The organism is Escherichia sp. 94.0001, assembly GCF_013369155.2.
Classification (GTDB): Bacteria; Pseudomonadota; Gammaproteobacteria; order Enterobacterales; family Enterobacteriaceae; genus Escherichia; species Escherichia coli_F.
Genome location: NZ_JABWMS020000031.1, coordinates 1 through 52,052 on the forward strand (window position 1 = coordinate 1; position 52,052 = coordinate 52,052).

Here is a 52,052-nt window from a genome sequence, read left to right on the forward strand (position 1 = left end):
CCCGTTTTATTACATAACTGAAGAAAGCATTGCATTCCGGGAGCGTCCATATATGTTACCTCGCGCCCGACCCGGTAGCCGTAAGGGATAAGCCGAGGGCACCGCGCAGCGGCGATTTTGTTCGCCAGAGCCCGGGGGTGCAGGGGGCGGCGGCGACTGGTCGCCCCCTGCGCGCTCCTTGCGCTAGTGATTATATGAAGCAATGCACATGACAGGAGCGCAACAGGATGAGAGACTGAAATATTCTCGTTATTTTCGGATCTGATGACGTTAATTAATTTTAAAATATCATCTTAAATACGCCAGTCACCACCAGTAGTCCAATCAGGAAAATAATCAATACAGCCCAGAGTATAATTTTCATTGGCGTTCCTTTATTTGTGAGTGTCGAATAAGTATAGGAAAAAAAGAAGCCCTTTGCCGTTACTCATAAGTGATTAAGATAAATTGGAGAATATCATTCACTTACTGTATATTTTTCTGAATATGTCGTTTTATTGCCACTGATGTATTGCCACGCGAAACTAAAAAATATATTGCATCACACGGTAATCTCCGCGCACCTTTTCTTACCTGACTATTCCTCCATGAATCGTGATTCCTTTTACCCAGCCATCGCCTGTTTTCCTCTGTTACTGATGCTGGCCGGGTGTGCGCCTATGCATGAAACCCGCCAGGCGTTAAGCCAGCAAACACCCGCTGCGCAAGTTGACACCGCATTACCCACGGCGCTGAAAAATGGTTGGCCAGACAGCCAATGGTGGCTGGAGTATCACGATAATCAACTTACTTCATTAATTAACAATGCACTGCAGAACGCACCGGATATGCAGGTGGCTGAACAACGCATTCAGCTGGCTGAAGCCCAGGCGAAGGCAGTTGCCACTCAGGATGGCCCTCAGATCGATTTTTCTGCGGATATGGAGCGGCAAAAAATGTCGGCAGAAGGGCTAATGGGGCCGTTTGCTCTGAACGATCCTGCCGCAGGTACGACCGGTCCGTGGTACACCAATGGTACTTTTGGCTTAACGGCGGGCTGGCATCTTGATATTTGGGGAAAGAATCGGGCGGAGGTTACTGCTCGCCTCGGTACGGTTAAAGCACGGGCGGCGGAACGCGAGCAAACCCGCCAATTGCTGGCTGGCAGCGTAGCCCGCCTGTACTGGGAGTGGCAAACCCAGGCAGCGTTAAACACTGTTTTGCAGCAAATCGAAAAAGAGCAGAACACCATTATCGCGACCGATCGCCAGCTATATCAGAACGGGATTACTTCTTCAGTTGAAGGTGTGGAAACCGATATTAATGCCAGCAAGACCCGGCAGCAGCTCAACGATGTCGTGGGAAAAATGAAAATTATTGAGGCACGGTTAAGCGCACTTACAAATCACCAGACAAAGGCATTGAAGCTTAAACCGGTTGAGTTGCCGAAAGTGGCAAGTCAGCTTCCTGATGAACTGGGGTATTCATTGCTGGCACGGCGGGCAGATTTGCAGGCAGCGCATTGGTACGTTGAGTCATCGTTAAGCACCATTGATGCGGCAAAAGCGGCATTTTATCCTGACATCAACCTGATGGCCTTCCTGCAACAGGATGCGTTGCACTTAAGCGATTTGTTCCGTCATTCCGCGCAGCAAATGGGCGTTACGGCAGGCCTGACGCTACCCATTTTCGATAGTGGTCGTCTTAACGCCAACCTCGATATTGCAAAAGCCGAAAGCAACTTGTCTATCGCCAGCTACAACAAAGCGGTGGTTGAAGCGGTGAATGACGTGGCGCGGGCAGCCAGTCAGGTTCAGACGCTGGCGGAGAAAAACCAGCATCAGGCGCAAATTGAGCGCGATGCCTTGCGTGTGGTAGGTCTTGCGCAGGCCCGCTTTAACGCGGGTATCATTGCTGGTTCCCGCGTCAGCGAAGCCAGGATCCCGGCGCTGCGTGAGCGGGCCAATGGCCTGTTATTGCAAGGGCAGTGGCTGGATGCCTCCATTCAACTCACTGGTGCGTTGGGCGGGGGTTACAAACGCTGATGATATACGCCTTCTATACTTAACGTTTATACAGCGTTAAGTGGAGAACTCGATGGCACAGGTCGCGATTATTACCGCTTCCGATTCGGGGATCGGCAAAGAGTGCGCGTTATTACTGGCGCAGCAGGGTTTTGATATTGGTATTACCTGGCACTCAGATGAAGAAGGGGCAAAAGATACCGCGCGTGAGGTGGTTAGCCACGGCGTACGTGCGGAGATGGTGCAGTTGGATCTCGGTAAACTGCCAGAGGGGGCAATGGCGCTGGAGAAACTTATTCAACGGCTGGGGCGCATCGATGTGCTCGTGAATAATGCGGGCACAATGACCAAAGCGCCGTTTCTTGATATGGCTTTCGATGAGTGGCGCAAGATTTTTACCGTTGATGTCGATGGTGCATTTTTATGCTCGCAAATTGCGGCCCGTCAGATGGTGAAACAAGGGCAGGGCGGTCGCATCATCAACATTACGTCGGTACATGAACATACGCCGCTGCCGGATGCCAGCGCCTATACAGCAGCTAAACATGCACTCGGTGGGCTAACCAAAGCGATGGCGCTTGAGCTGGTCAGGCATCAGATTTTGGTGAATGCAGTCGCGCCTGGGGCTATCGCCACACCAATGAATGGTATGGATGACGGCGACGTGAAGCCCGACGCGGAGCCTTCGATTCCCCTGCGGCGTTTCGGCGCAACGCATGAGATTGCCAGCCTGGTGGCGTGGTTATGCTCTGAAGGCGCAAATTACACCACCGGGCAGTCGTTAATTGTCGATGGTGGCTTTATGCTGGTGAATCCGCAGTTCAACCCAGAATAGCACAGTGAGGTGCGTGGTTGTTTCAATGGGTAATATTTGGTAGGCATGATAAGACGCGTAAGCGTCGCATCAGGCATGGTGCGACGGATGTCGGATGCGGCGCAAACGCCTTATTCTAGGCAATGGTTTTACGCCTGATCATCCGGCTTTTTCTTCCCGCGCCGTTTCAGCCACCAGCGCACGCCAACCACCAGAACCACGACCAGAATCAACCAGACCCAGTGCTTCAAATGCTGGTCGAGATTGTGCAACCACGGCGCAATCACCTGACCACCAGCATAACCGATAGTGGTAAAAATCAACGCCCAGGCAAATGCGCCGAGAATATTCAGCGGCAGAAAGATTTTCGGCGGCAGCTGGCTGGCACCAATCAGCGTCGGGCCAATGACCCGAAAGCCATACATAAAACGCGTACCAATGACAAACAGATACGGATGGCGCTGGATAAGTTTCTGCGCCCGCTCAATTTTATCCTGATGCTTAGAGAAACGGCGTAACAGCTTGCCACCAAACCGCCGCCCGCACAGATAAAGCACCTGGTCGCCAATCATGCCGCCAAGCGCTACAGAAAGTACCACCAGCGGGAACTTTAATAACCCCTGATGTGCCGCAACGCCTCCCAGCAACGTCACGGTTTCACCTTCCGCCAGGCTACCGAGCACCAGCGCGGCATAACCATATTGTGAGATGAGTGTATTGAGATCCATAGGCCCGTCTGTCTCCCTTTGGTTGCTTGTAAGCATACACCCTGTGAATCATTAACGCTGAAAAAGGACGCTCATCAGACGGTGCAAATTCTATGAATGCACAAAAAATAATCACAAGCTGACTTATACTTGAACTGTCAGGTTCATGAACTCACAACAAGGGGGCGGTATGAGCCATGTCTGGGGACTGTTTTCCCATCCCGATCGTGAAATGCAGGTGATTAATCGCGAAAACGAAACGATTTCTCATCACTACACCCACCACGTTTTGCTGATGGCGGCAATTCCGGTGATTTGCGCCTTCATTGGCACCACGCAAATTGGCTGGAATTTTGGCGATGGCACTATCCTGAAGTTATCCTGGTTCACCGGACTGGCGCTGGCCGTCTTGTTTTATGGCGTTATGCTGGCTGGGGTCGCGGTGATGGGGCGGGTCATTTGGTGGATGGCACGCAATTACCCGCAGCGTCCGTCGCTTGCGCACTGTATGGTCTTCGCGGGCTACGTTGCGACGCCGCTGTTTTTAAGCGGTCTGGTGGCGCTTTACCCGCTGGTCTGGTTGTGTGCGCTGGTCGGCACGGTGGCGCTGTTTTACACCGGCTACCTGCTTTACCTCGGTATTCCAAGCTTCCTGAATATCAACAAAGAGGAAGGCCTTAGCTTCTCCAGTTCGACGCTGGCGATTGGCGTGCTGGTACTGGAAGTGCTGCTCGCCCTTACCGTTATACTATGGGGCTACGGTTATCGTTTGTTCTAGAAAGTTCTTTTGTGTTGCATTGCTGGCGTAAATGTCAGCAATGCAGCATTTCCTCACGATTCTTCTTTGACGATCGCACTTTTTGCTCGTTATGATGGCGTCGCTAGCCTTAGTAAATCCTTACTCCGGCGGTGCGCAACCCGTGCGCGTGAACCACTATCTGAATGCTCATCATGCCGAAATTTCGAGTTTCTATATTTAGCCTGGCCCTGATGCTGGCTGTGCCTTTTGCACCGCAGGCCGTTGCGAAAACGGCAGCCGCTACCACCGCTTCACAGCCGGAAATTGCCTCCGGTAGCGCGATGATTGTTGATCTGAATACCAACAAAGTGATCTATTCGAACCACCCGGATTTGGTGCGTCCGATTGCGTCTATCAGTAAATTAATGACCGCGATGGTTGTGCTGGATGCACGATTGCCGCTGGATGAAAAACTAAAAGTGGATATCAGCCAGACGCCGGAGATGAAAGGGGTCTATTCGCGCGTACGACTGAACAGCGAAATCAGCCGTAAAGAGATGCTGTTGCTGGCGCTGATGTCTTCAGAAAACCGCGCGGCGGCAAGCCTTGCGCACCATTATCCCGGTGGTTACAAAGCATTTATTAAGGCGATGAATGCGAAAGCGAAATCGCTCGGAATGAACAACACGCGCTTTGTTGAACCGACCGGATTGTCGGTGCATAACGTTTCAACCGCTCGTGATTTAACCAAACTGCTCATTGCCAGCAAACAATATCCGTTGATCGGGCAGTTAAGTACTACCCGGGAAGATATGGCAACCTTCTCTAACCCGACGTATACGCTGCCGTTCCGCAATACTAATCATCTGGTGTATCGCGATAACTGGAATATTCAGTTAACCAAAACCGGCTTTACCAATGCGGCGGGCCATTGTCTGGTGATGCGCACGGTTATCAATAATAAACCGGTAGCGTTGGTGGTAATGGACGCGTTTGGCAAATATACCCATTTTGCCGATGCCAGCCGCCTGCGTACCTGGATTGAAACCGGTAAAGTGATGCCTGTTCCGGCAGCAGCGTTGAGCTATAAAAAACAAAAAGCCGCCCAGATGGCGGCGGCGGGGCAGACGGCGCAGAACGATTAAGGGTAGGCAGGATAAGGCGTTTACGCCGCATCCGGCATTCGGAGCACAATGCCTGATGCGATGCTTGCGCATCTTATCAGGCCTACAAACGTGACGCGTCCGTAGGCAGGATAAGGCGTTCACGCCGCATCCGGCATTCGGAGCACGATGCCTGATGCGATGCTTACGCATCTTATCAGGCCTACGTCTGCATCAGGCATCCAGCCGTATTTACTCCACTTCCTGCCAGTTTTTCCGCTTACTGGTTTTACCGATCCCCGGATTCATGCTGTTGGTCGGATCGTTCTCGCGATAAAACTTCTGCAACGTCTCCGGTGCTTTATACAAATGACCGACGTTATGCTCGGCAGGGTATTGCGCGCCGCGCTGCTGTAGCAGTTCCAGCATCTGTTCTTTCAACGCATGCACATCCACGCCTTTTTTAACGATGTAATCCTGATGGAAGACATAGCACATAAAATGGCCGTAATAGAGCTTGTGCACCAGCTGGCAGTCGATCTCCGGCGGTAAATGCTCATACCACTCGGTGTCGTTACGCCGCAGAGCGATATCCAGCGCCAGAATGTCTTCGACTTCATCGGAATGCACGGCCTGATAACGAATTGCTGCGCCCGCAGCGGCGAAACGGTGTAAAAACGCTTTGCTGCCTTCCTCCGGCGTACAGACAAAGAAATCGCCCTCGGCCTGTTTGAAATAATCCACCAGCCACGATTTTGCTTCACCGACGCCATCGCCCGCCATTTTTAACAGCAGATGATGCTCGTATTTATCGCGCCAGCTTTTCATACGCGGTGGTAAATGGCTGGGGAACAGGTGACCGAATTTTTGCATCGCACGGTCGGTAAAATGCGGACGGAAGAATTTCACTTTCTCCAGCATCGCATCGGTGCGTCCCTTGAGATTAAAGAAGAACGGCATCTTGTCGGTGCCTAACTTATCAATCATCAGGAAGGTGTCTTTGCCGTATTTTTCCGCAATATCGTAGATATCCCGGTGCATATATTCCCCGGCAACTGGCAGATTTTCGAAATTAGCCAGAATATGACGGCGGATTTCGGTCAGTACTTCCGGCTGGTTGGTGCCGATATAAAACACCTGCTGATTTTTTTCTGCTTCGAAGGTATCAAGACGTACCGCAAAGACGGCCAGTTTACCGGCGCAACCGGAGGATTCAAACAGGCGATCCGGGTCGGCGTTATAACGTGCGGGTGTGTCGGCTTCAATATCACGAACGCGGTGGACATAGTCATAATCGTGGGCGTGACGACCATCGTGGCGCACATCGTCATCTTTGATGCGATCGTCATCCAGCTTGCTAAGGATCTGCTCCGGCGTTTCGCCGAGATCAATCCCCAGATGGTTCACCAGCGTCAGTTTGCCGTCTTCATTTATACGCGCGAATAACGACATTTCGGTATACGCCGGGCCACGCTGCACCAGCGAGCCGCCGGAGTTGTTACAAATACCGCCGATGACCGATGCGCCTATACACGATGAGCCAATCACCGAGTGCGGTTCGCGTCCCAGCGGTTTGAGGGCTTTTTCCAGCGAATAAAGCGTGGTGCCCGGATAGGCCAGCACCTGTTCGCCCTTGCCAAGAACGTGCAGCTTGTCGAGACGCAGGGTGCTGATGATCACGATATCGCGATCATAGTCGTTACCGTTTGGCGTCGAGCCTTCGGTCAGACCTGTATTGGCAGCCTGCATCAGAATAATTTTGTCGGCGGTGACGCAGGCTTTCAGCACCCGCCACAATTCCAGTAGTGAGCCAGGGAAAACGACAGCCAGCGCGTCGCCTTGACCAGAACGGAAGCCCTTGCGATAGCGGGCCGTTTTTGCGGGATCGGTGAGCAGGTGTGAATGACCGACCAGACGGGCAAGTTCATTCAAAAAGGCTTTATTATCAGTTGTTGTCATGGAAGACATTTTCCACTCCTTGTGGTGGCGAAAAAATATCACAAACTAGCATAGCGCCTTGTATGACAATTCAGCGAGTGAATATTTTGAAAATTCAGACAATAAACTGAGCATTCTTTTTCTCTCTCCATCATGCTTATGGCAAACTACGGTTTTTGCACCATTTTCGCTGCCTCGTCGGGCAACAGAGGAAGAATAATCCATATGAAATGGCTATGTTCAGTAGGTATCGCGGTGAGTCTGGCCCTGCAACCAGCACTGGCGGATGATTTATTCGGTAACCATCCATTAACGCCTGAAGCGCGTGATGCGTTCGTCACCGAACTGCTCAAGAAAATGACAGTTGATGAGAAAATTGGTCAGCTGCGCTTAATCAGCGTCGGCCCGGATAATCCGAAAGAGGCGATCCGCGAGATGATCAAAGACGGGCAGGTTGGGGCGATTTTCAACACCGTAACCCGTCAGGATATCCGCGCCATGCAGGATCAGGTGATGGAATTAAGCCGCCTGAAAATTCCTCTTTTCTTTGCTTACGACGTGCTGCACGGTCAGCGCACGGTGTTCCCGATTAGCCTCGGTCTGGCCTCGTCTTTTAACCTCGATGCGGTGAAAACGGTCGGACGTGTCTCTGCTTATGAAGCGGCAGATGATGGCCTGAACATGACCTGGGCACCGATGGTCGATGTCTCGCGCGATCCGCGCTGGGGACGTGCTTCCGAAGGTTTTGGGGAAGATACGTATCTCACTTCGATTATGGGTAAGACTATGGTGGAAGCGATGCAGGGTAAAAGCCCGGCAGATCGCTACTCGGTGATGACCAGCGTCAAACACTTTGCCGCTTACGGCGCGGTAGAAGGTGGTAAAGAGTACAACACCGTCGATATGAGTCCGCAGCGCCTGTTTAACGACTATATGCCGCCGTACAAAGCGGGGCTGGATGCAGGCAGCGGTGCGGTAATGGTGGCGCTGAACTCGCTGAATGGCACGCCAGCAACTTCCGACTCCTGGCTGCTGAAAGATGTGCTGCGCGATCAGTGGGGCTTTAAAGGCATTACCGTTTCCGATCATGGCGCAATCAAAGAGCTGATTAAACATGGCACGGCGGCAGACCCGGAAGATGCGGTGCGCGTGGCGCTGAAATCCGGCATCAACATGAGTATGAGCGACGAGTACTACTCGAAGTATCTGCCTGGTTTGATCAAATCCGGCAAAGTGACGATGGAAGAGCTGGATGACGCTGCCCGTCATGTACTGAACGTGAAATATGATATGGGGTTGTTTAACGACCCGTACAGCCATCTCGGTCCGAAAGAGTCTGACCCGGTGGATACCAATGCCGAAAGCCGCCTGCACCGCAAAGAAGCGCGTGAAGTGGCACGCGAAAGCCTGGTGTTGCTGAAAAACCGTCTCGAAACGTTACCGCTGAAAAAATCAGCCACCATTGCGGTGGTTGGGCCACTGGCGGACAGCAAACGTGACGTGATGGGCAGCTGGTCCGCAGCCGGTGTTGCCGATCAATCCGTGACCGTACTGACCGGGATTAAAAATGCCGTCGGTGAAAACGGTAAAGTGCTGTACGCCAAAGGGGCGAACGTTACCAGTGACAAAGGCATTATCGATTTCCTGAATCAGTATGAAGAGGCGGTCAAAGTCGATCCGCGTTCGCCGCAAGAGATGATTGATGAAGCGGTGCAAACCGCGAAACAATCTGATGTGGTGGTGGCTGTGGTCGGTGAAGCTCAGGGGATGGCGCACGAGGCTTCCAGCCGTACCGATATTACTATTCCGCAAAGCCAACGTGACTTGATTGCGGCGTTGAAAGCCACCGGTAAACCGCTGGTGCTGGTGCTGATGAACGGACGTCCACTGGCGCTGGTGAAAGAAGATCAGCAGGCTGATGCGATTCTGGAAACCTGGTTTGCGGGGACTGAAGGCGGTAATGCGATTGCCGATGTGTTGTTTGGCGATTACAACCCGTCGGGCAAGCTGCCGATGTCCTTCCCGCGTTCTGTCGGGCAGATCCCGGTGTACTACAGCCATCTGAATACCGGTCGGCCGTATAATGCCGACAAGCCGAACAAATACACTTCGCGTTATTTTGATGAAGCTAACGGGGCGCTGTATCCGTTCGGCTATGGTCTGAGCTATACCACCTTCACCGTCTCTGATGTGAAACTTTCTGCGCCGACCATGAAGCGTGACGGCAAAGTGACCGCCAGTGTGCAGGTGACGAACACCGGTAAGCGCGAAGGGGCGACGGTAGTGCAGATGTACTTGCAGGATGTGACGGCTTCCATGAGTCGCCCGGTGAAGCAGCTGAAAGGCTTTGAGAAAATCACCCTGAAACCGGGCGAAACTCAGACCGTCAGCTTCCCGATTGATATCGAGGCGCTGAAGTTCTGGAATCAACAGATGAAATATGACGCCGAGCCTGGCAAGTTCAATGTCTTTATCGGCACTGATTCCGCACGCGTTAAGAAAGGCGAGTTTGAGTTGCTGTAATGCTTTAGTAAGGGCGCGACGTCTGCGCCCTTTGCCTGATGCGTTGCGCTTATCAGGCCTTCAGGGGTTTTTAACCTCTTGAATTTTCGCTGTTTGTAGGCCGGATAAGGCGTTTACGCCGCATCCGGCAAGAAACGCCGGGCAAAATATGCCCTTTAAGTATTTATCTGATTCTGCAACTGAATCCTTCCGCTCAGGCTAACCCCGCCATTATCAACTATGCTTTTCTCTTAATTCGCTGAAAACAACAGTAAAAGAATGAGGAAAGCATCATGCCACTCTCAAAGCTCTGGGCAGGTTCACTGGTTTTGTTGGCAGCCGTGAGCCTGCCGCTACAGGCGGCTTCCCCCGTTAAAGTCGGTTCAAAAATCGATACCGAAGGCGCGCTACTCGGCAACATCATCTTGCAGGTGCTGGAAAGCCACGGCGTACCGACGGTCAATAAAGTCCAGTTGGGAACTACGCCGGTGGTACGCGGGGCAATTACTTCCGGTGAACTGGATATCTATCCGGAATATACCGGCAATGGCGCTTTCTTCTTTAAAGATGAAAACGATGCAGCGTGGAAAAATGCCGGGCAGGGCTACGAGAAAGTCAAAAAACTTGATGCAGAGCAAAACAAGTTAATCTGGCTGACGCCCGCGCCTGCAAATAACACCTGGACCATCGCCGTGCGTCAGGATGTTGCAGAGAAAAACAAACTCACTTCGCTTGCCGACCTGAGTCGTTATCTGAAAGACGGTGGCACCTTCAAACTGGCGGCCTCAGCAGAGTTTATCGAACGCGCCGATGCCTTACCCGCGTTTGAAAAAGCCTATGGCTTTAAGCTCGGTCAGGATCAGTTGCTGTCACTGGCCGGTGGCGACACTGCGGTGACAATCAAAGCTGCTGCCCAGCAAACCTCTGACGTTAATGCCGCTATGGCTTACGGTACCGACGGCCCCGTAGCGGCGCTGGGGCTGCAAACCTTAAGCGATCCGCAAGGCGTGCAACCTATCTACGCGCCTGCACCAGTGGTGCGTGAATCGGTGTTGAAGGAGTATCCGCAAATGGCACAGTGGCTACAGCCAGTCTTCGCCAGCCTCGATGCAAAAACATTGCAGCAACTGAATGCTAGCATTGCTGTGGAAGGACTGGATGCCAAAAAAGTGGCTGCCGACTACCTGAAACAAAAAGCGTGGACGAAGTAATTTCCCGTGACTTATTTCCGTATTAATCCTGTTCTGGCGCTGCTGCTGTTGCTGACGGCAATCGCAGCGGCGCTTCCGTTTATCAGTTACGCGCCTAATCGTTTAGTCTCGGGTGAGGGGCGTCATCTCTGGCAGCTGTGGCCGCAAACGATCTGGATGCTGGTGGGCGTTGGTTGCGCCTGGCTGACCGCCTGTTTTATTCCCGGTAAAAAAGGCAGCATTTTTGCACTCATTCTGGCGCAATTCGTCTTCATATTGCTGGTGTGGGGCGCGGGAAAGGCGGCGACACAACTGGCGCAAAATGGCAGTGCGCTGGCGCGTACCAGCCTCGGCAGTGGTTTCTGGCTGGCTGCGGCGCTGGCACTGCTGGCCTGTAGCGATGCCATCCGCCGAATCTCCACGCATCCGCTGTGGCGCTGGTTGTTGCATATGCAGATTGCCATTATTCCGCTGTGGTTGCTGTATTCCGGCGCGCTTAACGATCTCTCGCTAATGAAAGAATACGCCAACCGTCAGGATGTGTTTAATGACGCGCTGGCGCAACATCTGACGTTGCTGTTTGGTGCGGTGCTGCCTGCGTTAGTGATTGGTGTGCCGCTGGGCGTCTGGTGCTACTTTTCCACTGCGCGGCAGGGGGCGATTTTTTCTCTGCTGAATGTCATTCAGACCGTGCCTTCGGTGGCGCTCTTTGGCCTGTTGATTGCGCCGCTTGCCGCGCTGGTTACGGCCTTTCCGTGGCTGGGTAAGCTCGGTATAGCAGGAACCGGAATGACACCCGCACTGATTGCGCTGGTGCTCTATGCCTTGCTGCCGCTGGTGCGCGGTGTGGTAGTCGGCTTGAACCAGATCCCGCGCGATGTGCAGGAGAGCGCCAGAGCGATGGGCTTGAACGGAGCACAGCGATTCCTGCATGTGCAGCTACCGCTGGCGTTACCGGTATTTCTGCGCAGCCTGCGGGTGGTGATGGTGCAAACCGTTGGCATGGCGGTGATTGCGGCGTTAATCGGCGCAGGCGGTTTTGGTGCGCTGGTTTTCCAGGGGCTGCTAAGCAGTGCCATTGATTTAGTGTTGCTGGGGGTGATCCCGGTAATTGTTCTGGCGGTGCTGATCGACGCGCTGTTCGATTTGCTTATCGCACTGCTGAAGGTGAAACGTAATGATTGAATTTAGCCATGTCAGCAAACTGTTCGGCACACAAAAAGCCGTTAACGATCTCAATCTCAATTTTCAGGAGGGGAGTTTTTCGGTGCTGATTGGTACATCAGGCTCCGGTAAATCCACCACATTGAAAATGATCAACCGTCTGGTAGAGCATGACAGCGGAGTGATCCGCTTTGCCGGAGAAGAAATTCGCTCGCTGCCAGTGCTGGAGTTACGCCGCCGGATGGGCTATGCCATTCAATCTATTGGCCTGTTTCCCCACTGGAGCGTGGCGCAAAACATTGCTACTGTGCCGCAATTACAAAAATGGTCGCGGGCGCGGATCGACGACCGTATCGACGAATTAATGGCGCTACTGGGGCTGGAGCCGAATTTGCGTGAGCGTTATCCGCATCAGCTTTCCGGCGGTCAGCAGCAACGTGTGGGAGTGGCCCGCGCACTGGCTGCCGATCCGCAAGTCTTACTGATGGATGAACCCTTTGGCGCACTGGACCCGGTAACGCGCGGCGCGTTGCAACAAGAGATGACGCGTATTCACCGTTTGTTAGGGCGCACCATTGTGCTGGTCACTCATGATATTGATGAGGCGTTACGGTTGGCAGAACATCTGGTATTGATGGATCACGGTGAAGTGGTGCAGCAGGGCAATCCTCTGGCGATGCTGACTCGTCCGGCGAATGATTTCGTCCGTCAGTTTTTTGGGCATAGTGAACTGGGGGTCCGCCTGCTTTCGTTACGTAGCGTGGCGGATTACGTGCGTCGCGAAGAACGGGCAGAAGGTGAGGCACTGGCAGAAGAGATGACGCTACGCGATGCGCTCTCCCTGTTTGTCGCGCGGGGTTGTGAAGTGCTGCCGGTGGTGAACACGCAGGGCGAGCCTTGCGGCACGCTGCATTTTCAGGATCTGCTGGTGGAGGCGTAAGCGTATGAAGATGTTGCGCGATCCGCTGTTCTGGCTCATTGCTTTGTTTGTGGCACTGATTTTCTGGCTGCCTTACAGCCAGCCGCTGTTTTCTGCCTTGTTCCCACAACTGCCACGCCCCGTTTATCAGCAAGAAAGTTTTGCTACTCTGGCACTGGCTCATTTCTGGCTGGTGGGAATTTCGAGTTTGTTTGCGGTAATCATTGGCACAGGTGCCGGAATTATTGTTACTCGCCCGTGGGGCGCGGAATTTCGCCCACTGGTGGAAACTATTGCCGCCGTTGGGCAGACTTTTCCGCCCGTTGCGGTGCTGGCGATTGCCGTTCCGGTGATTGGGTTTGGTCTGCAACCCGCGATTATCGCCTTGATCCTGTACGGTGTGCTGCCCGTCCTGCAGGCGACACTTGCCGGGCTGGGAGCGATTGATGCCAGCGTGACAGAAGTTGCGAAAGGTATGGGAATGAGCCGTGGTCAGCAACTGCGTAAGGTCGAGCTACCGCTGGCGGCTCCGGTGATTCTGGCGGGCGTGCGAACTTCGGTGATTATCAACATTGGTACGGCGACGATCGCCTCAACGGTAGGGGCCAGCACGCTGGGTACGCCCATCATCATCGGGCTTAGCGGATTTAATACCGCGTATGTGATCCAGGGGGCGTTACTGGTGGCACTGGCGGCGATCATCGCAGACCGCCTGTTTGAAAGGCTGGTGCAGGCGCTTAGCCAGCACGCAAAATAAAGGTATAACCTGCGAGCATGACGCCACCAATTCCTTCTAACGCCATAAAAAGGAACAGGGCGATGACCCCAATTTTAGCTATGCGCATAATGCACTCCTTATGTTAACGAAAGGATTGTACAGTAAAGCGCATTTGTTAACGAATCATTAAATGCCGAGTGGGAAAATATCATGGCCTTGTTCCTGCCAACTGGTAAGTTGCTGCTGTTGGGCAGAGGTTCGATTTTCACCGCACCACACCAGCAATGTACGGCCTTCGAACAGTTCAGGGCGTAGTTGATTGAGCGAGTGGGCGAGGACATCAATGCGCCATCCTTGTTGACTGGCAATCCAGCCCTCTAGCCACAGACGGGTGGTATCCTGAATATTCCAGCCAACCACCAGCGCATCTTTACCCTGTTTTTTACGTGCCGAAGCCAGACAAATGGCGATGTAGTTGATCAGTACGCCGTCGAGGATCGCCAGCAGCGCCTGGAGAGTCGGTTGTTGGCACTGAAGCCGTCGGCGCAGAGGAATAAACAGGTGCGTGGTGAGTGTCTGGGCGGGGTAATCCTGACCGCGCTCTTTGATCCACGTTCGCAGGCTATGCAGATTGCCGCTTTGCAGGTAAGTCAGTAATGTTTCTTGCTGATCGCGCCAGCCGTTCTGCACATCAACATTTTCATTACTGAGCAGCATTTTAACTTTGCTGACCTGCACGCCGTTGTCGATCCAGCGTTTGATCTCGCGGATCCGGTCAATATCGGCATCATTGAACAGCCGATGACCGCCGTCTGTCCGTTGCGGTTTCAGCAATCCGTAACGCCTCTGCCACGCGCGTAACGTGACAGGGTTAATATCACAAAGCAACGCCACTTCACCAATTGTGTAAAGCGCCATCGTCTCACCCTTGCTCGCGAGGTCCCAGTTTAACTTTAGACGCAGTTTTGCGAACCAGGTAGTTTTGCCCGTTTTTTGTTCATCTATAGGGTGATTTTATTTTTGCCAGGCGATTTTGAGTGATCGTACTCACGAATTCTCATTTTTCTGCAAGAGTTCAAAGAAACTTAAACGCAGGCAATGTATGTTACGCGTTTTAAAGGGAAGTGTGGTTTGCGGGTATGTACGATTTTAATCTGGTGTTGCTGCTGCTTCAGCAGATGTGCGTTTTTTTAGTCATTGCGTGGTTAATGAGTAAAACGCCATTATTCATACCGTTAATGCAGGTCACGGTTCGTCTGCCGCATAAATTTCTCTGCTACATCGTCTTTTCCATCTTCTGCATCATGGGCACCTGGTTTGGGCTGCACATTGACGATTCTATTGCCAATACCCGTGCGATTGGTGCGGTAATGGGCGGCTTACTCGGCGGTCCGGTCGTCGGTGGGCTGGTTGGTCTGACCGGCGGGTTACATCGATATTCGATGGGGGGCATGACCGCGCTAAGTTGCATGATCTCGACCATCGTTGAAGGATTGCTCGGCGGCCTGGTACACAGCATCCTGATCCGTCGCGGGCGCACTGATAAAGTCTTTAACCCCATTACCGCCGGTGCCGTCACGTTCGTCGCTGAAATGGTGCAAATGTTGATCATCCTGGCGATCGCCCGACCTTATGAAGATGCGGTGCGTCTGGTGAGTAATATTGCTGCGCCAATGATGGTCACCAATACCGTCGGCGCGGCGCTGTTTATGCGTATATTGCTCGATAAACGCGCGATGTTTGAAAAATACACTTCGGCTTTTTCTGCTACTGCGCTGAAAGTGGCTGCCTCGACGGAAGGCATTTTGCGCCAGGGGTTTAACGAAGTGAACAGCATGAAAGTGGCACAGGTGCTGTATCAGGAGCTGGATATTGGTGCAGTCGCGATTACCGATCGAGAGAAATTGCTGGCCTTTACCGGAATTGGTGACGACCACCATTTACCCGGCAAACCGATTTCTTCGACTTATACCTTAAAAGCGATTGAAACCGGTGAAGTGGTCTACGCCGATGGCAACGAAGTGCCTTACCGTTGCTCGTTGCATCCGCAATGCAAACTGGGTTCGACGCTGGTAATTCCGTTGCGTGGTGAAAATCAGCGGGTGATGGGTACCATCAAATTGTATGAAGCCAAAAACCGTTTATTCAGTTCAATCAACCGCACGCTGGGCGAGGGGATTGCGCAACTGCTTTCGGCGCAGATCCTCGCCGGGCAATATGAGCGGCAAAAAGCGATGCTCACCCAGTCAGAGATCAAACTGCTTCACGCCCAGGTGAACCCCCATTTTCTGTTCAATGCGCTTAACACCATTAAAGCGGTGATCCGACGCGACAGCGAACAGGCCAGTCAGCTGGTGCAGTATCTTTCCACTTTTTTCCGTAAAAACTTAAAGCGGCCTTCGGAGTTTGTTACTCTCGCCGACGAAATTGAACATGTGAACGCTTATCTGCAAATTGAAAAGGCGCGCTTCCAGTCGCGGTTGCAGGTCAACATTGCTATTCCGCAAGAATTATCCCAGCAGCAATTGCCCGCGTTTACCCTGCAACCGATTGTGGAAAACGCCATTAAACATGGGACATCACAACTGCTCGATACAGGGCGAGTGGAAATCAGCGCCCGACGTGAGGGGCAACATTTGATGCTGGAGATCGAAGACAATGCTGGTTTGTATCAACCGGTAACCAATGCCAGTGGGCTGGGGATGAATCTGGTGGATAAGCGTTTACGTGAACGGTTTGGCGATGACTATGGGATAAGCGTCGCCTGTGAGCCTGATAGTTACACCCGAATAACGTTACGACTACCATGGAGGGACGAGGCATGATTAAAGTCTTAATTGTCGATGATGAGCCGTTAGCACGGGAGAACCTGCGCGTATTTTTGCAGGAGCAGAGTGATATTGAAATTGTCGGCGAGTGTTCAAACGCTGTAGAAGGGATCGGCGCGGTGCATAAACTGCGCCCGGATGTGCTGTTCCTCGATATCCAGATGCCGCGTATTAGCGGTCTGGAAATGGTGGGGATGCTCGACCCGGAACATCGTCCGTATATCGTTTTTCTCACCGCGTTTGACGAATACGCCATTAAAGCCTTTGAAGAACATGCATTTGATTATCTTCTGAAGCCAATTGATGAAGCGCGGCTGGAGAAAACGCTGGCGCGTTTGCGTCAGGAGCGCAGCAAGCAGGATATTTCGCTGTTACCGGAAAATCAACAGGCGCTGAAATTTATCCCATGTACGGGGCATAGTCGGATTTATTTGCTGCAAATGAGAGATGTAGCATTTGTCAGCAGTCGGATGAGCGGTGTCTACGTTACCAGCCACGAAGGGAAAGAAGGTTTCACCGAACTGACTTTGCGCACTCTGGAGAGCCGTACACCACTACTGCGCTGCCATCGTCAGTATCTGGTTAACCTCGCGCATTTACAGGAGATTCGCCTGGAAGATAACGGTCAGGCTGAGTTGATTTTGCGTAATGGTTTAACCGTCCCTGTCAGCCGCCGCTATCTGAAAAGTTTAAAAGAGGCGATTGGCCTGTAAAAGACTGCTAAAATGGCTTTTTGCCTCATCAACACCTGAAGGCCTCATGCTTAGTAATGATATTCTGCGCAGCGTGCGCTACATTTTGAAAGCCAATAATAACGACCTGGTGCGCATTCTGGCGCTGGGTAATGTCGAAGCCACTGCGGAACAGATCGCCGTCTGGCTACGCAAAGAAGACGAAGAAGGGTTTCAGCGTTGTCCGGACATTGTTCTGTCTTCATTCCTGAATGGCCTGATTTATGAAAAACGTGGCAAGGATGAGTCAGCGCCGGCACTGGAGCCGGAACGTCGCATTAATAACAACATCGTGCTGAAAAAATTACGTATCGCGTTTTCGCTGAAAACTGATGATATTCTGGCGATCCTTACCGAACAGCAGTTCCGCGTTTCGATGCCGGAAATTACGGCGATGATGCGTGCACCGGATCATAAAAACTTCCGCGAATGCGGCGATCAATTTTTACGTTATTTTTTGCGTGGACTGGCAGCGCGCCAGCATGTGAAGAAAAGCTAAGACGGGCATGGCGGCCATGCGAAAAACATGGCCGCTGACAGATTATTTCACTTCTTTAAAACCAGCGGCTTTCATCACCAGTTCCATTTGCGCCATAGTGATACCTTTTTTGGCATCTTCAGCAGAAACGTTGATACCTGAAATACCCTGCAGGGCTTTAAAATCAACTTTTTCCATATCGATAGTCACGTTTTCCTGAGCATAAGTATCGGTGAAGGTTAATTTTTCTTCAACGCCAGGGATGTTTTTATATTTGGCACTTAACGGCTCAAGTGTCTTGGCAGCATCTTCTTTGGTGGTTGCACCAATGGAAGCAAATTGAATTTTGGTTTCAGAAGATTGCTTAAGAACCTTGTCACCTTTGTAGACATAGGTAATAGCAATTTCAGTACCGTTCAGATTAGCGCTAAATTTCTTCGATTCTTCTTTGTCACCGCAGCCAGCAAGAGAGAAAACCAGAACAGATGCAACAACAAGGGAAAACAGCTTATTGAAAGCCTTCATGTAAAACTCCATTTTATTTAATCAAGGAACTGGTGACCACACCAGGGGCCATATAGGATATGCCTAATACCTTGGCGTGAGCAGTCCGGAACTGGAGTAGAACTCTTTGTAAAAAGCACTATTTGTCCTTGTTACTCAAGCAAGGTTAATAATTGTTCGCAAAGCAAAACGCAGTTATTCATTGCATCTCCCCGTGCCTCGCCTTCTGTATTACGAAATTGTGCCAACACATGTGCCAGCCGATAAAAACCCACCGCAGTGAGGTCATTCGCCAGCAACTCTGCCTGACCAATAGCACTCTGTTCCTGATAGCGCCAGCCGTTATGGAGCAGTTGAATAAGTAACGCCTGGCAGCGCATCAGCAACTGATGAGCGGTAGACGGCACAGGCAAAACGCTGGCAGAAGGTAGCGGTGCCACAGGCGCAGTTTCTGCGTCCAGCGCCCAGGCGCGGGTTTTTGTCATCATCACCCGTGGTTCCAGTGTCAATTGCCCCTCAGCAAAATTAATAAACCCAGAAACCAGACTCACGGGGTCCTCTGTTTGTTGTAACAGAGCTGCCATGCGTTCAACAGCAAAGGGCGCACTGGCTGAAGCTGGCAGTGATAACGTCAGCACATTATCTTCACCTTCGCCACTGATTACCTGCGCATCCAGTGTCTGCCGACTGCTGTCCCAACCGAGTGAAATGCACTCTTCTACTGGCAGAATAAATAAGTTATCGACCTGGTTAAGCGGTCGTATGGCGGCTGGCGGACGCTGGCGTAAATATTCCCGCAAAGCCACAATGCCCGGCTGGCGCAGTGGTGCGCTCAACATTTGCCAGGCATCAGGTGACAGCGGAACAACACTGCTTAAGCGGTTGCGGGTAGCTAACAGCAACTCGCCATCGGCACTGCGTTTTGCTGCTTGTGAAACAATTTGCCCACCCGCCAGCGCGCCAGCCTGAAAACTAAACAGCCGCCGTTTTGCCGCTGGAGAGTTATCCTGTTCACTTCTCGGCCAACTGCGCGAAAGATGCAAAATACTGCCGGTGTCGGGATCGGTGAACCAGATGCGTAAACCATACCGCTCATTATCCTGCCAGCAACGCATACCTAGTGACACCAGCCGCAAATGATCAAGCTTTGCTTCGCCAGCAATGCCTGCGCCAACGACCGTGCGCCACGGTATGGGCGGTACTTCACCGACACTGTCACGTCGCGCCATCTCTTGTGCACTGTTCAAGCGACTGGTTAACGCCGCAAGCTGGCACAAGCATTTTCCGGCATGATAGTGGCTGGCGCGGGCGTGGAAGGCATCAACGCTTGCCCGTAGCTGTCGTAGTGATTCACTTACCCAGCGCCAGTTGCAGCGTTCCGCCGCTTGCTGCGCGCGGCTGAAAGCAGCCTCGTAATGAATAAGCGGCTGGCTGATGCCGCCAAGCCATAACGCCTGGCTTAATTGCTGAACATATTGACGACACGCGTCGCCCTCATCGTTGGCAAACGGATCGTCAGATGATGTGACGTGTTCACTGTGCATCTGCCAGATCAAATGAGTAAATTCTGCTTGTTGATTTTTGGCCTCGACGAAGGCCTGCACAGCCAGTGCTACGTGTTCACACAGCGTTCCTTCAATACAGTCACAACGGGCGAATCGAATGCTGCTGCGGGAATAAAAACGCACATCGCTCATCGGTAAGCGGGCAGAGGGAATTTCGCCCGGTGTGCAGAACAACTCAATGGTGATGCCTTTAGCGACCAGCGCCTGCGCGCGTTTACGCGTGGTATTGGGCAGGGTAGCCAGTTCTTCCTGCCAGATTGCCGGATCCCACTCTTCTTCTTTTTCCGTAGGCTGGGCAGTGGCACAAAGTCGTTGATAACTTAACACCAGCATCACGCGATGACGGCACATGCCGCTGGCCCCGCAGCTGCATTGAGCCTCTTTCAGTGCCTGACTGTTCGCCAGCCGGGTACGGACACCGTCACTGAACGTGGCGATTAAAGCGCCGTTCTCATGGCAGATTTCCGGGACATTGCCATTTTCCAGTTCCTTAAGGCTGCGCTTCACAAAACCAGCATTGCTTAACGCCGTCAGGGCCTGCGGTGTCAGTTCTAATAATTCCGGACGTAGTGAATTCATGACTGAAGATTCTCCGCAAGCCAGGTAGCCAGTTCGCCTGGCGTCATCGCGGCTATTTGTGCGCCGACATTTACCAGCGCCTGGGCTGTATCGCGGTCGTAGCAAGGTGTTGCGGTGCTATCGAGCGCTGCCAGTCCCAGCACTTTGATGCCGCTCTGGACACACTTTTTCACCTGATGCGTCAGCAATGATGATGAACCCCCTTCATAAAAATCGCTCACGAGGATGATGACGCTTTTCGCTGGTTGTTCAATAAGTTGCCGACCATATTCCACGGCGCTGGCGATATTGGTCCCGCCGCCCAGTTGTACTTTCATTAATAACTCTACCGGATCAGCAACGTCTGCCGTAAGATCAACGACGCTGGTGTCAAACGCCACCAGATGGGTACGAATGCCGGGTAACTGCCATAAACAGGCCGCCATCACCGCTGAGTGGATCACCGAGTCAACCATCGATCCGCTTTGATCAACCAGTAACACCAGTTGCCATTGATCGCTATGGCGCTTAATGCGGCTGTTAAAGCGGGGGGATTCGATATACAACTTGCCGTGTTGCGGATGCCAGTGTTGCAGGTTGGCACGCAGGGTACTTTTGAAATCGAAATTACGCGCCAGTGGAATAAATGAGCGGCGACGGCGATCGCGGACACCAGAAAAAGCCTGACGAACTTCCTTTGCCAGTCGCGCCATAATTTCTTCAACAACCTGGCGCACTATCCGGCGGGCGGCAGCCAGCACTTCGGGATTCATCAGATGTTTGGTGTGCAAAACGGCGCGTAACAGGCTTTCAGAGGGCTGCATACGTTCCAGCACGTCGAGATTTGTCACTACATCTTCAATGCCATAGCGCAGTACAGCATCGCTTTCCAGCCGCTCAATCACCTGTTGCGGAAACAGCGTGTGAATACTGTTGATCCACTCAGGGGTGGTGAGATTTGAGTCACCTAATCCACCGGAGCGTTCACCACGCTGGAGCCGTTCAGGGTCGCGCCCGTACAGCCACTCCAGCGCGTGGTCTATCCGCCGGGCGTTGTCATCCAGCCCACAAAGCGTCGTTTCTGCCGCTTCGCCAAGAATTAATCGCCAGCGTTGTAGCTCACGAGTGGTCAGAAGATCGTTCAGTTCAGACATGGAAAACTCCCCAGTGTTGCAGTGATGCCAGTGCCTGCTGTTCGAGTTGTTGATGATGTGCAATGGCTTGCGGTGGGCAATGCAACGGCATTTGCAGCGCCGAAACGGGAAGCTGAGCGAGCTGGTAATGCTCAAGCACCTGATGCGCCAGCGTCCCGCGTTCTCGTGGCGGTAGCCAGGCCATCGCCGCGCGCAAATCGGGCAGGGCGTTAATAAAATCGACGTCACTCAGTTGATTCAAATGGCTGCTGAAACCGGCGATAAATGCAGGCTGACTGGCCAGTTGATGGCGGGCTAATGCCAGCAAACCGTGCAGCGCCTCGCCAGATTGTGCCGGGGATAATTGTGCCAGCATCGTCAGCGCCGCTTCGGCACTGGCGTTGGGATGTTCCAGACGCATCAGCGCGCCAAGGGCCGCACCGCGATCCAGCGCTGGGGCATGAATCGCCTGACTGCGACGTTCCAGTAAGGCTACCGCCGCAGAAAGCGAAACGCCGGGTAAATTAACGCCGCTATTTAGATCGCGCAGGATATGGCAAAGCGCCTGCCAGCTATGCAGGTGAGCGTGAAACTCCTTCTCATCCGGCCTGCCGTTGGATTCACATAGCCACAGTGTGCGATCGATAGCCGCGTATAACGTCGTCTGTAATATCTGCGCGCCTTGCATACCGCTGATTTCATCGAGCTGCCACAAGGCGTAAAGCACTTCCAGCGCCTGGCCCATTTCGGCAAACTGATTTTCCTGGGCGATTAATAATGTGAGTTGTTCCAGTAATTGCTGACTGAAGGACGCCAGACCCGCTAACGCTGCCTGGCTAAGACATGTGGTGATGCCGCTGATTCCACCCGCGTCCAGCATATCGGCTTCTAATTTATTGCGTGCGGCCTCCTGGAGTGTGGCACCAAAGCAGGCGGCTTCAATCAATGCCGCATGTTGGCTAAGTGGCTGGGTTAATGTCCAGCGTTCTTCACCGTTGCCCGCCAGCGTCAGTGTACTTCCGTGCTGGCGCACAATGCCGGGAATCTCCAGTATTGCCAACCGATGTAGCACCTGACTTTGCGCCAGTCCATCGGGGGTAAAGCGATTTAAGGTAAGCTCCGCCGGAAGAGAGATTCCGGTACGTTCCAGTTCGCAGGTGACATCTTTTGGCAGAGGTGGCTGTGGCGTCGAGGGGGCAAGTTTACCGAATCCGTCACCTGCTAATGTGTCTATCAACGTTACCAGTATCGGATCGGTATCGGGATGAATAACGCCGCGATAGCTCCACGGCAACGGCGCGTTCAGGGCTTCTTTGATCAGCGAGCCTGCTATAGCATCCAGCCAGTCAGTGCGTAACGGTAGTGTATGACCGCGCAACTGTGCCAGTGCCATCGCATGCAGATGAGCGGCAGCCATATCCGCTGTTGAAGCAGGCAAGTGGTGCTGGCGCAAACGGGTAAGAACCGTTTTTAGTAGTTGTTCACCTGCCTGCTGCAAGCCCCACCGCCAGCACCAGTTTTGCCAGACCGGGGCAGGCATTCCTGAAAGGTATCCTGCCAGCACATCAAGGCGCTTTTCACTGTATGGCGTGAGATAGCAACCTGTAACGGCATCATCCTGTGAGAGCAATTCTGGCTTGTTAATTTCTTGCGGGCATTCGCGCCACATTTTTGCAAGTGCCGGAGCGTGCCAGCCTCCGCAGACGACTAATACGTCGCCATTATTTTGCTGCATCGCCCATGCAATCCAGCGGGCCATAAAGGCTTCGCGCTGACGATTGAGTGCATCGCCGGAGGCGTCGCCCCGCAGTTGTGCAAAATAGTGCGCCAGTGCAGAGGGTAATATAGTTTGCTGGCTTTCATCTTCGAACAGGTGATCCCACAGAGTGTCGCTGTTATCCATACGAGTGGCACGCAGCAACAAAGCCTGGCTTTCCTCTTGCGTACCGGGTGACTCGTCCTCTTCTTCACTCTGCGCCCAGCAAGGCAAATCGATGAAGTAAGTTTGTGCCTGAATACGACGTGCGGCTTGTAGCGCCTGCCACTCCGGCGAAAATTCAGCAAATGGCGTCCAGGCACCACGCCCGGGGGCCGCACCGTCCTGATACTGGCAATAACTGTAAATAGCTACCGGAAGCTGGTGGGCTAACAACAGTTCGTCTACCCGGTCATTAAAATCAGCCGGGCCTTCAATCAACACGTATCGTGGCCGCTGGCTTTCGATTAACGATTTCACCAGCCGGGCGCAGGCCGGACTATGATGCCGGATGCCGACAATTAACGGCTCGCTCATGCATCTTTCCTCACGGCAGGCGGTGGCGAGCTTGATAATAAGCCTGCCAGTGAGCTTCTTTATGTGTAGCGACACGTTGTTCGAAGTAACGGCGCAGACGTGCGCGATCTTCTTCGTTATCTTTGACGATGGTTCCGGCAATACAGTCCACCAGGTCGGCTGGCTCCCCCGCGCGATTCGCTAAAAACCAGGCGCGGACGCCCACGGCGTGGGCCACGTTAACGGCTTCAGCGGTGGACATAATCGCTGTAAAGGTATCCATTGAGGTTTTCTTTTCGCCGTTGGCACGCAGATCGCGGAAGGTGCGGACCAGTAACTCCAGTACCGCGTCAGGCACTTTATGCGGAATGCCACTATGGGCCAATAAACGCGCCGAAGCACTGGCGACCAGTTCCAGTTCCTGGGCGAAATCCATAATCGGAAAGACAGTTTCAAAATCGAATCGACGTTTTAGTGCCGCGCTCATTTCATTAACGCCGCGATCGCGGGTATTGGCAGTGGCAATAATATTAAAGCCTTCTCGCGCATAGAGCTGACTGGCTTCACCAGTGAGTTCCGGCACCGTCATAACCCTGTCAGAAAGCATACCTAACAGACAGTCTTGTACTTCCAGTGGTGTACGCGTTATCTCTTCAAAACGGACAATTTTGCCGTCGCGCATTCCCTGGTAGAGCGGGGCAGGGACCAGCGCTTCCGTTGACGGACCATGATTAATAAGCAGGGCGTAGTTCCAGCCGTACTTGATTTGATCTTCGGTGGTAGATGCGCCGCCCTGGATGGTTAACCCGGCATCGCCGCTAATAGCGGTTGTCAGTAATTCAGACAGGAGCGATTTTGCGGTGCCAGGTTCCCCCACCAACATCAAACCGCGCCCAGTAGCGAGAGTGACTAACATGCGTTCGACAGCGGAGGGACTAATCACGACTTTACGGCTGATATTTTGCGCGCTATCGCCAAGAATAAAAGAACGGGCCGCAGGCAAACTTAACTGCCAACCGGGCGGGCAAGGTGCGTTATCATTTTGCTTTAATTTTGCCAGTTCATCGGCGTATAACACAGCGGCAGGCGGACGCTGCAGATGATTATTCTGCGGTGACATATATTCATCCCTGAAATGTATTAATCAAATAAACGATATTTTACGCGCAATAAATGTTTGGCGCATTAGTTGTTTGAGCGGAAAATATCTGGAAAGCAGATCACAGTAAATAAAAAAACCTGCTGGTGAGGCAGGTTCTTTTATTTACTACTTTGACGATAACTTGCTGATTGTGCAACATTTCGTACCAACGAATGAATTATAACCATATCCACATCCCGTTGCAATTCACTAAGCGAGATTTATAATCGTGTCCGTTGGGAGGTTGTGCCGGATTGAACCAATTTCAAGTCCTGGCTGCCGGACGGGTGGTGCCGCAGGTGGTGCCCTGATCCGGAGAGCAACGTTTCGTACCAACATACGTAAACTAGTATCGACAGGCAGTGTAAGGGTAAGGTGCTGGTGTTGCGCTCCTTAATAAGGAGAGCGGATGGACACGCTGACACAAAAGTTAACTGTGCTCATTGCCGTACTGGAGTTATTAGTGGCTCTGTTACGGTTGATTGATTTGTTGAAGTAGCTGGCAAATTGAAACGCATCTAAGGGGGAATACCGTTTCCCCCTTTAATAAAGCTATACTCGCCATACTTCAAGTTGCATATGCTGCGGCTGCGGGTTATTCGGCCCATCCATGGACCTCACCCCTTACGGGGCCGCTACAAGTAGCGTTCAAATCCGCTCCATGCGGATTTGTCGTTCACTCCAGTCACTTACTTTAGTAAGCTCCTGGGGATTCACTCGCTTATCGCCTTCCTGCAACTTGAATTATTTAGAGTATATTATTCTATTTCTTGGTTGTATATGTTCTGTAGTTCGCGATTAAAAATGGCGATTACAGTTTCTGGTGATTCACCTCGTAATTTTCGCTCATCAATAAATTCATCTCTTATATAAATCAACGCATCATTTATTAGCGGGTCGGCATCTTCTCCATCACGTTGATGAAATGCTGGACGTAGCCGGAATCGTTCCTGTCGATAGACGGAACCTGTAAATAATTCAGAGCATTTATGGATCTCAAGTCTGAAGGAAAACGGATCTTCAGGTACAGGGACTTCATAATCATAAGTAGCGACCAGCTCTTTTTGCACGATCATCGCTTTTCCCGGTGGTAAGTCGTGTTGATAACGGGCAGTCGCATCACTGCCCGTTGTGTTTTAATGGAAAATGACGTCGGGTGCGCTTAACGCCTCACTCAAATCAAACACATCAAGTGCGGCAAAAGTGACAGATTTATTGTCACGGTACACTCGAAGAGAACGGAAGCTCATTAGCGCTTTGCTATCAGCACTGTAGTGGTTAAAACCGGGTGAAAACTTAAGGACCAGCCGATACTCGCCCAGGTCATAGACACATGCGTCCTCAAAACCTGACTCCCAGCCTTTGTATCGCATTCCCATAAGTTGCCCAACGGTTGCGGATTTACCTTCCCAGCGAGTCAGGCTGTTACTGGCTGACTCGTCAGGTGTGAGCAGCACTGTGCGCCGCATCAACTGGCGAAAAGGCGGCATAATTTCGTAATCGGCAAAAACCTGTGCAAATTCACTGCGCATTTCTGCTGTCATTTCTAACGGGTGGGCAATGCCAATCAGATCATCCGCAGGCAGGTCAATTGGCTCATCTTGTGCGTTGCAGAATTCCCCCTCTGCGGCCACACGAAAGGCGTTGAGTAAACGACGCGGTTCATTTGCCGGATAAACACCCCATATCAATCGCTGAGTAACCAGGCGGGTAAAGGGATGATTAACAAACAGAGAATGAAAATCTGCCAGCGACCAGCGTCGGGTGGTGCGTAGGGCAGTTTCAAGACGCGGGAGCAGGTTTTTGCTTACCTGAGTGGCATCTTTTTTTAGCCCTTTTAGTCGGGCCAGTGCCTCGGGCGCTTTCAGCTGATCGTCATCGGCGCGCAACCGGGGAACACTTTTCTGGCGAACGTTTTGCTGATCAAAGATAACCGGGTTGAGGTTTTCATCGAAGCGAACGGTAAACTGCCGGGGACCAAAATCAAATATCAACGCCTGCGGATCATCCAGGCCCAGTGTTGGGACTAATCTGTCCGCTAACTCTTCCTGGCTTAGTCCACGATTTTCTGCGACCACCTGAAGAAATTCCGCCGCGTTATCACGTAAGGGACGGGATTTCGCCCGTTGCGATACATGATGCAGCTGTATCAGCGCCATATCATTATTCATCAGGGTAAGTATGTTCAGGCCACTGACGGCACGGGCAGATTTGCCTTCCTGTGGCCAGGCGAGGATCTGTGTTGTCAGATTCCGAGCCGTGCTTTCGTCACCAAAGAGACTTAACGCCAAAAAAGCCCAGTTGTCTTTTGCGGGGGCGCCAGCCTGTTGCCAGGCGGTAAAGAGATCCCAGGCAAAAGCGGCCAGCGTTTGTGGCTGGCAGAACGTTTTCAGTTGTTCCAGCCCGCAATAAAAACGTCCGCCCTGGGTAAAGCGCAGCATTTCGCCAATAATTTCCAGAGCGTCATCAGTAACAGGTTGATTATTCGTGATAAGTCTCGGTCTGGACCACATTGTCGGATGCCAGAAATCAGGAGCTTTTGGAATGCGTGTTGGGTAAATCTCTATTGGACTCTGTTTAAGTAATTGCTCCAGGGCAGGCCATACATCTGTACGCTGCCAACGATTGGCTACAGTTTGTAGCAATTCGCCATGTCCTTGTTCGTAAAGTAAACGCAGGGCAAGTAATGCAGCTTCGCTATTATCGCTGGATTTGGTGAAGACAAGAGGGATAAGTGCCGTAGCCGTATGCTCCGGCCATTGTAAAATCCACTGGCGAGCCAGATTACGCTGGCCCGCAAAACGATGCCAGACGCGGGCAACGGGCAGAGCCAGTTCTGTTGCGCCAAAATGAATCAGCAGCGGAAATATCTCTTTGGGATGTCGGGCAAAGGCGGTGATTAATCCGGGCAAAGCATCGGTACCCAGGACACTTAACAGATATTCTACCCCGGTGTAATGAAAATCAGCCGCGACAATTTGTTGCCAGCACGATACCGCCATTTCGCGCGGCATTTGCGCGATAAGGTACAGGTTCCACACTCCCCAACGCTTTTCATCAGTGTAATTAAATTTGCGTTGGAAAGTTCGCCACCCCTCCATCAACGCAACGCTATCTTGTGCCAGTAATGCGCTGGCGGCCTCTTCCCGGTAGTGTTTATTTTCAGTCTGTTTTGCCTGATAATTGAGCAATCTTCCTACTGAAGTATGTGTCTCTAGTTGATCGGAATCCAGAGCATCCAACTGTCCTGTGAGAATAAACTCATTAAACTTCCACCTGTGATCTTCAAAACCTAATTCCCGCAAGAAGGTATCGTTTCCTCTGCTAGCGAGACGTTCGTCAAAAGGCATGGCGCTAAAATGGCTGATTGTAGTTTGCTGTTCCTGCGTCCAGTGTTCCTGGGACGACCTGTACGCTTGCGGTACAAGCGTAAGTTCAGGTAGCGAAAAGTGAGTTATGGAAGTCTTTTTCCTGCCACGCCATGGTGGTGAAACGAGGATTTCAGGCAGACTGCTGTTATCGGTGCTATCAATAACCGGTTTTGGCGATGCCGATGAATAACTATTCACCACTTCCTGGGCTTGAGTACTTAACCACGGCATCACCTCTTCTGCCAGTTGTGGCTGCGATGCCATCAGCGTTTGTAACAGCGTATGCCAGTATTCATCACGTGCTTTTTGCTGTGCAGGCAGCTTTTTGTCTTCGATGATGGGATAACCAGGGCGCGCAGGGGGTTCTTTTAACGCCAGCAGTTCTGCCAGTGCGGCAAGCGTCGCATAGGGAAAGTTTTTACTGTATTTAGCCACACGTTGCAGGCTGGGTTTGTTTTTATCGGCAACTAACAGCAAGATGCGAATAACTTGCGGATGGTTAATTTGTACCAGCAGGCTACCGCAATCTTCTTTATGGGCATACATCGCGAGGCGTGGAACGGCTGCAATTCCCTGTTCGCGCAAAAGGGCGGCGCAGGCCGCGTAGCCGAAGTGGTTTTCATGCGACATGTAGCTGGCTTCGCGATCGCTAAATATATCCTGGCTCCAGTAGCGTTCGAGTTTTCTCACCGCTCTGGGGTCATTAGCAACAACTTTTAACCACTCCTTAGAATGAAAATGAGTCCGCGGGCATTCAAGGCCTACCAACTCATTGGCGATTTCTGGTTTCTCCGGGAGGATGAGCGCAATAAAAGGACGGCGAACTTTGGGTATTCCTGGCAGTGCGGCAATGAGTTTGTCGGCGCAACGCTGCCAGCAGCTTTCCTCTGCCAGAGAGAGATGCTTACGCAGTCGGAGATCGAATTCGTTATAGGTTTCTGAGCGATAACCATAACCATCGTCCTCGTTCTGATACTGCAATGTTACTACCAGAGGATCACTCTCATAACACCGTACAATAAACTGGCGTGCAATCACCACTTCAGTCGCATATTCCAGTCCCTCTTGTTGGACGATTTCGTCGAGCAACTGTTGGCTATCATTTTGCGCGATACAGGCTAGCGCCGCCATTGTCCGGGCCGGAATTGAGGGTTTGTGCTCGCCGATCAAGTTGATGGCTTGCGTAATGGCCGACTGCCACTCCAGTGAAAAATTTTCATAACGCCAGACGATGTTTTTCTTCTCAGCAATGTGTAGCAATTTATCACCCAGTGTCTGGATGAGGCTTTCAGTGATAACAGGCACCGGTTCGCCCGGCCAATTGCGATGGCTGAGTGGTGTTTTGCCTTTTTTATATTTCAGTTCCAGTTGGGCGTTATCCGCCAGCCACGGTAATTCCTTGTCCATGTTCTTTCCTTATTCAAACAGGGCTTCAATATCGTTAATCAACTCGCTGGCGGTGATGTCATCGAGTGCGGAGAACTGCGCTTCCTGTGTTGAATGACTCCCCCAGCCATAGCTTTCTGCTTTGCCTTCCCATAGCCACAGCTTGCTTAAGAGTTGCTCGGCACTGAGTTCGGCTGGCGACATACCAACTGCAAATCCTTCATCGATTTCCATGATTAATGACCAGCGGCCCAGAGGTTTGATCATCCAGCCGATCCAGCCACCGTCCTGCGGTTCACCACGCATCCAGCCTTTATTCGCCAGCCCCATTACCCGACCGCTCGGGCATTTTCTGCCTGCCCAGCGGGTCAATTCGCTGGCATTGCGCTCGGTTTCTGTCAGGGCGTAACTGTTACGGTCGAGCTGGCGGAACGGCGGTAACAGCTCGTAGTCGGCAAAAAGCTGACCAAAGGCGGCGGCATCCGTCGGTGATATTTCCAGAACGTGAGGAATACCAATAGAGATATCGCCTTCCGGCAGGGTGAAAAGATCATCGTCAGCGGTGCTGTAGCTGTTATCTTCTGCCACCCGGAAACAGGCCAGTAGCTCGTTTTCGGTGCTATAAACGCCCCAAATCAGACGGCGGGTTAAGTGGCGAACCAGCGGATGCTCAACCAGGAATAGCTGGAAGTTTTCTGGCGACCAGCGGCGGCGCAGGCACATGGCGGATTCCAGCCTTGCCACCTGCTGGGCGGCAACGGTACGCGCATCTTTTTTCAGCAGTTTGTAGCGGTTAACTGCATCGTTCGCTTGGGTTTCATCATCGCTTTTGTTCGGTTTAGGCAAGTCTTTCAGGCGGCTGCCGGAAGCATCACGCACAAACGGTTTTAAGGTTTCATCAAAGCTGACGGTGAACTGCCGTGGCCCGAAATCCAGCAGCAGCGAACCGTTATCATCCAGACCGAGATCGGGCGCTAAGCGATCTTCAAGTTCTGCCACTGTGAGTTCGCGGCTTTCGGCAATGTCGGCAATTTTTTCTTTTGCTCGCTCCTGTAATGCTTTGAATTTCAGTTTCTGAGCAATGCCGTTAAGCTGCATCAGGGCGATATCGCTGCCGATAGCGGCGAGGATATCAAGCCCGACGGTGGCACGTTTATGCTGGGATTCACCAGGCCAGGCGCGGATTAATGGCGTCAGTTTGCGGGCGGTGTCATCGTTGCCAAGAACACCTAATGCAGTGAACGCCCAGCTCTCTTTCGACGGCGCGCCAGCGGTCTGCCAGGCGGTAAACAGATCCCAGGCAAACTCAGCCAGTGAGTCGGCAGTACAGGCGTCTTTCACCTGTAATAACCCCGGATACAGCGTCTCTTCCTGAGGGAAGCGAAGCATTTCACCGAGGTGGAAGAGGGCGCTATCTGGCAGTGATTGGGCGTTTGCTTTTAATACCGGGCGCGTCCAGAGCGATGGCTGATAAAAGGCCGGAAGTGTCGGGATTTTAGTCGGGTGATTATCTAAGGGATCGAGAGCAAGTAGAGCGTTCACCGCATCGGTTACTTCCGGCTGGTTATAACGCTGGGCGATTTCTTGCAGTAATGACGGATAACCATTTTCAATTAACATACGCAAGGCAGCGCGGGCGTTGTCCTGCGCTTCACCGGCTTTGCCGAGTGCCGCAGGCAACAGGCCGGTAATGGCATGTTCCGGATATTTCAGCAGCCAGCTACGGGCGTCTTGTCGTAGAGTTTTGAGTTTGTTAAAGGCGCGGGCGATCAGTGGCGCTAATTCGATAGCCGCAAAATATTGTGCTACAGGCAGAGCTTCTTGTGGATAGCGTGAAAAGGAGTGAATAAAACCCTGTAACCCAGCGAGTTGCAGGTGCGTCATGACAAACTCGACACCGACGTGTGGCTCTTTACTGAGGACATTCCACGCCTGCGCTGTTTTTTCGATAGGCAGGGCGGCTAACATGTAAAGCTGCCATTCCCGTTGATAGGAGTGCCAGAAGGTTTTAAATTCGCTGATCAGCGCAGAATAATCTCCCCTCTGCCAGAGTTCTACAACAGCATCAGACGCTTTCATATACTGGCCATTATTCCAGCGATTGAAACCCAGGCGTGCCAGGTAGTTCTGAATATCCTCTTTTTGGCCGATGTCTATTTGATGTGCGTGCCAGCGATGCCTTGCATGAATCTCTTTTTCTGCCGTCTCGGTCAATGTGCAGCATGACTCCAGCGGTAATGGCGTTAAATCCAATACCGGCATTACAGATTTTTTCTTTCTCGAAAGCCAGGGCGGTGAGACTAATATGGCTGGCAGTAGATCGGCGCTGGCATGGTTTGAGGGCTGTGTCAGTTGTTGCAGGCATGATTTCAGCACTGCAACTGCGGGTGTTGAGAGCCAGGGAGTAGCCTGTTCTGCTAGTGCCGGTTGCGAGATAAGCATCGTCATCAGCATAATGCGCCAACTATTCTCTTCTTTTTGCGCAAGAAGTTCCGCCAGTGCCGCCAGTGCCGTGTGTGGGAACGCAGCGCAAGCCTTAGTCATTCGTTCATGGCAGCGTTTAGTTTTGCCAGACACACGTATAAGTAGCATTAATGCTTGTGGGTGATTGATCTCTTCGAGAATGCTTCCGCAAAGATCAGCATAAGCATAGGGGGCGAAGCGAGCGATTCCGGCAATCCCTTGCTCCTGCAAAACGGTGACATTCCAGATGCAACCATGGTAATAGTCATTAAAAAGGTCGTACGCGCAATAAGATTCCAGTGCTTTGAGCAAGGAAGATTCTTGTACAACAAGTTTCAGCCATTCAACCGTTTGAACATTTTTCTGCTTCAGTAACCGTCGTGCGACTTCTTCTGCAATCTCCGGGCGTTCCGGTAGCATTAGCGCTACCATCGGTTGTTGAATGGGAGGAATATCAGGCAAAGCTGTAATGAATTTATCTACACAGCGTTGCCACAAAGTTTCTTCTGCTAGAGCCAAATGCTTACGCAGTCGAACGTCAAAGGGGGTAACACAATGTGCATGGTTTAATAATGGCTGAAAAGTAATGTGTATGCTTGTTCTGTGATAAGTGCAATCGAACGAGATATATTGCATGGCAATAAACATATCCACGGCAAATTCTAGTCCGTAGACATAGACAATTTCATCCATGAGTTCAGGGCATTCGCCCCAGAATTTACGCGAAACCAGAACAACCTGTACAGCCAACGCAGCAGGAGAAAGTGGACCATTAGCGAGAGCTTCATTGATATTCTGTTGCCAGTTAGCAGAACATGCACTGAAATCGTATGTTGTTAATTTTCCTGATAGATTATGAATATTCTGGCCTAAATTCAGAAGGAGGCTGTCTTGTGGTTTGCTTACAGCATCCCCAGGAAAACGTCGGGAAGGTAAGGCCTCCAGAGACTTTTTCTCTGATAAATGTATAGTGGAATCATCTGCCAGCCACGGGCATGGTGTTTCAGCAGGTTCAACAACCGTACTTTGGTCAAATACGACAGTGGTTTCTGCCACGCCAGTTGTATCTACTTCGACCGTTTCTATTTTGATTGCGGGCTGGGATGGCGAAGATAATTCTTCCACATATCCCTTCTTCACCTTCTCCGCAATCAGCTTCAGTTCCGCTTTTTCCGCCGCCGTAGCATCAGCAAAGCTTTTTACCTGGCTTTGCCCGTTGGTACTGACTTTGCCCCAACTGATATGCAGCTCGTTTCCCTGCTGCTCCACCGCCCAGAATTTATGTGATTTTTCGTCCTGATAAATATAGGTTTTCATTGCTAAATCCTTTTAATCAAACAATGATTCAATGTCGTTAATCAGCTCGCTGGCGGTGATGTCGTCGAGCATGGAAAAAGTAAGTAAAGGTTGTTTACCGTAGCGATCATCTGGCGAGGTGATTTTTACGCTTTCAACAGGTAACAGGTCGCCATAACCTGTTTCGCCATAAATTAATGAAAAATGTTCTGTTTCAAGTTCGAGATCGCCATAAGGGGTAGATTTGCGCATCGCATAGACGCTGCCGCTTTCTTCCAGACGTTGCCAGCCTCGGCGCTCTAGCCCGACAATACGTCCGGCCTGACAGAGCTGTCCTTGCCAGCGTGTCAGGTCGTGGGTATTCCGTTCATTATCAGCAAGACGATAACTACCACGATCGAGCTGTTGGAAGGGGGGAAGCAGTTCGTAATCAGCGTAAATTTGCCTGAATGCAGCGGCAGATTCAGGGGGGATTTCCAGCACATGCGGTATACCGATGTTTCCTGCTGGCAGCGTGAATAACTCATCCTGCGCATCGCTGTAAGTGCTGTCTTCTGCGACCCGGAAGCAGGCAATCAGCGTGTTTTCCTCAGTATATACTCCCCATAACAGCCGTCGGGTTAAGTGACGTACCAGCGGATGCTCCACCAGAAACAGGCGGAACTGTTCTGCCGTCCAGCGTCTGCGCTGGCACATAGCCTGCTCCAGACGATCAATCTGCTGACTGGCAATGGCGCGCACATCTTTCTTCAATTGTTTGAAGAGGTTAACGGCGTCAGTTGCCAGTGTTTTATCATCGCTCTGATTTGGTTTGGGTAAATCTTTCAGGACTTTGCCGTTTGCATCGCGCACTACAGGTTTTAAGGTTTCGTCAAAACCAACGGTGAATTGACGTGGGCCGAAATTAAGTATCAGCGAGCCGTTGATATCAAGCCCTAAATCTGGAGCCAGGCGGTCTTCCAGTTCGGCCATAGTCAGCCCACGGTTTTCAGCAACTATGTTGATTTTCTCGCGGGCATGTTCCTGTAATACAACGAATTTAATCTTTTTCGCAATGCCATTAAGCAGCATTAGCGCAACATCGCTGCCAATATCAGCTAATACATCCAACCCGGACACCGCCCGTTTATGCTGTGATTCCCCAGGCCAGGCACTGATAAGCGGGGTTAATTTACGCGCGGTGTCGTCATTGCCTAAAATCCCCAGCGAAGTAAATGCCCAGTTTTCTTTTGCGGGTGCGCCAGCTTCTGTCCAGGCGGTATACAGATCCCAGCCAAAGTCAGCCAGTGATTCGCGAGTGAAGGTTTCTTTGATGATCTCCAGCCCAGCGTAGGCGGTAATGTCGCGAGGAAAGCTCAGCATAGTGCCCAGGTGGCGCATAGCGTCATCTGGTAGAGGCAGGTTGTTACTTTTAAGCCGTGGTCTGCGCCATAAGGTGAACTGATAAAAGCCGGGCAGTGGGGCGATTTTTGCGGGATATTCTTCCAGAGGATCGCTATCAAATAATGTTGCCAGCGCAGCTAAAACATCAGGTTGATTATATCCTTGCGCGATTTTCTCAATCGTTTCTCGCTGGTTTAATTTCACTAGCAGGCGGAGCGCCTGGCGGGCACAATCACGATCTTTTCCTTTTTTGCCCAGGGCCACAGGAAGTAGCCCGGCGGCGGCATGGTGTGGGAAGTTAGTCAGCCATTTTCGGGCATCTTCATAAGACATTTTTTTCTGTAATCGCTGCGCCATCGGTAATGCTAATTCGCTGACGCCCAGGAAAAGGGTGAATATCCACAACTGTTGTGGCTTACGTTGCAGACATTTCATAAACGCAGGAATGGCCGCATCACCAAAAATCGCCAGAATTTCTCTCTCGCCGGAGAATTGCTCTTCATTAATTATTTGATTGAGAAAAGAAATAGCATGCTGAGTGGGTAGGAAGCAGAGCGCGTACAACTGCCAGTGTCTGCTTCCTTTATTATGGTATTGCGCAAACTCTGCTTTCAGCGCGGGGAAATCGAAACGTAACAGGGCCTCAACTGCGCTTTGTGGCATTATTTTTTTTTCGTATTGTTCTTCTCCGGTTCTGCGCCATTCCTTAAATCCCAGTCGCCAAAGGATTTGTTGTTCTGGTGTAAAAGGAATGAAAGATGTCTCCCAACTTTTTTTTTCAATTAGTGGCAGATCGGTAAATAAGGTTTGCTGTGATGCCTGATATTTCGCGATTTCACTGAATCTGGATATGTCAGTGTGACTGATTAACTCTGTAATTCCAGGTGTGATGTCAGTGACGGAAGGGATGGGAAGTACCGGTAAATCAAATACGGGTATTACATTCTTTTTCTTATTTATTGCCCACGGTGGAGCGACAAGCAACTCCGGCAACATATCCGCTGTGGCATACTCACATTCTTCAGCGACTGACTGAGGACGACATTCAGATAATACGCCTGCCGCTTTAGCATTAACCCAGGGAATGACGTCAGTGACTAACTCTGGCGTGACGGTAATCAGTTTGACAAGCGCTTTACGCCACTCTTTGTCTTCATGTATTGCCAGCAAAGTAGCATAAGCGGCAATAGCCGCAGCGGGATGTTTTTGGCAGGCTTTGCTTAAGTATTCCAGGTGCTTTTTCTTGCCATTTACACCGAGGATCAGAATTTGAATCGCATCCGGGTGATTCGTTTTCCATAGCCATTTGACAAGATCTTCAGTCTCGCTGATGCGCTCGAAGAGATAAGTGGGATTGTCAGAATGCTCTTCCACAAACTCAGTAAGTATCCGGCTTACACCGCGCCCCCCATTATTTGCCAGCAACATTGCCAGATAAGCGCGAAAATCACGATACAACGGTGGGAAGTCGTATTTTTCTGCTGTAGTCAGAGCTATATCATCGGTTACTACCAGTCTTAACCAGGTTATCGCCGGAACGTTTTGGTCTGCATAATGTAGCGCCATAGCATTGGCAATATCCGGGCGTTCAGGGATCAGTAATGCAGCAAAAGGTTGCCGTGCGGGGGATAGCGTCGGAATTGCGGCGAGTACTTTATCTACACAGCGTTGCCACTCATCTTCTGAAGCGAGTGAAAGATGATGGCATAGACGTTGATGCCAGTTTGGTAGCGATTCTGCTTCGTGATCTGGAGGAATAATGGTCGTGACGACGCCTTTTACTGATTTATATTTTAGTTGAAGAGCGAGAAGGGCAATTTCAACGGTAGTTTCCAGACCACAGCGAATGATTAAGTCATCGACCAGTTCATCTGCAGAGTAAGAATTCCAGAAACTCCAGAGCAATGCCGCATCAGATTGCGCACTCCCTGTCTGTTTATTACCCAGAATTCGCATTTGTAACTCAGTAAAAGCCTGCTGCCAGTTTTCTGGATAAGAACGGTAATTGTTGTCGGAGTCATATGCCCTGGTGTTATTCGCGATGCGCTTCCATATTTGACCATCTTTGTGCAGATAATTGATATCTCTGGGGCGAGAGCGATGTGGAAAAGCAAATCGGTTAATATCGTCGGTTACCGGAATGGCTGCATCATCAGCCAGCCATAGGCGTTTGTTTTTACTCTCGGGTGAAGTTTTAACGTCAGGAGTGACTTTGGTGACGGGGGGGATATGCACGTTTGCCGAAGCGTCTTCCACATAGCCTTTTTTCGTTTTCTCAGTGATAAGCTTCAGTTCCGCTTTTTCCGCCGCCGCAGCATCCGCAAAGCTTTTTATCTGGCTTTGCCCTTGGGTGCCAACTTTTCCCCAACTGATATGCAACTCGTTACCTTGCTGTCCCACCGCCCAGAATTTATGCGATTTTTCGTCCTGATAGATATAACTCTTCATCCGCGTTCCCTGTATTTATATCCAGTTATAAGCGGATGCTAGCAGTTAATGAAAAAAATTAAGAGCGTTAAACAAACAAGAAAACAACTTTAGGAATTCATAAAGAAAAGGCGCTGTCGATGCAGCGCCTTGAAGGGGGATTATTTCACCTGATGGCCCGGTTTAGCACCGGCATCCGGGCTTAGCAGGAAAATATCTTTCCCGCCAGGACCAGCAGCCATCACCATGCCTTCAGAGATACCGAAGCGCATTTTACGTGGTGCCAGGTTAGCCACCATAATGGTGTGACGACCAATCAGTGCCTGCGGATCCGGGTAAGCAGAACGAATGCCGGAGAAGACGTTGCGTTTTTCACCGCCGAGATCCAGTGTCAGGCGCAACAGTTTGTCAGAACCTTCAACAAACTCTGCGTTTTCAATCAGCGCCACGCGCAGGTCAACTTTAGCGAAGTCGTCAAAGGTGATGGTTTCCTGAATCGGATCATCTGCCAGTGGGCCAGTAACTGGCGCGGTAGTGGCTTTCACTTCTTCTTTAGACGCTTCCACCAGTGCTTCAACCTGCTTCATATCGATGCGGTTATACAGCGCCTTGAACGGATTCAATTTATGGCCCAGCAGCGGTTGCTGGATGCCATCCCAGGTTAGTTCCGTATTGAGGAATGCTTCTGCACGCTCGGTCAGTTTTGGCAGTACCGGCTTCAGGTAAGTCATCAGTACGCGGAACAGGTTAATGCCCATAGAGCAAATCGCCTGCAGGTCGGCATCGCGGCCTTCCTGTTTCGCCACCACCCACGGAGCCTGTTCATCGACATAGCGGTTAGCCAGATCAGCCAGCGCCATAATTTCGCGCACTGCTTTACCAAATTCGCGGCTTTCCCATGCTTCACCAATCACTTCAGCGGCATCCGTGAAGGTTTTGTACAACTGCGGGTCAGCCAGTTCGCTTGCCAACACGCCGTCAAAACGCTTGTTGATAAAGCCCGCGTTACGGGATGCCAGGTTTACAACCTTATTAACGATATCGGCATTCACGCGCTGGACGAAATCCTCGAGGTTGAGATCGATATCATCAATGCGCGAAGAGAGTTTCGCAGTGTAGTAGTAACGCAGGCTGTCAGCGTCAAAATGATTCAGCCAGGTGCTGGCTTTAATAAAGGTGCCGCGAGACTTGGACATCTTCGCACCGTTCACCGTTACATAGCCGTGAACAAACAGGTTGGTCGGCTTGCGGAAGTTGCTACCTTCCAACATGGCAGGCCAGAACAGGCTGTGGAAGTAAACGATATCTTTACCGATGAAGTGGTACAGTTCGGCGGCGGAGTCTTTCTTCCAGTATTCATCGAAGCTTACGCTGTCGCCGCGCTTGTCGCACAGATTCTTGAAGGAACCCATGTAGCCAATCGGCGCGTCCAGCCAGACGTAGAAATATTTGCCCGGCGCGTTCGGAATTTCAAAACCGAAGTACGGTGCATCGCGGGAGATATCCCACTGTTGCAGACCGGACTCAAACCACTCCTGCATTTTGTTTGCCACCTGCTCCTGCAACGCGCCGCTGCGGGTCCATGCCTGCAACATTTCGCTGAAAGAAGGCAGATCAAAGAAGAAGTGTTCAGAATCACGCATTACCGGGGTAGCGCCAGAAACCACCGATTTCGGCTCGATCAGTTCAGTCGGGCTGTAGGTCGCGCCGCAGACTTCGCAGTTATCGCCGTATTGATCCGGGGATTTACATTTCGGGCAGGTGCCTTTTACAAAACGGTCCGGCAGGAACATGCCTTTTTCCGGATCGTACAGCTGAGAGATGGTGCGGTTTTTAATAAAACCGTTTTCTTTCAGGCGAGAGTAGATAAGTTCTGACAACTGGCGGTTCTCTTCGCTGTGCGTCGAGTGATAGTTGTCATAGCTGATGTTAAAGCCTGCAAAATCAGTCTGATGTTCCTGACTCATTTCGCCAATCATCTGCTCCGGAGTGATACCAAGCTGCTGAGCTTTCAGCATGATCGGTGTACCGTGGGCATCGTCGGCGCAGATGAAGTTGACCTCGTGGCCGCGCATTCGCTGGTAACGGACCCAGACATCAGCCTGGATGTGCTCCAGCATATGGCCGAGGTGGATTGAGCCGTTAGCGTACGGCAGTGCGCACGTCACCAGAATTTTCTTCGCGACTTGAGTCATAGTAGGCATTACTTCTTAATAGTGAAAAGGGGTTAGATAGTACCAAATGGGAAAATGTTAAGTAAGTACTTCTCTATATTCTTCAGGTAAACTATCAGCTGATGGTTTATCTATACAAAAAAGGAGTCGGGATGAACGAACAATCCCAGGCCAAATCACCAGAAGCCTTGCGCGCAATGGTCGCCGGGACACTGGCCAATTTTCAGCACCCAACCCTGAAGCATAACCTCACCACGCTGAAAGCGTTGCAACATGTCGCCTGGATGGACGACACGTTGCATGTGGAACTGGTTATGCCATTCGTCTGGCATAGCGCGTTCGAAGAGTTAAAAGAGCAATGTAGCGCCGAACTGCTGCGCATCACCGGGGCGAAAGCTATCGACTGGAAACTGTCTCACAATATCGCCACCTTAAAACGCGTGAAGAATCAGCCGGGAATTAACGGCGTGAAGAACATCATTGCGGTCAGCTCCGGTAAAGGCGGCGTGGGTAAATCCTCCACGGCGGTAAATCTGGCGCTGGCACTGGCGGCGGAAGGGGCGAAAGTCGGCATTCTGGACGCCGATATCTACGGCCCATCAATACCCACCATGCTGGGCGCAGAAAATCAGCGTCCAACTTCGCCGGACGGTACCCATATGGCACCGATTATGTCTCATGGACTGGCAACCAATTCAATTGGTTATCTGGTCACTGACGACAATGCGATGGTGTGGCGTGGTCCGATGGCGAGCAAGGCGTTAATGCAGATGTTGCAGGAAACCTTGTGGCCGGATCTCGACTATCTGGTGCTTGATATGCCGCCAGGCACCGGTGACATTCAATTGACACTGGCACAAAACATTCCAGTAACTGGCGCGGTAGTGGTCACCACCCCGCAGGACATTGCGTTGATCGATGCGAAAAAAGGCATTGTGATGTTCGAGAAAGTCGAGGTTCCGGTGCTCGGTATTGTCGAGAACATGAGTGTGCATATTTGCAGTAACTGTGGTCACCATGAACCGATTTTCGGTACCGGTGGTGCAGAGAAACTGGCCGAGAAATACCACACGCAGTTGCTGGGGCAGATGCCGTTACACATCTCCTTACGTGAAGATCTCGATAAAGGCACGCCAACGGTTATCAGCCGTCCGGAGAGCGAATTTACTGCTATCTACCGCCAGCTGGCTGACCGCGTTGCAGCCCAGCTTTATTGGCAGGGAGAAGTCATTCCTGGCGAGATTTCCTTCCGCGCGGTCTGACGCGTATTAACCTTTTTGGTTGTTTTTCATACACCGCAGAGATGTTACATTGATGCGGTGTATTTGTTTTTGCCGCATTAATGAACACTTATTTAATGCTGCGAATATTCTGCGGACCTTCGTCCGAAACTCTATAAAGTCGATTGATCGTACAGGCAATGCATCATTATCATCCTTCGTGGCTGTGTAGTGGATGTACAGCTATAGTTTGTTATGCACTCATTCTATCCAGGCATAACCTTTACTACAGGGATAACGTTCAATGAATAAGTACTGGCTGTCAGGAATTATTTTTCTTGCCTATGGAATGGCTTCTCCCGCGTTCTCTTCACAGACTGCCACATTAACGATTAATGGCAGGATCAGTCCCCCAACATGCAGTATGGCTATGGTTAATGGTCAACCTCAACAGCATTGTGGTCAGTTAACGTATGATGTTGATACCCGTCATCAGGTTTCTTCGCCAGTCAAAGGTGTGACGACAGAAGTGGTTGTTGCAGGTAGCGATAGCAAACGTCGAATCGTGTTAAATCGCTACGATTAATTTGCCACCCTGGTTTTTAAGCGGATTTAGAAAGCTGAAATCATTCGTGTGAATGATTTCAGCTTTTTTATTGATATTAATAATACCATTTAAAAAAATCTGCATTAATTAATAGATGTGATAAATATTTAATATACTTAAGTATTTGTTGTATTTATATTGCAATAGTTAATTTGTTTTAAATCAATAAAACAATATGTTTACATTGCGGCAACTTTTTTGATGTGAGAAATTTGTTTCCAAGAGATACAGACTCTTAACAACCAAAAAATAAATTTTATTAAGGAACATATTATGAAACGTTCAATTATTGCTGCCGCTGTCTTTTCTTCTTTTTTTATGAGCGCTGGGGTATTTGCCGCAGACGTTGATACCGGAACATTAACCATTAAAGGGAATATTGCAGAATCTCCGTGTAAATTCGAAGCGGGTGGCGATTCAGTAAGTATTAATATGCCAACTGTACCAACCACTGTCTTTGAAGGTAAAGCTAAATACTCGACCTATGATGATGCAGTCGGTGTAACCAGCAGCATGTTAAAAATTAGCTGTCCGAAAGAAGTTGCTGGTGTAAAACTCTCGTTGATTACCAACGATAAAATAACCGGAAACGATAAGGCGATAGCCAGTAGCAACGATACCGTGGGGTACTATCTCTATTTAGGTGATAACAGCGATGTCCTGGATGTTTCTGCACCTTTTAACATTGAAAGTTATAAAACAGCGGAAGGTCAATATGCCATTCCGTTTAAAGCGAAATATCTGAAACTGACAGATAACTCAGTGCAATCAGGTGATGTGTTATCTTCTCTGGTTATGCGTGTGGCGCAGGATTAATAAATAAAATTTCAATTTTCTCCAGGTAATAAACATGGCCGCTATCCCCATGGCGGCCTTTTAATTTAAGAGGCATTAAGATGAAAGGATTATTAGCTTTACTTATTTCTTCTATGGTCCTTCCTGCGCATGCCGGAATTGTTATCTACGGGACGCGCATTATTTACCCGGCAGAAAATAAAGAAGTGATGGTGCAGTTGATGAACCAGGGAAACCGTTCTTCGCTGCTGCAGGCGTGGATTGATGATGGCGATACGTCGTTACCACCAGAAAAAATTCAGGTTCCTTTCATGTTAACGCCACCAGTGGCAAAAATAGGGGCAAATTCCGGGCAGCAAGTAAAAATCAAAATTATGTCGAATAAACTGCCCACTAATAAAGAGAGCATTTTTTATCTGAATGTTCTGGATATTCCACCAAATAGTCCAGAGCAAGAGGGCAAGAATGCACTGAAATTTGCAATGCAAAACAGAATCAAATTGTTTTACCGGCCTGCGGGTATTGCACCGGTAAATAAAGCGACATTTAAAAAGTTACTGGTAAATCGCAGTGGCAATGGATTGGTGATAAAAAATGACTCAGCAAATTGGGTAACGATTTCGGATGTCAAAGCTAATAATGTTAAAGTCAATTATGAAACTATCATGATTGCACCATTGGAAAGTCAGAGTGTTAATGTCAAAACTAATAATGCGAATAGCTGGCATCTGACCATTATCGATGACCATGGCAACTATATTAGTGACAAAATTTAATTGCAGGAGCTACCTATGTTGAGAATGACCCCACTTGCATCAGCAATCGTAGCGTTATTGCTTGGCATTGAAGCTTATGCAGCTGAAGAAACTTTTGATACTCATTTTATGATAGGTGGAATGAAAGACCAGCAGGTTGCAAATATTCGTCTTGATGATAATCAACCCTTGCCAGGGCAGTATGAAATCGATATTTATGTCAATAAGCAATGGCGAGGGAAATACGAGGTTATCGTTAAAGATAATCACGAAGAAACATGCCTGGAAAGGGAAATTATAAAGCGATTGGGTATTAATACCGATAACTTTGCCAGCGGTAAGCAATGTTTAACATTTGAGCAACTTGTTCACGGTGGGAGCTATACCTGGGATATCGGAGTTTTTCGTCTCGATTTCAGTGTACCGCAGGCGTGGGTGGAAGAACTGGAAAGTGGCTATGTTCCACCGGAAAACTGGGAGCGGGGTATTAATGCGTTTTATACCTCTTATTATGTGAGTCAGTATTACAGCGACTATAAAGCGTCGGGTAATAGCAAGAGTACATATGTACGTTTTAACAGCGGGTTAAACTTACTGGGGTGGCAACTGCATTCTGATGCCAGTTTAAGTAAAACAAATAGCAATCCAGGGGTGTGGAAAAGCAACACCCTGTATCTGGAACGTGGATTTGCCCAACTTCTCGGCACGCTTCGCGTGGGTGATATGTACACATCAAGCGATATTTTTGATTCTGTTCGCTTCAGCGGTGTGCGGTTGTTTCGTGATATGCAGATGTTGCCTAACTCGAAACAAAATTTTACTCCACGGGTGCAGGGGATTGCTCAGAGTAACGCGCTGGTAACGATTGAACAGAACGGTTTTGTGGTTTATCAGAAAGAGGTTCCTCCTGGCCCGTTTGCGATTACAGATTTGCAGTTGGCCGGTGGTGGAGCAGATCTTGATGTCAGCGTGAAAGAGGCGGACGGTTCGGTAACCACCTATCTGGTGCCTTATGCAGCAGTGCCGAATATGCTGCAACCCGGCGTGTCGAAATATGATTTTGCGGCAGGTCGTAGCCATATTGAAGGGGCGAGCAAACAAAGTGATTTTGTTCTGGCGGGTTATCAGTATGGTTTTAATAACTTATTGACGCTGTATGGCGGATCGATGGTCGCGAATAATTATTACGCGTTCACTTTGGGGACTGGCTGGAATACACGCATTGGTGCCATTTCCGTCGATGCCACGAAGTCGCATAGTAAACAAGACAACGGCGATGTGTTTGACGGGCAAAGTTATCAAATTGCCTACAACAAATTTGTGAGCCAAACGTCGACGCGTTTTGGTCTGGCGGCCTGGCGTTATTCGTCGCGTGATTACCGGACATTTAACGATCACGTTTGGGCAAACAATAAAGATAATTATCGCCGTGATGAAAACGATATCTATGACATTGCCGATTATTACCAGAACGATTTTGGCCGTAAAAATAGCTTTTCTGCCAATATGAGCCAGTCATTGCCAGAAGGCTGGGGTTCTGTGTCCTTAAGTACGTTATGGCGAGATTACTGGGGGCGTAGCGGCAGCAGTAAGGATTATCAGTTGAGTTATTCCAACAACCTGCGACGGATAAGCTATACCCTCGCGGCAAGCCAGGCTTATGACGAGAATCATCATGAAGAGAAACGTTTTAATATTTTTATATCGATTCCCTTTGATTGGGGTGATGACGTTACGACGCCTCGTCGGCAAATATATATGTCTAACTCAACGACGTTTGATGATCAGGGTTTTGCCTCAAATAATACGGGATTATCGGGAACCGTTGGAAGCCGGGATCAATTTAACTATGGGGTCAACCTGAGTCATCAGCATCAGGGAAATGAAACGACAGCTGGAGCGAATTTAACCTGGAACGCGCCGGTGGCAACGGTGAATGGCAGTTATAGTCAGTCGAGTACTTATCGACAGGCTGGAGCCAGTCTTTCAGGGGGCATTGTCGCCTGGTCGGGTGGCGTTAATCTGGCGAACCGTCTTTCCGAAACGTTTGCTGTAATGAACGCACCTGGAATTAAAGATGCTTATGTCAATGGGCAAAAATATCGTACAACAAATCATAATGGAGTGGTGGTATACGACGGAATGACACCTTATCGGGAAAATCACCTGATGCTGGATGTGTCGCAAAGCGATAGTGAAACAGAATTACGTGGTAACCGGAAAATTGCCGCACCTTATCGCGGCGCGGTCGTACTGGTTAATTTTGATACCGATCAGCGCAAGCCCTGGTTTATAAAAGCGTTAAGAGCGGATGGGCAACCATTAACGTTTGGTTATGAAGTCAATGATATCCACGGTCACAATATTGGTGTTGTCGGTCAGGGAAGCCAGTTATTTATTCGCACTAATGATGTACCGCCATCGGTTAATGTGGCAATTGATAAACAACAAGGGCTCTCATGCACAATCACCTTCGGTAAAGAGATTGATGAAAGTAGAAATTATATTTGCCAGTAATAATCGGGTGGCTCTATGAAAATTCGCATAATGTTATTTATATTAATTATGATGGTAATGCCTGTGAGTTATGCAGCATGTTATGGAGAGTTATCTGCCCAGCATAATTTTGCTGTTCAGGGGGATTTTGCACTTACTCAAACACAAACGGCGACATATGAGCATAATTTCAACGATTCATCATGTGTGAGTACAAATACTATCACCCCTATGAGCCCGTCGGATGTTATTGTTGGACTTTATAACGATACCATTAAATTAAATTTACATTTTGAATGGACCAATAAAAACAACATCACGTTGTCAAATAATCAGACCAGTTTCACCAATGGTTATTCGGTAACGGTGACACCTGCGGCCAGTAATGCAAAAGTGAATGTTTCTGCGGGGGGCGGCGGTTCAGTGATGATTAATGGTGTTGCGACATTATCCAGTGCTTCATCATCGACACGCGGGAGTGCTGCAGTACAATTTTTACTGTGTTTATTCGGTGGCAAGTCATGGGATGCATGTGTAAATAGCTACAGAAATGCATTGGCACAAAATGCAGGTGTCTATTTCTTTAATCTGACATTGTCATACAACCCGATAACCACAACCTGCAAACCGGACGATTTATTAATTACTTTAGAGAGTATTCCCGTTTCACAATTACCAGCCATAGGTAACAAAGCAACAATAAATAGTAACAAAGGGGATATTGTTCTGCGTTGTAAAAACTTATTAGGTCAACAAAATCAAACATCACGGAAAATGCAGGTGTATTTATCAAGTTCTGACTTGTTAACCAACAGCAACACAATACTGAAAGGTGCGGAAGATAATGGCGTAGGATTTATTCTTGAAAGTAATGGTTCTCCAGTCACACTTTTAAATATCACTAACAGCAGTAAAGAATACACAAATTTAAAAGAAATTGCGGCAAAGTCAAAACTTACAGATACAACGGTTTCAATTCCGATAACTGCCAGTTACTACGTCTACGATACAAATAAAATTAAATCTGGCGCACTGGAGGCAACCGCATTAATCAACGTGAAATACGACTAATAACAAGCAAGACGAGCAAGTGGCTAATAATAAAAAATAACAAGGTGTCTGCATTTCCCCCTCATGATGAGGGGGCTTTTTTTAGCGATGATAAAAAATCTCACCATCGTAGGCTTTAATGATTTTACCGTCGGTGTCGCTGATCAACACGTACGCGCCACCCATATAGGTCCAGTGCGTCCCGGCATCAGGCGCGGGCAGGTTACGTAACTGCCACTGCTTAATGTTGTACTCATCGGTGCGGTACATCTCTGGGACGGTATCGCCTGGTTTGAAATGCTTAAAGTCAGCAATGAAACTGCTTAACTCATACTTAGAAATTCCCGAGGTATTGGTCGAACCCGCGGTGGCTGGTGCGGCCCAGGCGGCACTGGTAACCAGCAAAAGCACACCCAGCAACATCTTATTTTTAATGGTCATAAACTCTCCACTTTGGGGATCTGTAATATCAGTCGCATATCTTTCCTGCCATACAATATAACTGACAAGCGATATTTTGTTAGTGATCCCATGATTTCGTAAAAAGTGTAAATGAAAGGATGCCCTAAAAGCATCCTTAGCGAGCAGAGAGCCAGCGGAAATAGCTGATTTAAGAATCATCCTGGGCTGAAGATAACATGCAGCCTATCGCATAATGCCCATAAAGCCATGCACGCCCATATACACCCCAACTAAGCCAATCAACAGACTGGAAAAATAGGGGGCACGTTTAGCGAGAGTGTTAAATCCGCTCCAGCGTTTTGCGACCTGCTGAACGCTGATTGCTGCGCCAACGCCTACGGTGACTAGCGTTAACGCCAGGCCAATGCTGAAACTGACGACCAGTGTTGCGCCTAGTGTCAGGGCTTTCAACTGAATACAAATCAACAGCACGGTAATTGCTGCCGGGCAGGGGATCAGTCCACCTGTTAACCCAAACAATAAAATTTGCCAGTTGGTCACTTCTCTGCCATTGAAGCGTCGTTTGATGTCATTGGCATGGGCTCGTGCATGAGCATCCTGATACTCCCCATGTTCGTGATGGTGATGATGTCCATGGTCGTGGTGATCTTCGTGATCGTGATGATACTCATGATCATGCCCGTGCATATTCTCCAGCCAGTTGCGTTCGCCGCGCCAGGTACGCCAGAACATCCAGAACGCGGTGCCAATAATGATCACCGCGGAAATCAACTGGAGCCACGGTTCTGCAGATTGAGCAGTAAAACGTTTGCTGATCACCATCCCGCCAAAGGCAATCAACCAGACCACCGCGGTATGCGAAATGGTTGCTGCCAGTCCGAGCATCACCGCCTGTTTAATGGTGCCTTTGATGGCGATGATAAACGCTGCCATCATCGTTTTTGAGTGCCCTGGTTCCAGGCCATGAAGCGCACCAAGTAAGATGGCGCTGGGGATGAAGAACCAGGCATTTCCTTGCTGAAGAAGAGTGGTAAATTCGGTCATGATAATAATTCTTAGTATTAATTCGGCAATCCGATTCTACTCCCCCCCAGTACCTGATACTACCCCCCAGTAGAATAATAGTGCTATGATTTTTCATGTTCTTGTTAACCAGGTGTTGCCATGTCTCATACAATCCGTGATAAACAGAAACTGAAAGCGCGTGCCAGTAAGATTCAGGGTCAGGTCGTGGCGCTCAAGAAAATGCTCGACGAGCCGCACGAATGCGCAGCTGTTCTACAACAGATTGCTGCTATCCGTGGCGCGGTAAACGGCCTGATGCGCGAAGTGATTAAGGGGCATCTGACGGAACACATCGTTCACCAGGGGGATGAGCTAAAACGTGAAGAAGATCTGGATGTCGTTCTGAAGGTGTTGGATTCATATATCAAATAATTTCACAACGTTATTGTAATCACGCCGTTTTTCCTCGTTTACAACGTGTGCGCGGGACATTACCATCCATCTCTGCGATTCATCATCGCAACCAAACGACTCGGGGTGCCCTTCTGCGTGAAGGCTGAGAAATACCCGTATCACCTGATCTGGATAATGCCAGCGTAGGGAAGTCACAGACCACCAGGTCATTGCTTCTTCACGTTATGGCAGGAGCAAACTATGCAAGTCGACCTGCTGAGTTCCGCGCAATCAGCGCACGCGTTAAACCTCTTTTACCAACACTCTCCTCTTGTGCATTGCATGACCAATGATGTGGTGCAAACCTTTACTGCCAATACCTTGCTGGCGCTCGGTGCATCGCCAGCGATGGTTATCGAAACCGAAGAGGCCAGTCAGTTTGCGGCTATCGCCAGTGCCTTGCTGATTAACGTTGGCACACTGACGCAGCTACGCGCACAGGCGATGCGTGCCGCCGTTGAGCAAGCAAAAAGCTCTCAAACACCCTGGACGCTTGATCCGGTTGCGGTTGGTGCACTCGACTATCGCCGCCGTTTTTGTCTGGAACTTCTGTCTCATAAGCCAACCGCCATACGTGGTAATGCTTCGGAAATCATGGCATTAGCTGGCGTTGCTAATGGTGGACGGGGAGTGGATACCACTGTCGCCGCAGCTAATGCGATACCCGCTGCACAAACACTGGCACGGGAAACTGGCGCAATCGTCGTGGTCACTGGCGAGGTGGATTATATTACCGATGGTCGTCGCACCGTTGGCATTCACGGCGGCAATCCGTTAATGACCAAAGTGGTAGGAACTGGCTGTGCATTATCGGCAGTTGTCGCTGCCTGTTGTGCATTACCAGGCGATATGCTGGAAAATATCGCATCTGCCTGTCACTGGATGAAACAAGCCGGAAAACGCGCAGTCGCCAGTAGCGAGGGGCCAGGCAGTTTTGTTCCCCATTTTCTTGATGCGCTCTGGCAATTGACGCAGGAGGTGCAGGCATGAAACGGATTAACGCTCTGACAATTGCAGGCACTGATCCCAGTGGTGGCGCAGGAATTCAGGCAGATCTCAAAACGTTCTCGGCACTTGGTGCTTATGGTTGTTCAGTAATAACCGCCCTGGTAGCGCAAAACACCCGAGGCGTGCAATCGGTGTATCGCATAGATCCTGATTTTGTCGCCGCGCAGTTGGATTCGGTGTTCACTGATGTGCGAATCGACACCACTAAAATCGGTATGTTGGCGGAAACCGATATTGTTGAAGCGGTGGCAGAACGGTTGCAACGTTATCAGATCCAAAACGTGGTACTCGACACCGTTATGCTGGCAAAAAGCGGCGACCCTCTGCTTTCACCTTCGGCGGTTGCCACGCTGCGCAGTCGATTATTGCCACAGGTTTCATTAATAACGCCAAACTTGCCCGAAGCAGCTGCCTTGCTCGACGTGCCACACGCGCGCACCGAACAGGAAATGCTGGAACAAGGACGAGCGCTGTTAGCGATGGGCTGTGGCGCAGTGCTGATGAAAGGCGGTCATCTGGATGATGAGCAAAGCCCGGACTGGCTGTTTACCCGAGAGGGGGAACAACGGTTTACTGCACCGCGCATTATGACCAAAAACACCCACGGCACTGGTTGTACGCTCTCTGCGGCGTTGGCTGCACTACGCCCGCGCCATACAAACTGGGCTGACACCGTACAGGAGGCAAAAAGCTGGCTTTCTGCCGCGTTAGCGCAGGCCGACACGCTGGAAGTGGGGCACGGAATTGGTCCGGTTCACCACTTCCACGCGTGGTGGTGAGCACCTTACTATAGCTGCTTTGGTTATTGTCAGTATTTGGCGCTGACATTCAGGGATGAAACCAATGCAGCTGAGAATCACCAGTCGAAAAAAATTCACCGCTTTATTATGCGCTCTTGGGCTAATTTCCATCGTTGCAATTTATCCGCGTCAGACGGTGAATTTTTTCTATTCGACAGCAATTCAGATTAAAGACTACATCCACTTCTACGGTTATCGCCCGGTCAAATCTTTTGCTATTCGCATTCATGCCAGTTATACCATTCACGGAATAGATGTTTCGCGCTGGCAGGAGCGGATCGACTGGCAGCGGGTGGCTAAAATGCGCGATAACGGTATTCGCTTGCAATTTGCCTTTATCAAGGCGACGGAAGGCGAAAAGCTGGTGGATCCGTATTTTTCGCGTAACTGGCAACTAAGCCGCGAAAATGGCCTGTTACGTGGGGCGTATCATTATTTTTCCCCGTCGGTATCCGCTTCAGTTCAGGCGCGATTATTTCTGCAAACGGTGGATTTTGCCCACGGCGATCTCCCTGCCGTGCTGGACGTAGAAGAGCGAGGAAAATTATCGGCAAAAGAATTACGCAAGCGGGTAAGTCAGTGGTTAAAAATGGTTGAAAAAAGCACAGGAAAAAAGCCGATTATTTATGCAGGCGCGACGTTTTATCACACGAATTTGGCGGGGTATTTCAATGAGTATCCGTGGTGGGTTGCGCACTACTATCAACGTCGTCCGGACAATGACGGCAAGGCATGGCGTTTCTGGCAGCATTCCGACCGTGGCCAGGTAGATGGCATTAATGGTCCGGTGGATTTTAATGTGTTTAATGGCACGGCTGAGGAGTTGCAGGGATTCGTGGGAAGCACATTCACGAAGTAAACATCAAAAATCAGAATTTCGGGGGCTGATAAAACAGGTGTTCAACCCGGTATCATTGGGAAAACTTCATGGATGAGGCTCGCCAATGATACCGGTTAATAGATTCATAGAATATCTTGATAACCACAACAGGGCTCCAGCAGTACGAAAATTCCAAAAACAAATGCGGGAGAATTGCATCACACTGGCTGGTGAAAAAGACCTTCTCATTAATTATAAAAAATCAATGAATTACCCGAATGAATTTACAGCGCAAGGATATGGGAAATGATCGATTTTAAAGAAAAATACAGTAATATTATTGAATCGGGAAATTCGGAGCAATTAATAGCTTTATTAAAAGTACTGAATGAACAGTCTCGAAAAGAGTTAGCTCCATTAATCAAGAAAGATGTGAAAAGATTAACCGGTCACAAGGAGATATCACGGAATAGATGGAGAGTTATTGGTAGTGAAAATCAGTTCAAAATGTTAGGTGTAGCAATATTATGCTGTTACAATAAAAAAGATTGTAAAAACATAAAATCTGTCATGTTTAAGAATAATAATTATCTGGATATAGCTCTGGGGTTATTTTCTCCTGACTGGTTTACCGATTATGTCAATATCTTCGCAGATAAAGATGGTTGTCCTTTTAATTACGAACAAATTAGTGACTGGATTGCGGCAGGTTATCTATCTAATGTGTCGCCAATGCTTATCGTAAAAAAAATAATACATAGTAAAATGCTACAGAAGCACTCATTCACTTTAGATGTTCATCTCTGGGAAATATTTAATTACCCTTGTAATATATCATGGGCTGAAAGTTGGCATCATACACAAGAGAAACCAGAAGACGCCGATGAACATAGATGGATATACTTGTTCAAAAAATACACTCAAGAAAAAAGGTTAGACAGAATGCGGGTTTTAAAAGAAAGCCTTCTTGCTGTCAATCGCGGATTCAATAAAAATCAAACTAACTGGTATGTGGACTTGTTGACTGCTCTGGAACCTGCTGAAAATGAATGTTTGCAACTACAAAATGAGTTATTTTCAGTATTTCATTGCCCGCAAAATAAACCTATTTCC

The 52,052-nt window shown here is 50.0% G+C and carries 40 protein-coding genes and 1 riboswitch; of the genes, 23 read left to right on the forward strand and 17 right to left on the reverse strand.

Annotation, left to right across the window (positions count from 1 at the left end; genetic code table 11):
• Positions 1–280: 280 nt before the first annotated feature.
• Positions 281–364: a small membrane protein YohP gene (yohP, locus tag HEN33_RS26830; RefSeq protein WP_000691708.1), complete on the reverse strand. Its 84-nt coding sequence runs from the start codon at positions 362–364 to the stop codon at positions 281–283.
• A 223-nt stretch (positions 365–587) separates the two neighbouring features.
• On the opposite strand from yohP, the gene mdtQ reads away from it, so the two are divergent.
• Complete coding sequence (gene mdtQ / locus HEN33_RS14910; protein ID WP_176263078.1) at positions 588–2,024, forward strand: multidrug resistance outer membrane protein MdtQ; 1,437 nt, start codon at positions 588–590, stop codon at positions 2,022–2,024.
• 52 nt (positions 2,025–2,076) lie between these two features.
• Positions 2,077–2,838: an SDR family oxidoreductase gene (locus tag HEN33_RS14915; RefSeq protein ID WP_176263077.1), complete on the forward strand. Its 762-nt coding sequence runs from the start codon at positions 2,077–2,079 to the stop codon at positions 2,836–2,838.
• 128 nt (positions 2,839–2,966) lie between these two features.
• Here the strand turns inward: HEN33_RS14915 and HEN33_RS14920 are convergent, their stop codons facing one another.
• Complete coding sequence (locus HEN33_RS14920; protein ID WP_001353099.1) at positions 2,967–3,545, reverse strand: DedA family protein; 579 nt, start codon at positions 3,543–3,545, stop codon at positions 2,967–2,969.
• Between the two features lie 169 nt (positions 3,546–3,714).
• Here HEN33_RS14920 and HEN33_RS14925 point away from each other — a divergent pair, with 169 nt between their 5' ends.
• Complete coding sequence (locus HEN33_RS14925; protein WP_001295454.1) at positions 3,715–4,302, forward strand: Yip1 family protein; 588 nt, start codon at positions 3,715–3,717, stop codon at positions 4,300–4,302.
• 173 nt (positions 4,303–4,475) lie between these two features.
• On the forward strand, positions 4,476–5,408 hold the full coding sequence (pbpG, locus tag HEN33_RS14930) for a D-alanyl-D-alanine endopeptidase (protein ID WP_176263076.1): 933 nt from the start codon (positions 4,476–4,478) through the stop codon (positions 5,406–5,408).
• 210 nt (positions 5,409–5,618) lie between these two features.
• Here the strand turns inward: pbpG and dld are convergent, their stop codons facing one another.
• Positions 5,619–7,334: a D-lactate dehydrogenase gene (gene dld, locus HEN33_RS14935; protein ID WP_000097375.1), complete on the reverse strand. Its 1,716-nt coding sequence runs from the start codon at positions 7,332–7,334 to the stop codon at positions 5,619–5,621.
• A 195-nt stretch (positions 7,335–7,529) separates the two neighbouring features.
• On the opposite strand from dld, the gene bglX reads away from it, so the two are divergent.
• The 5 genes from bglX to yehW all read left to right on the forward strand — a co-directional run bounded on the left by bglX (position 7,530) and on the right by yehW (position 13,836).
• The gene (gene bglX, locus HEN33_RS14940) at positions 7,530–9,827 is read left to right on the forward strand and encodes a beta-glucosidase BglX (RefSeq protein WP_000871488.1); all 2,298 of its coding nucleotides are present in this window, start codon (positions 7,530–7,532) and stop codon (positions 9,825–9,827) included.
• 272 nt (positions 9,828–10,099) lie between these two features.
• The gene (osmF, locus tag HEN33_RS14945; protein WP_176263075.1) at positions 10,100–11,017 is read left to right on the forward strand and encodes a glycine betaine ABC transporter substrate-binding protein OsmF; all 918 of its coding nucleotides are present in this window, start codon (positions 10,100–10,102) and stop codon (positions 11,015–11,017) included.
• Between the two features lie 6 nt (positions 11,018–11,023).
• Positions 11,024–12,181: a glycine betaine ABC transporter permease YehY gene (yehY, locus tag HEN33_RS14950; protein WP_176263074.1), complete on the forward strand. Its 1,158-nt coding sequence runs from the start codon at positions 11,024–11,026 to the stop codon at positions 12,179–12,181.
• Positions 12,174–13,100, forward strand: coding sequence for a glycine betaine ABC transporter ATP binding protein YehX (yehX, locus tag HEN33_RS14955; RefSeq protein WP_176263073.1), 927 nt, complete (start codon positions 12,174–12,176; stop codon positions 13,098–13,100). The genes yehY and yehX overlap by 8 nt, the downstream gene beginning before the upstream one ends.
• A 4-nt stretch (positions 13,101–13,104) precedes the next feature.
• On the forward strand, positions 13,105–13,836 hold the full coding sequence (gene yehW / locus HEN33_RS14960) for a glycine betaine ABC transporter permease YehW (protein WP_176263072.1): 732 nt from the start codon (positions 13,105–13,107) through the stop codon (positions 13,834–13,836).
• Here yehW and HEN33_RS14965 read toward each other — a convergent pair.
• Positions 13,817–13,924: a protein YohO gene (locus tag HEN33_RS14965; RefSeq protein WP_176263071.1), complete on the reverse strand. Its 108-nt coding sequence runs from the start codon at positions 13,922–13,924 to the stop codon at positions 13,817–13,819. The genes yehW and HEN33_RS14965 overlap by 20 nt on opposite strands.
• A gap of 59 nt (positions 13,925–13,983) precedes the next feature.
• Positions 13,984–14,715 (reverse strand): HTH-type transcriptional regulator MlrA, encoded by a 732-nt coding sequence (mlrA, locus tag HEN33_RS14970; RefSeq protein ID WP_001240401.1) that lies wholly within the window; start codon positions 14,713–14,715, stop codon positions 13,984–13,986.
• A gap of 221 nt (positions 14,716–14,936) precedes the next feature.
• Between mlrA and btsS the strand changes: the two genes are divergently transcribed.
• The 3 genes from btsS to HEN33_RS14985 are packed head-to-tail and all read left to right on the forward strand — an operon-like array spanning position 14,937 to position 17,855.
• The gene (gene btsS / locus HEN33_RS14975) at positions 14,937–16,622 is read left to right on the forward strand and encodes a two-component regulatory system sensor histidine kinase BtsS (protein WP_001354765.1); all 1,686 of its coding nucleotides are present in this window, start codon (positions 14,937–14,939) and stop codon (positions 16,620–16,622) included.
• A complete protein-coding gene (gene btsR / locus HEN33_RS14980; RefSeq protein ID WP_024212151.1) occupies positions 16,619–17,338 on the forward strand; it encodes a two-component system response regulator BtsR in 720 nt (239 codons plus the stop codon). The genes btsS and btsR overlap by 4 nt, the downstream gene beginning before the upstream one ends.
• Before the next feature lie 46 nt (positions 17,339–17,384).
• A complete protein-coding gene (locus HEN33_RS14985; RefSeq protein ID WP_001295430.1) occupies positions 17,385–17,855 on the forward strand; it encodes a YehS family protein in 471 nt (156 codons plus the stop codon).
• A 42-nt stretch (positions 17,856–17,897) separates the two neighbouring features.
• On the opposite strand, the gene HEN33_RS14990 is transcribed toward HEN33_RS14985, so the two are convergent.
• From HEN33_RS14990 to metG, 10 genes are all read right to left on the reverse strand, one after another.
• The gene (locus HEN33_RS14990; protein ID WP_001353103.1) at positions 17,898–18,359 is read right to left on the reverse strand and encodes a YehR family lipoprotein; all 462 of its coding nucleotides are present in this window, start codon (positions 18,357–18,359) and stop codon (positions 17,898–17,900) included.
• Positions 18,360–18,490: 131 nt separating this feature from the next.
• The gene (locus HEN33_RS14995) at positions 18,491–20,482 is read right to left on the reverse strand and encodes an SWIM zinc finger family protein (protein WP_176263070.1); all 1,992 of its coding nucleotides are present in this window, start codon (positions 20,480–20,482) and stop codon (positions 18,491–18,493) included.
• Positions 20,479–21,615: a VWA domain-containing protein gene (locus tag HEN33_RS15000; protein WP_176263069.1), complete on the reverse strand. Its 1,137-nt coding sequence runs from the start codon at positions 21,613–21,615 to the stop codon at positions 20,479–20,481. The genes HEN33_RS14995 and HEN33_RS15000 overlap by 4 nt, the downstream gene beginning before the upstream one ends.
• On the reverse strand, positions 21,608–23,887 hold the full coding sequence (locus HEN33_RS15005; protein ID WP_176263068.1) for a DUF5682 family protein: 2,280 nt from the start codon (positions 23,885–23,887) through the stop codon (positions 21,608–21,610). The genes HEN33_RS15000 and HEN33_RS15005 overlap by 8 nt, the downstream gene beginning before the upstream one ends.
• A gap of 10 nt (positions 23,888–23,897) precedes the next feature.
• The gene (locus HEN33_RS15010; RefSeq protein ID WP_176263067.1) at positions 23,898–24,986 is read right to left on the reverse strand and encodes an ATP-binding protein; all 1,089 of its coding nucleotides are present in this window, start codon (positions 24,984–24,986) and stop codon (positions 23,898–23,900) included.
• A gap of 779 nt (positions 24,987–25,765) precedes the next feature.
• Positions 25,766–26,083, reverse strand: coding sequence for a protein YehK (gene yehK / locus HEN33_RS15015; protein ID WP_176263066.1), 318 nt, complete (start codon positions 26,081–26,083; stop codon positions 25,766–25,768).
• Positions 26,084–26,143: 60 nt separating this feature from the next.
• Entirely contained in the window at positions 26,144–29,785 is a 3,642-nt protein-coding gene (locus tag HEN33_RS15020; RefSeq protein ID WP_176263065.1) for a DUF4132 domain-containing protein, read from the reverse strand.
• Positions 29,786–29,794: 9 nt separating this feature from the next.
• On the reverse strand, positions 29,795–33,544 hold the full coding sequence (locus HEN33_RS15025) for a DUF4132 domain-containing protein (protein ID WP_176263064.1): 3,750 nt from the start codon (positions 33,542–33,544) through the stop codon (positions 29,795–29,797).
• A gap of 12 nt (positions 33,545–33,556) precedes the next feature.
• Positions 33,557–37,354 (reverse strand): DUF4132 domain-containing protein, encoded by a 3,798-nt coding sequence (locus tag HEN33_RS15030; protein WP_176263063.1) that lies wholly within the window; start codon positions 37,352–37,354, stop codon positions 33,557–33,559.
• A 140-nt stretch (positions 37,355–37,494) separates the two neighbouring features.
• Complete coding sequence (gene metG / locus HEN33_RS15035; protein ID WP_176263079.1) at positions 37,495–39,528, reverse strand: methionine--tRNA ligase; 2,034 nt, start codon at positions 39,526–39,528, stop codon at positions 37,495–37,497.
• Between the two features lie 131 nt (positions 39,529–39,659).
• Here metG and apbC point away from each other — a divergent pair, with 131 nt between their 5' ends.
• The 6 genes from apbC (at position 39,660) to HEN33_RS15065 (ending at position 46,451) form a co-directional block, all read left to right on the forward strand.
• Complete coding sequence (gene apbC / locus HEN33_RS15040) at positions 39,660–40,769, forward strand: iron-sulfur cluster carrier protein ApbC (protein ID WP_176263062.1); 1,110 nt, start codon at positions 39,660–39,662, stop codon at positions 40,767–40,769.
• 262 nt (positions 40,770–41,031) lie between these two features.
• Positions 41,032–41,313 (forward strand): YehE family protein, encoded by a 282-nt coding sequence (locus HEN33_RS15045; protein WP_001046488.1) that lies wholly within the window; start codon positions 41,032–41,034, stop codon positions 41,311–41,313.
• A gap of 294 nt (positions 41,314–41,607) precedes the next feature.
• A complete protein-coding gene (locus tag HEN33_RS15050) occupies positions 41,608–42,150 on the forward strand; it encodes a fimbrial protein (protein WP_000830468.1) in 543 nt (180 codons plus the stop codon).
• An 80-nt stretch (positions 42,151–42,230) separates the two neighbouring features.
• Positions 42,231–42,905 carry a fimbria/pilus periplasmic chaperone gene (locus HEN33_RS15055; RefSeq protein WP_000677344.1) on the forward strand — a complete coding sequence of 225 codons (675 nt, stop codon included), beginning with the start codon at positions 42,231–42,233 and terminating at the stop codon, positions 42,903–42,905.
• Positions 42,906–42,920: 15 nt separating this feature from the next.
• Positions 42,921–45,401, forward strand: coding sequence for a fimbrial biogenesis outer membrane usher protein (locus tag HEN33_RS15060; RefSeq protein ID WP_176263880.1), 2,481 nt, complete (start codon positions 42,921–42,923; stop codon positions 45,399–45,401).
• 15 nt (positions 45,402–45,416) lie between these two features.
• Entirely contained in the window at positions 45,417–46,451 is a 1,035-nt protein-coding gene (locus HEN33_RS15065; RefSeq protein ID WP_176263881.1) for a putative fimbrial-like adhesin protein, read from the forward strand.
• 81 nt (positions 46,452–46,532) lie between these two features.
• Here HEN33_RS15065 and rcnB read toward each other — a convergent pair whose 3' ends face one another.
• Both rcnB and rcnA read right to left on the reverse strand, forming a co-directional pair.
• Positions 46,533–46,871 carry a Ni(II)/Co(II) efflux transporter accessory subunit RcnB gene (gene rcnB / locus HEN33_RS15070; protein WP_000153074.1) on the reverse strand — a complete coding sequence of 113 codons (339 nt, stop codon included), beginning with the start codon at positions 46,869–46,871 and terminating at the stop codon, positions 46,533–46,535.
• Positions 46,872–47,075: 204 nt separating this feature from the next.
• Positions 47,076–47,897: a nickel/cobalt efflux protein RcnA gene (gene rcnA, locus HEN33_RS15075; RefSeq protein WP_000134589.1), complete on the reverse strand. Its 822-nt coding sequence runs from the start codon at positions 47,895–47,897 to the stop codon at positions 47,076–47,078.
• A gap of 120 nt (positions 47,898–48,017) precedes the next feature.
• Here rcnA and rcnR point away from each other — a divergent pair, with 120 nt between their 5' ends.
• The 5 genes from rcnR to HEN33_RS15100 form a co-directional block, all read left to right on the forward strand.
• Positions 48,018–48,290, forward strand: a complete 273-nt coding sequence (gene rcnR, locus HEN33_RS15080) for a Ni(II)/Co(II)-binding transcriptional repressor RcnR (protein WP_000019944.1) — start codon at positions 48,018–48,020, stop codon at positions 48,288–48,290.
• A 91-nt stretch (positions 48,291–48,381) separates the two neighbouring features.
• A riboswitch (TPP riboswitch) is annotated at positions 48,382–48,478 on the forward strand.
• Positions 48,479–48,512: 34 nt separating this feature from the next.
• Positions 48,513–49,301, forward strand: coding sequence for a hydroxyethylthiazole kinase (gene thiM, locus HEN33_RS15085; RefSeq protein WP_176263882.1), 789 nt, complete (start codon positions 48,513–48,515; stop codon positions 49,299–49,301).
• Entirely contained in the window at positions 49,298–50,098 is an 801-nt protein-coding gene (thiD, locus tag HEN33_RS15090) for a bifunctional hydroxymethylpyrimidine kinase/phosphomethylpyrimidine kinase (RefSeq protein WP_176263883.1), read from the forward strand. Before thiM ends, thiD begins: the two co-directional genes overlap by 4 nt.
• A 64-nt stretch (positions 50,099–50,162) precedes the next feature.
• Positions 50,163–50,978 (forward strand): glycoside hydrolase family 25 protein, encoded by an 816-nt coding sequence (locus HEN33_RS15095; RefSeq protein WP_176263884.1) that lies wholly within the window; start codon positions 50,163–50,165, stop codon positions 50,976–50,978.
• A 267-nt stretch (positions 50,979–51,245) separates the two neighbouring features.
• Positions 51,246–52,052, forward strand: an 807-nt coding sequence (locus tag HEN33_RS15100) for a DUF6493 family protein (protein WP_242460296.1), incomplete at its 3' end; no start/stop codon positions are given.

Excerpts from the sequence above, each read along its gene's own strand:
- yohP (WP_000691708.1), bottom strand. The coding sequence starts at position 364 with ATGAAAATTATACTCTGGGCTGTATTGATTATTTTCCTGATTGGACTA.
- mdtQ (WP_176263078.1), top strand. The coding sequence starts at position 588 with ATGAATCGTGATTCCTTTTACCCAGCCATCGCCTGTTTTCCTCTGTTA.
- HEN33_RS14915 (WP_176263077.1), top strand. The coding sequence starts at position 2,077 with ATGGCACAGGTCGCGATTATTACCGCTTCCGATTCGGGGATCGGCAAA.
- HEN33_RS14920 (WP_001353099.1), bottom strand. The coding sequence starts at position 3,545 with ATGGATCTCAATACACTCATCTCACAATATGGTTATGCCGCGCTGGTG.
- HEN33_RS14925 (WP_001295454.1), top strand. The coding sequence starts at position 3,715 with ATGAGCCATGTCTGGGGACTGTTTTCCCATCCCGATCGTGAAATGCAG.
- pbpG (WP_176263076.1), top strand. The coding sequence starts at position 4,476 with ATGCCGAAATTTCGAGTTTCTATATTTAGCCTGGCCCTGATGCTGGCT.
- dld (WP_000097375.1), bottom strand. The coding sequence starts at position 7,334 with ATGTCTTCCATGACAACAACTGATAATAAAGCCTTTTTGAATGAACTT.
- bglX (WP_000871488.1), top strand. The coding sequence starts at position 7,530 with ATGAAATGGCTATGTTCAGTAGGTATCGCGGTGAGTCTGGCCCTGCAA.
- osmF (WP_176263075.1), top strand. The coding sequence starts at position 10,100 with ATGCCACTCTCAAAGCTCTGGGCAGGTTCACTGGTTTTGTTGGCAGCC.
- yehX (WP_176263073.1), top strand. The coding sequence starts at position 12,174 with ATGATTGAATTTAGCCATGTCAGCAAACTGTTCGGCACACAAAAAGCC.
- yehW (WP_176263072.1), top strand. The coding sequence starts at position 13,105 with ATGAAGATGTTGCGCGATCCGCTGTTCTGGCTCATTGCTTTGTTTGTG.
- HEN33_RS14965 (WP_176263071.1), bottom strand. The coding sequence starts at position 13,924 with ATGCGCATAGCTAAAATTGGGGTCATCGCCCTGTTCCTTTTTATGGCG.
- mlrA (WP_001240401.1), bottom strand. The coding sequence starts at position 14,715 with ATGGCGCTTTACACAATTGGTGAAGTGGCGTTGCTTTGTGATATTAAC.
- btsS (WP_001354765.1), top strand. The coding sequence starts at position 14,937 with ATGTACGATTTTAATCTGGTGTTGCTGCTGCTTCAGCAGATGTGCGTT.
- btsR (WP_024212151.1), top strand. The coding sequence starts at position 16,619 with ATGATTAAAGTCTTAATTGTCGATGATGAGCCGTTAGCACGGGAGAAC.
- HEN33_RS14985 (WP_001295430.1), top strand. The coding sequence starts at position 17,385 with ATGCTTAGTAATGATATTCTGCGCAGCGTGCGCTACATTTTGAAAGCC.
- HEN33_RS14990 (WP_001353103.1), bottom strand. The coding sequence starts at position 18,359 with ATGAAGGCTTTCAATAAGCTGTTTTCCCTTGTTGTTGCATCTGTTCTG.
- HEN33_RS14995 (WP_176263070.1), bottom strand. The coding sequence starts at position 20,482 with ATGAATTCACTACGTCCGGAATTATTAGAACTGACACCGCAGGCCCTG.
- HEN33_RS15000 (WP_176263069.1), bottom strand. The coding sequence starts at position 21,615 with ATGTCTGAACTGAACGATCTTCTGACCACTCGTGAGCTACAACGCTGG.
- HEN33_RS15005 (WP_176263068.1), bottom strand. The coding sequence starts at position 23,887 with ATGAGCGAGCCGTTAATTGTCGGCATCCGGCATCATAGTCCGGCCTGC.
- HEN33_RS15010 (WP_176263067.1), bottom strand. The coding sequence starts at position 24,986 with ATGTCACCGCAGAATAATCATCTGCAGCGTCCGCCTGCCGCTGTGTTA.
- yehK (WP_176263066.1), bottom strand. The coding sequence starts at position 26,083 with ATGATCGTGCAAAAAGAGCTGGTCGCTACTTATGATTATGAAGTCCCT.
- HEN33_RS15020 (WP_176263065.1), bottom strand. The coding sequence starts at position 29,785 with ATGGACAAGGAATTACCGTGGCTGGCGGATAACGCCCAACTGGAACTG.
- HEN33_RS15025 (WP_176263064.1), bottom strand. The coding sequence starts at position 33,544 with ATGAAAACCTATATTTATCAGGACGAAAAATCACATAAATTCTGGGCG.
- HEN33_RS15030 (WP_176263063.1), bottom strand. The coding sequence starts at position 37,354 with ATGAAGAGTTATATCTATCAGGACGAAAAATCGCATAAATTCTGGGCG.
- metG (WP_176263079.1), bottom strand. The coding sequence starts at position 39,528 with ATGACTCAAGTCGCGAAGAAAATTCTGGTGACGTGCGCACTGCCGTAC.
- apbC (WP_176263062.1), top strand. The coding sequence starts at position 39,660 with ATGAACGAACAATCCCAGGCCAAATCACCAGAAGCCTTGCGCGCAATG.
- HEN33_RS15045 (WP_001046488.1), top strand. The coding sequence starts at position 41,032 with ATGAATAAGTACTGGCTGTCAGGAATTATTTTTCTTGCCTATGGAATG.
- HEN33_RS15050 (WP_000830468.1), top strand. The coding sequence starts at position 41,608 with ATGAAACGTTCAATTATTGCTGCCGCTGTCTTTTCTTCTTTTTTTATG.
- HEN33_RS15055 (WP_000677344.1), top strand. The coding sequence starts at position 42,231 with ATGAAAGGATTATTAGCTTTACTTATTTCTTCTATGGTCCTTCCTGCG.
- HEN33_RS15060 (WP_176263880.1), top strand. The coding sequence starts at position 42,921 with ATGTTGAGAATGACCCCACTTGCATCAGCAATCGTAGCGTTATTGCTT.
- HEN33_RS15065 (WP_176263881.1), top strand. The coding sequence starts at position 45,417 with ATGAAAATTCGCATAATGTTATTTATATTAATTATGATGGTAATGCCT.
- rcnB (WP_000153074.1), bottom strand. The coding sequence starts at position 46,871 with ATGACCATTAAAAATAAGATGTTGCTGGGTGTGCTTTTGCTGGTTACC.
- rcnA (WP_000134589.1), bottom strand. The coding sequence starts at position 47,897 with ATGACCGAATTTACCACTCTTCTTCAGCAAGGAAATGCCTGGTTCTTC.
- rcnR (WP_000019944.1), top strand. The coding sequence starts at position 48,018 with ATGTCTCATACAATCCGTGATAAACAGAAACTGAAAGCGCGTGCCAGT.
- thiM (WP_176263882.1), top strand. The coding sequence starts at position 48,513 with ATGCAAGTCGACCTGCTGAGTTCCGCGCAATCAGCGCACGCGTTAAAC.
- thiD (WP_176263883.1), top strand. The coding sequence starts at position 49,298 with ATGAAACGGATTAACGCTCTGACAATTGCAGGCACTGATCCCAGTGGT.
- HEN33_RS15095 (WP_176263884.1), top strand. The coding sequence starts at position 50,163 with ATGCAGCTGAGAATCACCAGTCGAAAAAAATTCACCGCTTTATTATGC.